Below are 55,937 nucleotides of genomic sequence, written 5' to 3'. Positions count from 1 at the left end.
CGTCTACGCCGAGAACGACGAGATGGGCATCGGCGCCGTCAACGCGCTCAAGACCGCGGGCAAGGCGCCGGGCAAGGACGTCAAGGTCGTCTCGGTCGACGGCACGCGCAACGCCGTGCAGCTGATCGCCGACGGCAGCTACAACGCCGTCATCGAGTCCAACCCGCGCTTCGGCCAGCTCGCCTTCGACACGCTCCAGAAGTTCGCCGACGGCCAGCCGATCGCGCCGAGCATCGTGATCACCGACGACCAGTACGACGAGACCAACGCGGCGCAGAAGGTCGGGAACGCGTACTGATGACCGCAGCCACCGAAGAGGACGTCGCGATGACGACCGCACCGGTGCTCGAGGTGGCCGGGGTGACCAAAAGGTTCCCCGGCACCCTCGCGCTCGACGACGTCAGCTTCCGGCTCGCCCCCGGCGAGGTGCACGCCCTCGTCGGGGAGAACGGCGCCGGCAAGTCGACGCTGATCAAGGTGCTCACCGGCGTCTACCAGCCCGACGAGGGCGAGGTCCGCCACCTCGGCGAGCCGGTGACGTTCAAGCGGCCGATCGAGGCACAGCGGGCCGGGATCTCCACGATCTACCAAGAGGTCAACCTCGTCCCGCTGATGAGCATCGCCAGCAACGTCTTCCTCGGCCGCGAACCGCGCACCAAAGCGGGGCTCGTCGACTGGTCCAAGATGTACGCCGACGCCCGCGAGCTGCTCAAGGGCTACGGCATCGACGACGACGTCAAGCGCCCGCTGCACACCCTGGGCGTCGGCGCGCAGCAGATGGTCGCCCTCGCCCGCGCGGTGTCGACCGAGGCGAAGGTCGTCATCATGGACGAACCGACGTCGTCGCTCGAACCGCGTGAGGTCGAGACGCTCTTCCAGGTGCTGAACCGGTTGCACGCCGAAGGCATCGCGATCGTCTACGTCAGCCACCGGATGGACGAGCTGTACCGGGTCTGCGACAGCGTCACCGTGCTGCGCGACGGCCGCGTCGTCCACAGTGGACCGCTGGCCAAGCTCCCGCGCATCGAGCTCGTGTCCCTGATGCTCGGGCGCGAGATCCGCCAGATCCGCGAAGAAGGCGTCACGGCGTTCGGCGAGGAACACGACGTCGAGCGTGAGCCGCTGCTCAAGGCCGAGCACCTGTCCGGCATGCGCCGGCTGCACGACGTCTCGGTCAGCATCCGGCCCGGCGAGGTCGTCGGCCTGGCCGGGCTGCTCGGCTCCGGCCGCAGCGAGACCGCGCGGGCCATCGTCGGCGCGTTCCCGCTCGACGGCGGATCCGTGCTGCTGGCCGGGAAACCGCTCAAGAAGGGCAAGGTCGCGGCGGCGATGCGCGCGGGCATCGCGCTGCTGGCCGAAGACCGCAAGACCGACGGGATCATCCCGAACCTGTCGGTCCGCGAGAACATCGTGCTCGCCGCGCTCCCGACGCTCTCACCGTTCGGCCTGGTCAGCAAGGCCAAGCAGGACAAGGTCGTGAAGATCTTCATGGAGCGCCTGCGGATCAAGGCTTCGAGCCCGGAGCAGAAGGTGTCCGAGCTGTCCGGTGGCAACCAGCAGAAGGTGCTGCTCGCCCGCTGGCTCGCCACCGGCCCGAAGATCCTGCTGCTCGACGAGCCGACACGCGGCATCGACGTCGGCGCGAAGGCCGAGGTCCAGGCGCTGATCGACGAACTCGCGAAGGAAGGCCTCGGCGTGCTGCTCATCTCGTCCGAGCTGGAGGAGCTGATCGACGGCTCGGACCGCGTCGTCGTCCTCCGCGACGGCTCGGTCGTCGGCGAGCTGACCGGCGACGGCATCACCGAGGAGAACGTCCTGGCCGCGATCGCAGCGGAAGGTGACAACGATGTCTAGCGCCACCCTGACCAGGGCACCGGACCGGGCCAAGGTCACCGCCTGGCTGCAGAACTACGGCGTCTACCTGGCCGTCGTCGTGCTGCTGCTGTTCAACGTCTTCTTCACCGAGAACTTCCTGTCCGCGGCCAACTTCCGGACGCAGCTGGTGCAGGCCGCGCCCGTCTGCATCGTCGCGCTCGGCATGGCGCTGGTGATCGGCACCGAGGGCATCGACCTGTCGGTCGGCTCGGTGATGTCGATCGCCGCCGCGCTCATCCCGCTCTACCTCGGCGCCGGGCCGCTGACGGCGGTCGTCGTCGCGGTGATCGCGGGCATCCTGTCCGGCCTGTTCAGCGGCTACCTGGTGGCCTACCTGGGGATCCAGCCGATCATCGCGACACTGGCGCTGCTCGTCGGCGGCCGCGGGCTCGCGCTCGTGATCGCACACGGCCAGCTCGTCCAGCTGCGCAACGAGGACTTCCTGGCGCTGGGCACGGGTGACGTCCTCGGCGTGCCGGTCATGGTCATCGTCGCGGGCGTGCTCGCGGTGCTGGCCGGGCTGCTGGTGCAGCGCACGACGTTCGGCCGCCAGCTGGTCGCCGTCGGCGGCAACCGGACGGCCAGCTCCCTGGCCGGGCTCCCGGTGAAGCGCGTGCTCGTCGGCGTCTACGTCATCTCCGGGGCGCTGGCCGCGGTGGCCGGCGTGCTCGCGACGTCGCGGCTGGGCGCCAGCGACCCCAACGACCTCGGGCTGCTGATGGAGCTGTCCGCGATCACCGCGGTCGTCGTCGGCGGCACGCCGCTGACCGGCGGCCGGGTCCGCGTGCTCGGCACCGTGTTCGGCGCGCTGCTCATGCAGCTGGTGCACGCCACCCTGATCAAGCACAACCTGCCGGACTCGACGGCGCAGATGGTCCAGGCGGCCATCATCGTCGTCGCCGTCTACGTCGCCCGTGAGCGGAGCCGCAAATGACCGCCACCCAGACGACAGCGCGCAACGCGGCGTTCGCCGGGGTCCTGCAGCGCCAGGGCGCGGCCGTCGTGCTCGTGCTCGGCCTCGCCGCCGCGTGGTTCGCGTTCCCGCGCTTCGGGTCCGCGGACAACCTGCGCGACCTCGCGCTGCAGGGCTCGTTCCTCGCGGTGATCGCGCTCGGCATGACGTTCGTGATCATCTCCGGCGGCATCGACCTGTCGGTCGGCTCGAACTACGCGCTCGGCGGCGTGCTCGCCGCGTACGGCGCGCAGTACGGCCTGCTCGTGGCGCTCCTGCTGCCGCTGGTGGTGTGCTCGGCGATCGGCTTCCTCAACGGCGTGCTCATCGCCCGCACCGGGATGGCGCCGTTCATCGTGACGCTGGCGACGCTGCTGTTCGCCCGCGGCCTGCTGCTCGCCATCACCTCCGAAGGCGCGACGACGTTCAAGATCGAGCCCGGCTCGGCGATCCTCTGGCTCGGGCAGGGCACGATCTTCGGCGTCGGCGTCCCGGTGTACCTGACGCTCGTCCTCTTCGCGCTCGGTGGCGTGCTGTTGCGGCGCACCGGGTTCGGCCAGTCGGTGTTCGCCATCGGCGGGGCCGAGCAGTCGGCACTGCTGATGGGCCTGCCGGTCGTCCGCACGAAGATCGCGCTCTACACGCTGAGCGGCGCCCTCGCCGGCTTCGCGGGCATCCTCACCGCCGCGTACCTGCAGTCCGGCGTCACGGTGATCGGCGTCGGCACCGAGCTGGACGCGATCTCGGTCGTCGTCATCGGCGGCACGCTGCTCACCGGCGGCGCCGGGACGATCGTCGGCACGCTCGTCGGCGTGCTGCTGCGGGTGCTGATCCAGAACGTCATCAACCAGGTCGGCACGCTCGACTCCAACTACCAGACGGTGGTGAGCGGGGCCTTCCTGCTCATCGTCGTGGTGATCCAGCGTCTGTTGGCGCGTTCCCGAACCCGCTGAGCCCCGTTCCCCCGATCAGGAGGTCTCAACGATGTTTCGTCCTGCCCTCAGAACCCGCCGATGGCTCACCGCCGCCGCCGCGTTCGCCGTCGCGGTGGCCGGTCTCGGCACCGTGCCGGCGGCGAGTGCCGCTGCGGCTGAACCCCAGTGGCAGCGCCTGACGCCCCCGCTGTCCACGCCGTGGACGAAGGACGTCTCGCCCGCCAACGCCCTGCCCGACTACCCGCGGCCGCAGCTGACCCGCGACAAGTGGCAGAACCTCAACGGCGTCTGGGAGTTCGCCAAGGCGACCCCGGGTGAGGCCGCGCCGATCGGGAAGACGCTCGGCGAGCGGATCCTCGTGCCGTACCCGGTCGAGTCCGCGCTGTCCGGGATCATGCGCCACGAGACGAACATGTGGTACCGCCGCACGTTCGAGGTGCCCAAGAACTGGCAGGTCGGCAAGGGACAGCGGCTGCAGCTGCACTTCCAGGCCGTCGACTACGACGCCACGGTGATCGTCAACGGCAAGACCGTCACCCGTCACACCGGCGGGTACGACGCGTTCTCCGTCGACGTCACCGACGCGCTGACCACGGCCAAGACCCAGGAGATCGTCGTCGGCGTCGCCGACCCGAACGACCAGGGCGGGCAGCCGATCGGCAAGCAGCGCCAGCCCGGCGACGGCATCTTCTACACGCCGTCCTCCGGCATCTGGCAGACCGTCTGGATGGAACCGGTCGCCTCGGCGCACATCGACCGCCTCGACACCACCCCGGACGCCGCGTCCGGGACGGTCACGATCAACGCCGTGGTCGGCGGGCCGGTCAAGCAGCGCGTCGAAGCGATCGCCTACGACCACGGCCGCCAGGTCGGGCGCGTCACCGGTGACGCGAACAAGCCGTTGAAGCTCAAGGTGGACCGGCCGCACCTGTGGACGCCGGACGACCCGTTCCTCTACGACCTGCGCGTGCGACTGTCCACAGGGGACGAGGTCGGCTCGTACTTCGGCATCCGGTCGGTCAGCGTCGGCAAAACCGCCGACGGCAAGCAGCGGATGCTGCTCAACGGCAAGTTCGTCATGCAGGTCGGCCCGCTGGACCAGGGTTTCTGGCCGGACGGCATCTACACCGCGCCGACCGACGCGGCCCTGAAGTTCGACCTGCAGCAGGAGAAGGCGCTCGGCTTCAACATGGTGCGCAAGCACATCAAGGTCGAGCCGGACCGCTGGTACTACTACGCCGACAAGCTCGGGTTGCTGGTGTGGCAGGACATGCCGGCGATGAAGGACGACGTCGAGCCGAGCGCGGCGTCGCGCGTCAACTACGAGTCCGAGATGCGGCGGATGATCGACCAGCACCGCAGTTTCCCGTCGATCGTCACGTGGGTGCCGTTCAACGAGGGCTGGGGCGACTACGAGGTCGGCCGGATCGCCGACGAGGTCAAGTCGTGGGATCCCTCGCGGCTGGTCAACGCCGAGTCGGGCGTCAACTGCTGCCGGTCCGAACCGGACAGTGGTGCCGGTGACATCTACGACGACCACACCTACACCGGGCCGGGAACGCCGGTGCAGACCGGCACGCGTGCCGCGGTCGACGGTGAGTACGGCGGGCTCGGCCTGAAGGTCGCCGGGCACGAGTTCGACCCGGCGGGCAGCTTCGCCTATGAGATGGAGCCCGACAGGGCGACGCTGACCCGGCGCTACGGCGAGCTCCAGCAGCGCCTGCTGCTGGTCGCCCAGCGGTGCGGCGTCTCGGCCGGCGTCTACACGCAGACCACCGACGTCGAGAAGGAGGTCAACGGCTTCTTCACCTACGACAGGCAGGTGAAGAAGATGGACTTCGCGGCGGTCCGCGCGGCCAACCAGGCGGTCATCAAGGGCGCTACCGGCAAGCCGGTGTCCGGGCCTTCGGTGCCGGCGGGCACGCCGGGGATCGACGGCATCGCCGCCTACCCGTTCGACGAGAACACCGGCACCGTGGCCGCGGACGCCGTCGGCGACCACGACGCCACGCTGGTCGGCGGCGCGTCCTGGACCGCGGGCAAGAGCGGTTCGGCGCTGGCCACCAACGGTTCAGGCCAGTACGCCGACACGGGCGCGGCGCTCGTCAACACCGAAGGCAGCTACAGCGCGGCGGCGTGGGTGAAGTTCAACGCCGTGGGTGACGGCTTCCAGACGGTGGTCAGCCAGGACGGCGACAGCACCAGCGCGTTCTTCCTGCAGTACTCGGGCGCGGACCACCGGCTGGCGATGAGCTTCGTCGGCACGCGGGCTTTGGCACCCACCGCCCCGGAGGCGAACCGCTGGTACCACGTGGTCGGCGTCCGCGACGCGGTTTCGGGCACGCTGAAGCTGTACGTGGACGGCCAGCTGGCGGCCACGAAGAGCGTCTGCCTCGGCGACGCTTCGACGGGCCACACGGTGATCGGCCGCGGCAAGTACGGCGGCGGCCCGGTCGACTACCTCGACGGTGCGGTGGACCAGGTGCACGTCTACGACCGAGCGCTGTCCGACGCGGACGTGAGTGCCTTGTACGCCAGCGGCAAGTAACGGCGAGCTGACCCGCTCACTGTCGTGAAGGGCACCCTCATGGACGTAAGAGCCATGAGGGTGCCCTTCACGACGTTTGACGTCGGTCCCGTCAAGACCGCTGGGGGAAGGGTTCGGGGAGGTCTGCTCGCGGCCGGGGCTGGCGCTGCGGGATCGGCAGCTCGTGACGCTCGGCATGCTGACCGCGCTCGGCGGGTGTGAGCCGCAGCTGGACGTGCACGTCAACGCGGCGCTCAACGTCGGGCTGACGCCGGCCGAGATCGTCGAGGCGCTGCTGCACTCCGCCGTCTACTGTGGATTCCCGAAGGCGCTGAACGCGACCTTCGTGGCCAAGAAGGTCTTCGGCGAGCGCGGGCTGCTGCCGGTGGCCGGGGAGTAGGGGCGGGCTCGTGCGGGTGATCCTGTTCGGCGCGACCGGCATGGTCGGGCAAGGCGTGCTGCGCGAATGCCTGCTGGACGAGCGGGTCGAGGCGGTGCTGACCGTGGGCCGGGCCCCGGTCGGCACCACCCACCCGAAGCTCACCGAGAAGGTCGAGAAGGACCTCTTCGCCCTCGAGCCGAGCACCGGCTACGACACGTGCTTCTTCTGCCTCGGCCTGTCCTCGGTCGGGGTGGCGGCCGAGGAGTACGAGCGGATCACCTACCAGCTCACCCTTTCGGTCGCCCGGACGCTGCCGGCGGACACCACGTTCGTGTACGTCTCGGGCGCGAGCACCGACAGCACCGAACGCGGCCGGGTGCGCTGGGCCCGCGTCAAGGGCGCGACCGAGAACGCGCTGGCCAAACTGCCGCTGCGGACGTTCTTCTTCCGCCCCGGCTACATCCAGCCGCGGCACGGGATCACGTCGAAGACCCCGCTGTACCGGACGATCTACCGCGTGGTGGCGCCGCTGTACCCGGTGCTGAGCCGGCTGGCGCCGCGGGTGGTGACGACGACCGAGGACATCGGCCGCGCGATGCTGGAGGTCGCGGCCCACGGCTACGAGCGGCAGATCCTCGAGAACCCCGACATCAATGCAGCCGCCGGACGCGCGAGCTGAGCCGTCACCGGCCCCGCGCGACCAGCCCCGCGAGCAGGTTCGCCAGGCCCTCGGCCAGCGCCGTCGTGAAGAACTCCCCCGCCGGCGGGCCGCCCAGCTCGGCGGTCACCGCCGCGACGGCGTCGGTCGGGTTGGCGTAGGGCCACAGCCCCGACACCACCACGACCACCGCCCCCGCGAAGTGCGCCGCGCCCTCGGCCGTCAGCTCGGGGACCCGCTTCCGGACCAGCTCGCCGAGCCGTTCGGTGTTCGCGGCCGCGCGGCGCTTGAAGCCGCGGGCGAACTCGAGCGAGATGTTGCGTTCCAGGACCGACCCCATCGAGCTGATCAGGTCGCACAGCAGCGGACGCCCGGCCAGCGACGTCGCGAGCGTCCCGGCGAGACGTTCTTCGCGGGCGAAGCCGGGTTCGTCCGGGCCGGGGTCGGCGAGGGTCTCCTCCAGCGAGGAGAGCCAGTCCGTCCAGGTGACGTCCAGGACCTCGAGGAAGATCGCCTCACGGCTGTCGAAGTAGCGCAGGACGTTGGACTTCGCGAGCCCGACCCGGCAGCTGAGCTCCCGCAGGCTGATCTCGGCGACCGGCCGCTCGGCGAGCAGCTCGCGCGCGGCGGCGAGGATCGCGGTGCGGCGCGCCTCGATCTGCTCGGGCCGCCGGGCGCGCTGGAATCCGCCGCTCATGGGGCCGAGGTTACCGTCCGGGCGGGCCGCGCTGAACGTTCGTTCAACTAGAATCGGGTCATGGCCACCCGGGACCCCGCCGCGAAGCGCCGTCAGCTGCTCGAAGCCGCGCTGGCGGAGTTCGCCGCGCACGGCATCGCCGGTGCCCGGATGGACCGGATCGCGACGCGCGCGAAGTGCAGCGCGGGCCTCGTCTACACCTACTTCGGCAGCAAGGACGACCTGTTCGACGCGGTCTTCGACACGATCGTCGAGCGCACCCTCGCCGAGACGCCGATCACCGCCGACGACCTGCCCGGGTACGCCGGCCGGCTGTTCGACAACTACGTGGCCTACCCCGAGGTGACGCGGATCTCCGCCTGGTACCGCCTCGAGCGCGCCGGCACGGGCCGCACGATCCAGGCGATCGCGGACTCGGCCAAGGGCAAGGTCGAGGCCATCCGCGCGGCCCAGGAGGCCGGCACGGTCTCGGACCGCTTCGAGCCGGAGCAGCTGCTGATGATGGTGCTGACGCTGGCGGCGATGTGGTCGGCCCAGACGGTCGAGATGATCGCCACGGCCCCCGACGACGAGGCCTACCGCCGCGCGACGGTCACCGAAGCGGTCCGCAAGCTGATCAGCTGACCGCCTTCTCCTCCCGGCGGGACTTCACCCGGCGATAGCTCCAGATCAGCAGCGCGAACAGGATCACCGACGACAGGATCAGGCTCGATCCGGTGCTCCAGCCGCTGAACGGCAGGGACTTCACCGTGCCCCAGACGATGCCCGCCGCCAGCAGCGCGAGCCCGGCCAGCACCGAACCGGCGATCCGCAGAGGTGACGAGACGCTCTCCTCGGCCGCCTTCATCGCGCGGTCGCGGACCGGGTCGACGTACCGCTCCAGCTTCGGGAACTCCGACGCGAGCAGCAGCAGCCCGGCGAGGACCAGCAGCAGGCCGGGCCCCGGCAGGACCAGCAGCAGCACGCCGACCACCAGCAGGATCCCGCCCGCCACCGTGATCATGATGCGCTTGGCCTGTTTACCGATCCCCACTCGGCCACTCCCCTCGTTCCGTCCGATTCTTCCCGGTTGTGCCGTCGCGTGCCACTCGCGAGTACCCGGATCCGCGCGGCGGACACCACCAATGCGCAGATCGTGGCCGCCGCGAGCCAGCTCACGACGCCCGGCCAGACGTAGAGGAGCTGCCCGAACGTGCCCCGCCGCCCGGCGAACACGACGCTCATCAGCTGCGGCAGCAGCGCCAGGACCAGCGGCGGCAGCAGGCTCGGCAGCAGCCGCAGCCCGGCCCGCCACCACGACGTCCGCCGCGCCGCCCACCGCCGCGCGTGGCGCACGCCGAGCACGGCGAGCACCACCGACAGCAGGATCAGCCCGGCGAGCACCCGGTCCGCGACGACGCCGGCGGGCAGCACGAGCTCCGGCGTCCCGCCCTGCACCAGCGTCGCGAGGCCCTGCGCCAGCGAATCGGCGTCGTTGTCCAGGGCCAGGCCGGTGGTGGCGAGCACCGTGACGCCGTAGCCGCCGGGCAGCAGGATCTGGGCGGCGGTGTGGCCGAACCACTCGCCGTTGTGGGACAGCTGCCCCGGCCGGTAGGCGCCCCAGCCGAACGCGTAGCCGTGCCCGGGCGCCGGGGTGTGCGCGAGCGCGGCCGACGCCGGCGAGAGCACGCCGCCGCCGTCCCGCTGCGCGATCAGCCACCGCGTCAGGTCGGTGGCGGTGCTCAGCACGCCGTGGCTGCCGCCGGTGAACCAGTCCGGCTCGCCGACCGGGACGGCGAAGCCGAACGCCCGCACGTACCCCGGCGAGAGACCGGCCGGTGGACTGTCCACAGTGGAACTGGAGGTCATGCCGAGCGGCGCGAACAGCCGCGTCCGCAGGTACTCTGCGAACGGCTGACCGGCCACGACCTCGACGATCCGGGCGGCCACCTCGTAGTTCGGGTTGTGGTAGTGGAACTTCGCGCCCGGCTCGTCGGCCAGGCCGGCGTCCCGCAGCCGGGAGACGGCTTCGGCGAGGGTGTGCGGCTGCGGCAGCGTCAGGTCGGGGAACGCCGAGTCGGCCATCCCGGACGTCTGGTCGAGCAGCATCCGCACGGTGATCCGGGCGCCGCGCGGGTCGGCGAGCCGGAACTCCGGCAGGTAGCGCGTGACCGGCTGATCGAGCCCGACGCGGCCTGCGTCGACGAGCCGGAGCACGGCGAACGCCGTCATCGACTTGCTCAGCGACGCGATCGGCAGCCGGGTCGACGCGGTGATCGGCGCGCCCGCCGCGTCGTGGCCGTAGCCGGCGACGCGCACGACGTCGGCGCCGTGCGTGACGGCGACCGCGGCGCCGGGCAGGCCGGTGTGGTCGAGGTAGGCGCGGACGTAATCGTCGATGCCTTCCCGGGCGGGAGCGGCCGAAGCCGGGGTCGCCAGCAGGAAGAAGAACGCGCCGAGCAGCGCGAAAAGCCTGGTCATAGCGCAAAAGTAGGCAGCGGCCCCACCCGCCGTCGGCTGCCGGACGACGCGAGCCACCCCCTACTTTCGGCACCTCCTTGACGGCAGCCCCGCGCGTTCTTATAGTCAACACATCGGTTGATAAACAGATTGGTTGATAAAGATGGCGGTTGACGACGAGAGGCTGGATCGGGCGTTCACCGCACTCGGCGACCCCGTGCGCCGCGCGCTGATCGCCCGGCTCTCCCGCGGCGAGGCGACGGTCAACGAGCTGGCCGAGCCCTTCGCGATCACCAAGCAGGCGATCTCCCGGCACCTGCAGGTGCTGGAGCACGCCGGGCTGATCAGCCGCGGCCGCGACGGCCAGCGGCGGCCGTGCCGGCTCGTCCCGGCCGCCCTCGAAGAGCTGACCGGCTGGATCGACACCTACCGGCTGGCCACCGAACGCAGTTACCGGCGGCTCGACGCCGTCCTGGAAACCCTGGAGGAAAACGGATGAGCACCACGATCACCGCCCAGCCCGGCACCCCGTTCATCGACGTCACCCGCGAGGTCGCGGCGGCACCGGAGAAGGTGCTGCGGGCCTACACCGACCCGGACCTGATCGTGCGCTGGCTGGGCCCGCACGGCATGGAGATGGAACTGCTGGAGCTGGACGCGCGGTCCGGCGGCGGTTACCACTACGTCCACCGCGACGACCGCGGCGAGTACCGCTTCCGCGGCGTCTACCACACGGTGAGCGCCGGTAAGATCATCCAGACCTTCGAGTTCGCGGGCGCGCCCGGCGACGTCTGCCTCGAGACGATCACCTTCACCGGCCTCGGCGACGGCCGGACGCGGATCGACGGCCACTCGGTGTTCCCGTCGGTCGAAGCCCGCGACGCGGCCGTGGAAAGCGGCATGGAGGCCGGCATCACCGACTCGTACGAGCGCCTGGACACGCTGCTCGAGAAGGACGCCTGAGATGACCGTCGCGGCGAGCTTCTGCATGTCGCTGGACGGGTTCGTCGCGCGGCCCGACAACTCCGTCGGGCCGCTGTTCGACTGGTACTCCGCCGGCGACGTCGAGGTGCCGATGGTCGGCTACCCGATGACGTTCCGCGTCGCCGAGCCGAGCGCGGGCTACCTCCGCCGGCAGCTGGCGCAGGCCGAGCACAGCGCGTTCGTGTGCGGCCGCACGGTCTTCGACCACACCCACGGCTGGGGCGGCCGCCCGCCCGGCGGCGGCACGGCGTTCGTCGTCACGCACCGCCCACCGCCCGCGGACTGGCCCGCGGAGAACCTCGCGCCGTTCACGTTCTGCCCGGACGTCGAGACGGCGATCGAGCGGGCGAAAGCCGCGGGTGACGGCAACGTCGGCGTCTCCGGCCCGGCCATCGCCCAGCAGTGCCTCGCCCTCGGCCTGCTGGACGAGCTGGCGATCGACCTCGTGCCGGTGTTCCTCGGCGAGGGCGTGCGCTACTTCGAAAACCTCGCCATGCCCGGGGCCGAGCTGGACCGGGTCGAGGTCGTCGAGGGCGAAGGCGTCACCCACCTGCGCTACCGCGTGCGCTACCGGTCCTGAGTGGACGCCAGCAGCTGGTCGAAGGGCACGAAGGACGGCGTCTCGGGCACGACCGGGCGGCCCGCGGCGAGGGTCGCCAGCTCGGCGCCCGCCCGCTCGATCCGCCGTTGCAGCGCGCCTTCACCACTGCCCCAGTCCGACGACGCCGCGTAGACGCCCGTCGCGACCGGGTCCGCCTTCAGGTACCCGAACAGCGGCCGCAGCTGGTAGTCGAGCACCAGCGAGTGCCGCTCGGTGCCGCCGGTCGCGCCGAGCAGGACCGGCTTGCCCACCAGCGACTCCGCGTCCAGGACGTCGAAGAACGACTTGAACAGGCCGCTGTAGCCGGCGGTGAACACCGGCGTGACGGCGATCAGCGCGTCCGCCCCGGTGACCGTCCCGATCGCCTGGCGCAGGTCCGGGCTCGGGAAGCCGGTGAGCAGGTTCTTCGTGACGTCCAGCGCGATGTCGCGCAGCTCCACGACACTCACCTCGACCTGCGACCCGGCCGCGGCGACGGTCGCCGCGGCCAGCCGGTCGGCCAGCAACCGCGTCGACGACGGCACGGACAGGCCCGCCGTCACCACCGCGAGCTTCACGCCTGGCTCCCGACGAGCGCCGCGTCCTTCGAGGCCTTCAGGGATTCGTGCGTCGGCGCGTCCGGCACGTGCGCCGGGCGCATCGCGTCGAGTTCCTTGCGCAGCACCGGGACCACGTGCTCGCCGAGCAGGTCGAGCTGCTCGAGGACGACCTTCAGCGGCAGGCCGGCGTGGTCCATCAGGAACAGCTGGCGCTGGTAGTCGCCGAAGTGCTCGCGGAAGGTCAGCGTCTTGTCGATGACCTCTTGGGGGCTGCCGACGGTCAGCGGCGTCTGGTCGGTGAACTCCTCCAGCGTCGGGCCGTGCCCGTAGACCGGGGCGTTGTCGAAGTACGGCCGGAACTCGGTCCACGCGTCCTGCGACTTCGGCCGGATGAACGCCTGGCCGCCGAGGCCGACGATGGCCTGGTCCGCGCTCCCGTGGCCGTAGTGCTCGAAGCGCTGGCGGTAGAAGGCGATGAGCTGCTGGAAGTGTTCCTTCGGCCAGAAGATGTGGTTCGCGAAGAAGCCGTCACCGTAGTAGGCGGCCTGCTCGGCGATCTCCGGGCTGCGGATGGAGCCGTGCCAGACGAACGGCGGGACGTCGTCGAGCGGGCGCGGCGTGGCGGTGAAGCCCTGCAGCGGCGTGCGGAACTTGCCCTCCCAGTCGACGACGTCCTCGCGCCAGAGCCGGCGCAGCAGCGCGTACTTCTCGATGGCGAGCGGGATGCCCTGGCGGATGTCCTCGCCGAACCACGGGTAGACCGGGCCGGTGTTGCCGCGGCCCATCATCAGGTCGACGCGGCCGTCGGCGAGGTGCTGCAGCATCGCGAAGTCCTCGGCGATCTTCACCGGGTCGTTCGTGGTGATCAGCGTCGTCGACGTCGAAAGGACCAGCTTCGACGTCTGCGCGGCGATGTGGCCGAGCATCGTCGTGGGCGAAGAGGGCACGAAGGGCGGGTTGTGGTGCTCACCCGTCGCGAAGACGTCGAGACCGACTTCTTCGGCCTTGAGCGCGATGCGGACCATCGCCTTGATCCGCTCGTGCTCGGTCGGCGTGGTGCCGGTCGTGGGGTCCGTCGTGACGTCGCCCACCGTGAAGATTCCGAACTGCATGACCTGCTCCCTTTCCGAAGGCGCGTGCCCATCTTACATGCGCGTTCAACTACTTCCAAGCAAGAGATATTCCGCCCCGTCGGCGTCCGAGGGGCACCAGCTAAGGTCAGAGGCATGGACGCGGAGTTCGCTCGGCTGGGTTTGGCAGAACGTTCGGTACGACTTCTCACCGGCCGCGACATCTGGGCCTCGATCACCCCACTGCTCAGCCCGCGCCGGAACCTGGTGGCCGCCTTCGGTCACGTCGGTCCCGGCGCGGCCGCCCTGCTGCCGTTGCAGCCGGGCGACACGCTGATCACGGACGCGGGCCTGGATTCGGTGCTCGCCGGCACGACGAGCCCGCACGCCCTGCTGCACTGGGTGAAGGCCGGCGTGGCCGTGCACTCGCTGCGCGGGCTGAACGCGAAGCTGGTGATCGCCGAGGACGACCCGGCGTTCGTGGTGGTCGGCTCGGCCGACGTCACCGCCGCCGGCCCGCGTCAGCTGTTCGAGGCCGTCACGCTCTCGACGGAGAAGCACACCGTCGAGGAGGCTCAGGAGGCCTGGCTCGAATGGGCCGACCTGGCCGGGCCCTCGCTGACCGCCGGCGACCTGGAGCCGCTCCTGGAGCAGTACGGCGCCGGGAAGCTGGTCACTCCGCCGCGTCCGGCGACGCCGGCCCGCACGCCCGCGGCCCGGCCGGTCGTCACGACCCGGCAGGTGACGCCGGTCCGTCCGGCCGCCGCCACTCCCCCGCCGTCCCCGGTCCGCCCGGCCCCGCCGGTCACGCCGGTCCGCCCGGCACCGCCCGCGCCGTCGCCGGTGCGCCCCGCGGTGGCCGACACGCCGGCCCCGGCCGAGCCGGCGGACACCACGCCCGCCGAAGCCCCGGCGGTCACCACCGGAAGCCCGGAACCGGTTGCGGCTCCGGCCGAAACCGAACCGGCCGAAGCCACCGACGTCCCCCGGCCGGCCTGGCCGCGCCCGGCCGAGCTGTACCTGCTGAGCCTCGTCGAAGGCGGCGAGCCGTCGGCCGAGGCCGAGTACCGCCTGGAGGAGCTGGCCCGTGAGTACAACCACCCCGGCGACGACGGCGAGGCACCGTTCCGCGTCGAACTGTCCTGGGCCGACGACGGCCAGGGCCAGGACCCGCCGCGCACACTGCGCGCCGGCGTGCACGTGATCCGCGTCTACAGCCAGAAGCAGGGCCGGGCGCTGGTCGGGTCGCGGATCGAGGCCCCCGGCCTCGTGCTGCACGCCTACATCGACGAGTACGCCTACCCGCGCCGCACCTACTGCTACATCCTGACGCGCGAGACGGTGTCGCGGCCGGCGTTCGGGGACCTGCGGAAGGGGCTCGCCACGATCGGCGAGAAGCCGAACTTCCGGAACAGCTTCCAGGTCCCGCGGAAGATCGAAGCGGTGCTCAGCCTGTGGCCCGACCTCGGTTTCGACCCCCGCTAGGGGGCGGTTCACGCCACACCGGGGGACGGACGCGCGGAAGTTGTCGGGGCAGGCGGATATCCTGCAGTACGGTGCAGGCCGAGTCCGCACCTCACCGAACCTTCGCGAGCCACGATCCGGGAGATTGACCCTGTGACTGCCGAGACCTTGTACGGGGCCGATGACCTGACGCATCTCGAGGGTCTCGAAGCCGTCCGCAAACGCCCCGGGATGTACATCGGCTCCACCGACAGCCGTGGTATCAACCACCTCTTCTCCGAGGTGGTGGACAACTCCACGGACGAAGGTGTCGCCGGGTACGCGACCAAGATCGTCGTCACCCTGCACGCCGACAGCAGCGTCCAGGTCGACGACGACGGCCGCGGCATCCCCACCGGCACGCACGCCAAGTCCGGTTTGTCCGGCGTCGAACTGGTCCTGACCCGGTTGCACGCCGGCGGCAAGTTCGGCGGCTCGGGCTACAAGACCTCCGGCGGCCTGCACGGCGTCGGCGCGTCGGCGGTCAACGCGCTGTCGCACCGCTTCGACGTCACCGTGAAGCAGGACGGCAAGGTCCACCAGATGTCGTTCAAGCACGGCGTCCCCGGCACCTTCGACGCGCCCGGCCCGAAGGCGAAGTTCACCCGCCGCTCCGGGCTGAACCTCGTCGGCAAGATGAAGCGCGGCGAGCGCGGCGGCACCTCGATCCGCTACTGGTACGACTCGCGGTACTTCGAGTCCGGCGCGGCGCTCGACGTCGAGGGCGTGCGGGCCAAGATGCGCAACACCGCGTTCCTCGTCCCGGGCGTCACGTACGTGCTGCGCACCGCCATCGAGGACACGATCAACGAGGAGACCTTCCACTTCCCGCACGGGCTGGTGGACATGGTCGACTTCCTCACCCCGTCGGGCGAGAAGCCGGTCTGCGGCACGCTGCTGATCACCGGCGAGGGCACCTACAAGGAGAACGCGGCGGACGCGGCGGGCGTCATGCAGTCCAATGTGGAGCGCCGCGCCGAGATCGAGGTGGCGCTGCGCTGGGGCACCGGCTACGAGCGCACGGTGGAGTGCTTCACCAACACGATCCGCAACGTGCACGGCGGCACGCACCGCCGTGGCTTCGACCGCGCGATGGCCAAGGCGCTGCAGGACGCCATCTCCAAGACCCGCGGGCTGCTCAAGCCCAAGGAGGACATGCCGACCATCGAGGACGTCCTCGAGGGCATGACCGCGGTGATCCACGTCCGGCTGCCGGAGCCGCAGTTCACGTCGCAGACCAAGGACGAGCTGTCCACCGCCGGCGCCACCCGCGTCATCCAGGGCATCGTCGACAAGCACGTCAAGGCCTGGACCGAGGACCGCAAGACCAAGTCCGAGGCGAAGGTCGTGCTGCAGAAGGTGGTCGACGCCTCCCGCGTCCGGCTCACCCAGAAGCAGCAGAAGGACGCCGCCCGGCGCAAGACCGCGCTGGAGGGCGCGGCGATGCCGCCGAAGCTGGTCGACTGCCGCACCACCGGCGTCTCGCGCAGCGAGCTGTTCCTGGTCGAGGGCGACAGCGCGCTCGGGTCGGCGCGGATGGCGCGCGTCTCGGAGTACCAGGCGCTGCTGCCGCTGCGGGGCAAGATCCTCAACGTCCAGAAGGCCTCGCTCGGCGACACGCTGAAGAACGCCGAGATCGCGTCGATCGTGCAGGTACTGGGCGCGGGCACCGGCCGCACGTTCGACCTGACGACCATGCGCTACGGCCGCGTCATCCTGATGGCGGACGCGGACGTCGACGGCTCGCACATCCGGACCCTGCTGATCACCCTGTTCGCCAAGTACATGCGCCCGGTGATCGAGGACGGCCGGCTGTACGCCGCGATGCCGCCGTTGCACAAGCTCGTCACCAAGGGCCGCAACCCGGAAACGCACTTCACCTTCACCCAGCAGGAGATGGAGTCGAAGTTCGCCCAGCTGGAGCGGGCGGGCAAGAGCATCGTCACGCCGGTCCCGCGGTTCAAGGGCCTCGGCGAGATGGACGCCGACGAGCTGTGGGACACCACGATGAACCCGTCCACCCGCTCGGTCCGCCGCATCACCATGGACGACGCCGACGCCGCCGAGGGCGCGCTGGAACTGCTGATGGGCGAGAAGGTCGAGCCCCGGCGCAACTGGCTGGTCGCCTCCTCGGACCGGATCGACCGCGACGCCATCGACGCTTGATATTTTCGTAGCTACCAAGGAGTTCTGCCGTGGCACGCCGCAAGGGCCCCACCACCAAGGTCGATCCCAGCGCGTTCGACTCCGCCGGTGCGAACGTCTTCGACAACTCGCTGAAGACGGAGATCGAAGACTCCTACCTGGAGTACGCGTATTCGGTCATCCACTCACGCGCCCTCCCGGACGCACGGGACGGCCTGAAGCCGGTGCACCGCCGGATCCTCTTTTCCATGCACGAGCAGGGTTACCGGCCCACGCACGCGTATGTGAAGTCGTCCCGCGTCGTCGGTGACTGCTTCGTCCGCGGCGCGCTGGTCTCGGCCCCGGACGGATTGCGGCCGATCGAGGAGATCGAGATCGGCGACCGGGTCCTCGACAGCCGGGGCCGAGCGGTTCCCGTCACCGAGGTCTACGAGAACCCGGTGTCCGACCTCGTGCGTATCACGTGGTCGAACGGGCACACGATGCTCGTGACGCCGGGCCAGCGGTTCCGGACCGTTGCCGAAGACTCGACGTTGACCTGGACGGACGCCCGCGATCTCACCGGACGGCTGACCGTCGCCTACGGGAACGCCCGCCGGGACGAGCGGCCGGCGGGCGGCGACCGCTACGCCTACCTCCTCGGCTTGATCACGGCCGAAGGGTTCGCGGTCGACCGCAACCGCGACGCGGACGGCCGGGTCCGGATCCACATGTGCGACGTCGAGCCGCTCGACGCGGTGTACGCATGGGCGACGGCCAACGGTCTGGGTGTGTCCCGGGGACACCGCGCCGCGGCGAAGCCGGAATGGCGCGACCAGCACATCCTCACCTTCTCCCGCCACGATGGTCTGCTCGCGGCCGGGAGCCCGCTCAGTGACGCGAAGGCCGTTCCGGCGGAGGTCCTCGCGGACCGGTCTTCGTGGGCGCCGTTCCTCGCCGGGATCTTCGACGGCGACGGTTACATCCGCAAGAACCACCGGGAGATCGTCTACGTCAGCACGAGCGAAACGCTCGTCCGGCAGGTCTACGCGATGCTCGCGGATCTGGGGATCCACGGTCACCACTGGTCCAACCAGAAGACCGATGGCCACAAGACCCTGCTCGGCCTGTCCGTCAGCGGATCGGACGCCGCCGCGCTGGCGCGCATCCTGCTGCCGTGGACCGAGATCGGCTACAAAAAGAGCGATCTGGAACGGCTCACGGAGATCGTCTACGGCTACGGCGGCAAGCAGGGCCACGACCGCCTGCCCGCCAAGGCGGTCATGGCCGAGTTCTCGGCCGCCCACGTCGGCGGCGGCTGGTTCCGCGACACCACCGGAACCGCGTTCCGGGCGTCGCTGTCCGCGGCGAGCGGAGCCAAGGTCCGTTACGGCAAGGACCGGCACGGCACCGCTCTCGCCGACCGCTCGTTCCCGCTCGGCCGCGCGTGCCAAGACGGCTGGATCGACAAGCTGCGCCGGATCGGCTCCCCGCTCGCCGACAACCTCGACGCGCTGAAGGGGTTCTCGTTCCTCGAAGTCGTTTCGGTCGAACCGGTCGCGGCGGACGTCACCTACGACATCCAGGTCGGCACCGACGATCACGAATTCACGGCCGAGGGTTTCGTCGTCCACAACTGCATGGGCAAGTACCACCCGCACGGTGACACGGCGATCTACGACGCGATGGTCCGCCTCGCACAGGACTTCTCGTTGAACGCGCCGCTCATCGACGGGCACGGAAACTTCGGCTCACCGGACGACGGCCCGGCTGCTTCGCGTTATACCGAAGCACGCATGTCGCCCGAAGCCATGCAGCTCGTCGGTGAGCTCGGTGAGGACACCGTCGACTTCCGGCCCAACTACGACGGCTCGCTCGAAGAGCCGACCGTGCTGCCCGCGGCGTTCCCGAACCTGCTGGTCAACGGCACGTCCGGGATCGCGGTCGGGATGGCGACCAACATGATCCCGCACAACCTCGGTGAGGTCGTCGCGGCGGCGCGGTGGCTGATCACGCACCCGACCGCGACGCTCGACAAGCTGATGGAGTTCGTCCCCGGCCCCGACCTGCCCACCGGCGGCAAGCTGCTGGGCCTCGACGAGGTGCGCCGCGCGTACGAGACCGGCCGCGGCGTCGTCCGGATGCGCGCGAACGTCGAGACCGGGCCGCTCGAAGGCAGCCGGGGGCGGCAGGCGATCACCGTCACCGAGCTGCCCTACGGCGTCGGCCCGGAGAAGGTGATCGAGAAGATCACCGACGAGGTCAACAAGTCCAAGCGGCTCACCGGCATCGCCGACGTCAAGGACCTCACCGACCGCGAGAACGGCACCCGGCTGGTCATCGAGTGCAAGGTCGGCGTCAACCCGCAGGCCCTGCTGGCCGACCTCTACCGGCTCACGCCGCTGGAGCAGTCGTTCGGCATCAACAACCTCGTCCTCGTCGACGGCCAGCCGCAGACCCTGGGCCTCAAGGAGCTGCTGGAGGTCTTCCTCCGGCACCGCTACGAGGTCGTCACGCGGCGCACGAAGTATCGGCGCCGCAAGCGCGAAGAGCGGCTGCACCTGGTCGACGGCCTGCTGATCGCCCTGCTCAACATCGACAAGGTGATCAAGCTCATCCGCGAGAGCGACAACGCGCAGGCCGCGAAAGACGGCCTGATGTCGCGCTTCAAGCTCTCCGAGATCCAGGCGACCTACATCCTCGACACCCCGCTGCGCCGGCTGACCAAGTACGACCGCATCGAGCTGGAGTCCGAGCAGGAGCGGCTGCGCGAGGAGATCGCGGAGCTGACGAAGATCCTCGACGACGAGTCCGTGCTCAAGAAGCTCGTCTCGTCTGAGCTGGCGAAGATCGCGAAGGACTTCCCGACCGAGCGCCGCACCGCCCTGATCGACGGCGACCTGAAGGAGGTCCTGGCCGCGTCGAAGCCGTCCGGGCCGCTGGAGGTCGAGGACGACCCGTGTCAGGTGATCCTGTCGGCGACCGGCCTGGTCGCGCGCACGGCGGCGGAGTCCGAGGAGTCGACGGAGACACGCCGGCGCAACGGCCGTGTGAAGCACGACGCCGTCGCGGCGGTGGTCCACACGACCGCGCGCGGCCAGGTCTTGCTGGTGACGAGCCGCGGCCGGGCGTTCAAGACGGACGTGCTGCCGTTGCCGGTGCTGCCGGAGCAAGCGGGCACGGTCTCCCTGCGCGGCGGCATGGCGGCTCGCGAGCTGGTCCCGCTGGAGAAGGGCGAGACGGTCGTCGGCATCGCGCCGCTGGGCGAGCAGGCGGCAGGATCGCCGGGCCTGGCGCTGGGCACGCGCGCGGGCGTCGTGAAGGTGTGTTCGCCGGAGTGGCCGGTCCGCTCGGACGAGTTCGAAGTGATCAGCCTGAAGGACGGCGACGAGGTCGTCGGCGCGACGTGGCTCCGCGACGGCTCGGAGATGCTGGCGTTCCTGACGTCGGAGGCCTCGCTGCTGAAGTACGCGGCGTCGCTGGTCCGCCCCCAGGGCCTGAAGGGCGGCGGTATGGCGGGCATCAACGTCGGCGCGGGCGCGGCGGTGTTCTTCGGAGCGCTCCGCACGGATGACGACGAGCACGGCGAGCCGATGGTGATCACGGCGACGGGCGTCAGCGTCAAGGTGACGCCGTTCAGCGAGTACCCGGCCAAGGGCCGAGCCACGGGCGGCGTCAGGGCCCAGCGGTTCTTGAAGGGCGAGACAGAGCTGAGGGTGGCCTGGATCGGCCCACGCCCGGCCGGTTCGGCCCGCAACGGCGACCCGGTGGAGCTACCGGAGGTGGACGTCCGCCGCGACGGCTCGGGCCACGCGCACCCGGGCCCGGACGTAGTGGGTCACCTCATCGAGCGCGACTGACGGTCGTGAGTGAGAAACAGTGTCAGAACACTGTTTCTCACTCACGACCCCGTTAGGCCAGCAGGGCCTTCGCGATGTGGGTCACCTGGATCTCGTTGCTCCCCGCGTAGATCATCAGCGACTTCGCGTCCCGGGCCAGTTGCTCCACCCGGTACTCCGCCATGTAGCCGTTGCCGCCGAACAGCTGCACCGCTTCCATCGCCACCTCCGTCGCGGCCTCCGACGAGTACAGCTTCATCGCCGACGCCTCCGCCAGCGATGGGCGCTTGCCGGCCCGCAGCTTGGCCACCGTCTGGAACACCATGTTCTGGACGTTCAGCCGCGCCACCTCCATCTTCGCCAGCTTCAGCTGGATCAGCTGGAAGCGGCCGATCTCCTGACCCCACAGTTTCCGCGACTTCGCGTAGTCGATGCACAGCCGCTGGCACTCGTTGATGATCCCGAGCGACAGCGCCGCCACGCCGACGCGCTCCGCCGCGAAACTCTCCCGTGCGCCTTCGGAACCGGACGACGACAGCAGCCGATCGGGGCCGAGGCGGACGTCGTCGAAGAACAGTTCGCCCGTCGGGGACGACATCATGCCCATCTTCTTGAACGCCTTGCCCTGCACGAAGCCCGGCATGCCGCGATCCAGCACGAAGGCGAGCACCGGCCGGTCCCGCGGCGGTGACCCGTCGTCCAGCTTCGCGTAGACCACCGCGATATCCGCAAAAGGGCCGTTCGTGATGAACGTCTTCTGGCCGTTCAGGACGTACTCGTCGCCGTCGAGCCGCACGGACGTCCGCATGCCGCCGAACGCGTCCGAGCCGGAATCCGGCTCGGTGATCGCCCACGCGCCGATCTTCTCGAACGTCGCCAAGCCCGGCAGCCAACGCTCTTTCTGCGCCTGGGAACCCTTCGACAGGATCGTCGCCGCGGTCAGGCCCAGCGACACGCCCAGCGACGCCACGATGCCCAGGCTCACCCCGGCCAGCTCGCTGATCGCGATCAGCGCCAGCGTCTCCTGACCGCCCATCGAGGAAGACGAACCAGCAGACGAAGGCGACAAGACCCGGGAGACCGCCTCTGCGGCGAGAACATCCAGCCCGAACGCCTTGAACAGCTTCCGGATGATGTCGTACGGCGGCAGCTGACCGCTCTCGAGCGCGTCCAGCTGAGGACGGATCTCCTTCGCGATGAACTCGCGGATCGAGTCGCGGACCAGCAGGTCCGTCTCGGACCACTCGATCACGGCAGCCTCGTCGCGATGTCGTCGATCCCCCACGGGCCTTCCGTCTCGATCACCTTGACGTCGTGCCAGCCCGCCAGTTCCGAGATCGCGCCGCCCTGGACCGCGAACACCTTCCCCGTCAAAGCGCACTTTTCAGACGCCAGATAGGCCACCAGCGGCGAGATGTTCGCCGGCGAGAACGCGTCGAACTCGTCTTCGGCAACCGGTGCCGCGAAGATCGCGCCCATCCCCGGGGTCGCCAGCGTCAGCCGCGTCCGGGCGATCGGGGCGATGGCGTTGACGCGCACGCCGTAGCGCTCCAGCTCGGCCGCCGCCACCAGCGTCATCGCGGCGATGCCCGCCTTCGCCGCGCCGTAGTTGACCTGGCCCGCGTTCGGCAGCGTCACTCCGGACGCCGACGCCGTGTTGACCACCGCCGCCGCGACCGGCGCACCCGCCTTCGACTGCGCTTTCCAGTACGCCGCCGCGTGGTGCAGCACCGCCGCGTGGCCCTTGAGGTGCACCGCGATGACGTCGTCCCACTGCTGCTCGGTGATCCCGGCGACGAACGCGTCGCGCAGGATGCCCGCGTTGTTCACCACGACGTCGAGCCGGCCGAACTCCGCGACCGCCTGCTCGACCAGCTCCGACGCGCCCGCCCACGACGTCACGCTCGACGTGTTGGCCACCGCCTCCCCGCCCAGCGCGCGGATCTCCGCGACGACGTCGGACGCGGGCCCGGCGGAAGCGCCGCTCCCGTCGTTGTCACCGCCGAGGTCGTTGACGACCACTCGCGCGCCTTCGCGGGCGAACAGCAGCGCGTGCTCCCGTCCGATCCCGCGGCCCGCGCCGGTGATCAGCGCGACGCGCCCGTCGAGTGCACCCATCAGTGGTCTCCGATCTCGGCGAAGCCGTCCTTGACGACGACCTTGTCCCCTACGGTGGTCTCGAAGGCGTAAGCACCAGGACCCGCCGGCCAGATCGACGTCGAGAGGTCCTGCCCGGGCAGGACCGGCGACGCGAACCGCACGGCCAGCCGCCGCAGTCTGTCCACATCGGACCCGGCGACCTCGGTCAGCACCGCCCACGACGTGAACGCCATGGTGCAGAGCCCGTGCGCGATGATCCCCGGCAATCCGGCGGCCCGCGCGACGTCCTCGTCGAGGTGGATCGGCATCGGGTCGCCGGCGGCCGGGCCGTAGCGGAACGTCTGGTCGTCGTCGACGTGCTGGCTGACCTTCGCCACCGGCGACTGCGAGCGCAACGAGTCGTCGAACCGGTGCGAAGGTCCGAGCGAACCTTCCTTCGAACCGGTGTCGAAGCCGCGCACGAAGAACGTCACGTACTGCTCGTTCACCAGTTCGCCGGAAACGGAACGGCACTCGAGGTAGACCGTCGCGCGCGTCCCCTTCGGCAGCCCCTCGTAGCCGGTCATCTTGGCCCGCGACACCAGCGCGTCACCGGGCCGGATCGGGCGGTGGAACCGGAAGTCCTGCTCGCCGTGCAGCACCTTGCCGAACAGCGACGTCGGCACCACTTCCAGCGCCGGTTCCAGCAGTGACTGGAACACCGGCACGATCGCGAACACCGGGCTCGCGACGTCGCCGGCGCGGTGGGCGGGGATCGGGTCGTTGGTCGCCAAGGCGTATTCGACGAGCCGTTCGCGCGTGACGTCGAAGGAGACGGGGTCGGTCCACTTGTCCAGCCCGGTGGCGTCGAACTTCATGCGACCAGGGCCTTGAACTTGCCGAGGGACTCGTCGAGGTTCTTCTTGCCGTCCTTCTCGACGGCCTTGCCGAGCGCGCCGACGATCATCTGGCCGGTGAACTCGGCGTCGATCGAAGCCACCGAGCCCGGGCCGGCCGCCGCGACCGACAGCGAGAACCGGATCTTCACCCCGGCCATCCCGGTCCCGGAGATGACCAGCCGGTGCGGCGCCTCGTAAGCGTCGACGGTCCAGGTGATCGTGTTCGCCATGCCGAGCATCGTGACGACCTCGGACACCTGGGCGCCCGGCGCGAACTCGGCGGGCACGTCGCCCTTCCACTTGGTGTGGATGGTCAGCCACTTCTCGAAGTTGTTCGGGTTCGAGAACTCCGCCCACACCTTGTCCGGCGTGGCGGGCAGTTCGACGGACGCGGTGATCTGACCCATGTTTCTCCTAAGCTCGCTGGTAGGCGGTGACGACGGCGGCGCCACCGAGTCCGATGTTGTGCTGCAGTGCGGCTTGCACGCCGTCGACCTGCCGGTTGCCGGCGTCGCCGCGCAGCTGCCAGGTCAGTTCGGCGCACTGGGCGAGGCCGGTCGCGCCGAGCGGGTGGCCCTTGGAGATCAGCCCGCCGGACGGGTTGACCACCCACTTGCCGCCGTACGTCGTGGCCCCCGCGTCGACGAGCGTTCCGCCTTCGCCCTCTTCACAGAGCCCGAGCGCTTCGTACGTCAGGAGTTCGTTGGCGGAGAAGCAGTCGTGCAGCTCGATGACCTGGAAGTCGGCGGGTCCGAGCCCGGCCTGGTCGTACACCTTCAACGCGGCTTGGCGCGTCATGTCGTAGCCGACGATGTTCTTCGCGCTGCCGTCGAAGGTGCTGCGGAAGTCGGTGGTCATGGCCTGCCCGACGATCTCGACGGCCCGCTCGGCCAGGCCGTTCGTCTCGACGAAGGCCTCGCTCGCGAGGATCGCCGCGCCGGAGCCGTCGGACGTCGGCGAGCACTGCAGCTTGGTCAGCGGGTCGTAGATCATCCGGGACGCGAGGATGTCGTCGAGCGAGTAGACGTCCTGGAACTGCGCGTACGGGTTGTTCACCGAGTGCCGGTGGTTCTTCTCGCCGATCTTGGCGAAGTGCTCGGCGGTCGTGCCGTACGCCTTCATGTGCTCGCGGCCGGCGGCGCCGAACATCCACGGCGCGGGCGGGAACAGCACCTCGGAGATCTCGGCGAGCGCCTGCATGTGGTGGCCCATCGGCTGTTCGCGGTCGTCGAAGGTCGACCCGAGCGAACCCGGCTTCATCTTCTCGAAGCCCAGCGCCAGCACGCAGTCCGCGCGGCCGCCGCGAATCGCCTCCGCGGCCAGGTACAGCGCGGTCGAGCCGGTGGAGCAGTTGTTGTTGACGTTGAGCACCGGGATCCCGGTCATCCCCAGCTCGTACACCGCACGCTGCCCGGACGTCGACTCGCCGTAGACGTACCCGACGTAGGCCTGCTCGACGGCGTCGTACCCGAGCCCGGCGTCCGCCAGCGCGTGGGTCCCGGACTCCTTCGCCATCTGCGGGTAGTCCCAGTTCTCACGCCGGCCCGGCTTCTCGAACTTCGTCATCCCGACGCCGACGACGTACACCTTGTTCGCCATGCAACAAACATACAGACCGGCATGTATTTATCAAGCCCGGAAGCCGCATCTTTCCTAGCGAAAGCTCCGGCTTTTGGGGCTGAAGTGACAGGTGAGGTCAGCCCAGCTGGGCCAGCGGGCCCGGGTAGCGGGCCGGGTCGAGGCAGCTGCCCAGGCCGTCGACGACCGAGCAGAAGCCCGGCGGCCGGACCGGCGTGTAGCCCGCCGGGACGCCGTGGTCCGCGATCAGCTGCCGGTACGTCGTGACCGCGTCCGTCGGACGCCGGGTCAGCGACGGATCGGTGGCGGCGTCCACTGTGTACAGACCGAAGCGGGGCTGGTAGCTGCCCCACTCGTAGTTGTCCGTGAGGCTCCAGTAGTTGTAGCCGATCACGTTCATGCCGTCGGCCTTCGCGCGCTGCACCCAGTAGATGTGGTCGCGCAGGTGGTCCGAGCGCGTGTAGCCGTCCGGCCGCGCGTTGCCGTTGTCGGTCGGCATGCCGTTCTCGACGACGTAGAGCGGCAGCCCCGGGAACTTCCGCGCGTAGTACCGCAGCGCGTAGTAGATCCCGTCCGGCTGCGGCATCACCTTCCAGAACTCGCCGCTCGCCGCGTGGATCGCGCTGAGGTTGTCGAGGCTCGCGCCGTAGTAGTAGTCCAGGCCGGCGAAGTCGAGCTTGTCGCGCACCTGGTCCAGGAACGACGCGTCCAGCACACCCTGCACCGCCGGGACGTACGCGGTGTTGCTGGAGACGAGCGCGCCCGGGTCGAGCTGGTGGATCAGGTCGTACGCGGCGCGGTGGACGCGCACCAGCCGGGCCTGCGCCCACGGCAGCTTCCACCCGGCGAGCCCGCCGTTCGCGGTCTCGTTCTGCAGGTAGACGGTCGGCTCGTTGATCGTGATCCACAGCGCGCCGAGGCCCTTGTAGCGGTCGACGACGCGGCGGGCGTTGACGAGCCAGGCGTCGACCGTGCGGTCGCTGTCCCAGCCGCCCTGGTCGGCGACCCAGCCGGGGTAGACCCAGTGGTCGAGGGTGATCATCGGCCGCATCCCGGCGTCGAGGACGTGCCGGACGACGTCGTCGTAGTACGCCAGCTCGCCCTGGTCGACCTGCCCGGGCCGCGGTTCGATCCGGGCCCACTCGACGCTGAAGCGGAACACGTTCACGCCCAGCTGCTTCGCGCGGTCGATGTCCGCGACGTAGTTGTGCCGGAAGTCGACGGACTCGCGGTAGGGCTCCTTGATCGACGACGTCTTCGCCTGCTCGTAGCGACGCCAGTTGCTGTCGGGCGCCGAACCCTCGGCTTGGTAGCCCGAGGTCGCGACGCCCCAGAAGAACGGCTGGGTGACAGCCACCGCGGGGGACACCCCCGCGACGAGACCCGCGAGCACCGCCAGGACCACGAGGACCGCACTGCGCCGCATCGCTCCCCCATTCATGAAGGAGCTTCATGTTAGCGGCGCGGTGACTCGCCGCACATCCACCGAAGGACGGAAGACAACGGAAGTAAAGCAAGGCTAACCTCACTTCGATCTTCACCGAGCAGAAGGACGTCATGACCGCCGAAGCACCCACGCTGACCAGGACCGTTCCGCCGCGACGCGCGGTCCGGCGCTGGTACCGGCGCAAGCCCGTGCGGCGCGCGCTGGTCGTCACGCACCGGTGGACGTCGCTCGTGCTCGGCCTGCTGCTGGTCCTCGAGACCACCTCCGGCGTCATCCTGCTCTACCGCGCCGAGTACTTCCGGGCCACGCACGGCGACTTCTACGCGCACACCGGCAGCGCGCGCCCGCTCGGCCTGCAGCAGGCGCGTGACCTGGTCCGCCAGGCCCACCCGGAGTTCGCCGCGGCCTGGGTCAGCGCCGACGGCGGGATCATCGCCGTCGGCGACACCGGCTACACCACCGCCTACGCCGTCGACCCCGGCAGCGGGCGGATCACCGGGCCGCAGCAGCTCGACGACGGCGTCATGGGCTGGCTGACGAACCTGCACGACTGCGCGTTCACCTGCAAGGACGACCCGGGGTACGTGTCGTGGCTGGCCGCGCCGGTGCCGTCGATCGGCTTCGACTGGCCGGCCGGGACGAACTGGGGACTGCTGCTCCTGGTCGTGCTCGGGCTGCTGATGATCCTGCTGGCGATCACCGGGATCGTCGTCTGGTGGCCGGGTTTCAAGAAGTTCTCGCACGGCTTCCGCGTCCGGCTCGGCAAGGGCCGCTTCGCCCGCGACTACGACCTGCACAACGTGATCGGCCTCGTGTCGGTGCCGTTCGTGCTGATGTGGGGCGTCACCGGCGCCGCGTTCTACCTGCCGCCGGTGGAAAGCGCGTGGCTCGCGATCACCGGCGGCACCACGGCGGACGAGGCGAAGTACAGCTTCACGGCGAACCCGGCCGCGCCCGGCACGCCGGAGATCGGCATCGACCAGGCGTCTTCGGCCGCTTTGGCCGCGTCCCCCGGCACCGTCCGCTACCTCGTGCCGCCGTCCGAAGGCACCGACTACTACTCGGTGTCGATCGCGGATGACGGCTACCAGCCGTACGGCGCCCGCGCGTTCTTCGGCGGCGACCGCACGGTGTACGTCGACAGCCACGACGTCACTCACGTGTCCTCTGTGGACGCCGCGCCGGAGCCGGCCGCGAACCGCTTCTACAGCAAAGTGTTCGAGGCCGCGCACTTCGGCTGGCTGGTCGACGGCTGGTGGCGGCTCGTCTGGGTCGTCCTCGGTCTGGCGCCCTTGGCGTTGATGCTCACGGGCATCTCGACGTGGCTCTTCCGCCTCGGCACGAAACGCCGTCGCCGCAAAGCGCGCCGGGCGTGATCGAGCCCCTGGCCTTCGCCACGACGGCGCTCTGCTTGCTGTCCGGCCTGACGGCCCTGGTCGTGAGCGCGACGGGCCGCTACCGCTGGCCACCCTGGCGCCCGCTGGCCGTCCTGATCGAACTGGCCCTGCTGGCGCAAGCGATCGCAGGCCTGGCGTCCACTCACCACCCAGCGGAACCCGGCACGCACGTGGCCTACCTGCTCACCTCACTGGCGGTCCTCCCCGCCGCCCTGGCGTGGGGCGCCCGCGACGCCACCCGCTCGGCAGGCGCACTCCTCGCTGTCGCACTACTCACCCTGGCCGTCGTAGTGATCCGCCTCCAGACGACCTGGCGCTGAAAGCCGTGAATGCCACATTGAGGGACACTACGTCCCTCAATGTGGCATTCACGGACCTTCCCCTCTAGCCGACCTTGAACGACTGCGCGGCGCTGCCGTTGCAGGTCGCCTGGACCAGCTGGACACTGTCCGCTGTGGACGATCCCGGCACGGTCAGGCACTTGCCGGTGTGACGGACGGCGAAGTGGTAGTAGCCACTGCCTTCCGACACCGGCTGCCACTGCTGGTTGTTGCCGCCGCCGTAGGCCCACAGCTGCAGGCCGGCGTTGTCGGTCGTCGCCACGTTGGCGACGTCGATGACCTGCGCCGGGTTGATCCGGTTGTTGATCCGGTCGTACCCGCCGCTGGTCGGGGCGAACTGGAACTGCTGCGCCGTGGTGGCGTTGCAGGTGTACTGCTGGATCACGGTGCCGTTGGCGCCGGCCGCGGCCCGCGCGTCGACGCACTTGCCGTTCGCCTTGTTCGACACGGCGTACCAGGCCGACGGGTCGATCGTGCCGTCCGGCGGCGGGGTGGTCGTGCCGCCGCCACCGAGCCACTTCAGGCCGTCGAGCAGGAAGCGGTTCTGGTCGGCGCTTTCGAACGTCGAGGACAGCGCGGTGTTCGTGTCGTAGTTCATCGCGTTGTGGCCGAAGTTCGAGTAGATCATCTTGTAGTTCTTGTTGGTCCACGAGATCGGGTAGTACCCGCTGTACCAGGTCTGGCTCGGGTCGGTGCCGATCGGGAACGTGGACTGGTCCATCGACGCCAGGATGGTGATGTTGCTGTTCTGGCGCAGGTCGTTCTGCCAGGCGTACCACTCGGACGTCGACGACTTGATCGTCGCCGGCAGGTTCACCGTCGACGGGTGGGTGCGGTTCTCGATCTTCAGCGTCTCCGGCGTCGGGCCCCACGTGTTCGTGGTGAACCGGCCGGTGCCGAGGAAGTCGTTGTGGAACCAGTTGGCGTACGACGGCGTGCTGCTGTCGTTGTAGGCCGTGACGTGGAAGCCGTAGAACCCGCCGCCCGCCTGCATGTACCGCTGGAAGCCCTGGAACTGCGCCTGCGACTGCGGCTGGTCGTCCAGGAACATGACCACCTGGTACTGGTCGGGCGTGATGGACGTCAGCTGGTTCCAGTTGGTCGTCGAGGTGTAGGTGAAGCCGTTGGCCGCCGCCTGCTGCGGGAACCAGACGTTGGCTTCCTTTTCGAAGCTGATGTGCGCGGCGTCGTAGGTGCCGCTGTAGAAGGCGAGCACCTTGAACGGCGTCGCGGCGTGGGCGACCGGCGCGGCCGGGCCGCCGAGGCTGAGCCCCAGCAAGACGGCGAAGAACGCCAATATCCGGATCAGCGGGCGGCGGGTTCTGGACGGCATACGTGTTCCTTCCGGTGGGGGCGGGGACCGATCACCAATGGCGCGGGTAGTGGAGGCCGTAGCCGAACGGGAACAGCGCGGGCTGGCCGTCGCCGACGTTGATCGGCTGCTGGCCGGCGCTGCGCATCCAGGTCACCGGCAGCTTCCCGGTCGGGTTGTAGCCGCCGAAGAGGACGTCGGCCACGCCCTGGCCCTCGCTGCCCGGCAGCCACGACTCGACGAGCCCGGCCCAGTCCCCCACCTGCGCCGCGATGTCGAGCGGCCGCCCGGACACCAGCACGACGACCGTCGGCACGCCGGAGTCCTTCAGCTTCTGCAGCGTCGCGAGGTCCGTGTCGTCCAGGTCCATCCCTTGTGGACGGTCGCCCTTCGTTTCGGCGTAAGGCGTTTCTCCCACGACGGCGACGGCCACGTCGTAGCTCTGGTCGATCCCGGTGCCGTCCTTGGCGTAGGTCACCTTCGAGGAGCTGCTCTTGATGCCCTGGAGGATCGTGGTGCCGGGGATGACCGGGCCACTGGTGCCCTGCCAGCCGACCGTCCAGCCGCCGGACTGGTTGCCCATGTCGTCGGCACTCTTGCCGGCGACGAAGATCTTGTCCCGCTTGGAAAGCGGCAGCACGTGGTGGTCGTTCTTCAGCAGCACCTGGGATTCGCGGACGGCCTGGCGCGCCAGGTCGCGGTGTTCCTTGCTGCCGATGGTCTTCAGGAACCGCCGGTCGGTCAGCGGGTGCTCGAACAGGCCGAGCTCGAACTTCTTGGTGAGGATGCGGCGGTTCGCGTCGTCGATGCGCGACAGCGGCACGCGGCCCTGCTGCACCAGCGTGCGGAGCGTGTCGATGAACTTCTGCCAGTCGTAGGGCACCATCACCATGTCGATGCCGGCGTTGATCGACGCCTCGACCTCTTCCGGCGTGAAGCCGGTCTTGCCGTCGATCTTGTCGACGCCGTTGTAGTCCGAGACGACGATCCCCTTGAAGCCCAGCTCCTTCTTGAGGACGTCGTTGATCAGGTACGAGCCGGCGTGCATCTTGACGCCGTTCCAGCTGCTGTAGGAGATCATCACCGAACCGACCCCGCGGTCGACGGCGGCCTTGAACGGCGGCAGGTGGATCGCGCGCAGCTCCTGCTCGCTGATCTCGGTGTTGCCCTCGTTGACGCCGCCGGTGGTGCCGCCGTCGCCGACGTAGTGCTTGGCGGTGGCCATGACCGAACCGGGCTGGTCGAGGCCCTTTCCTTGCAGGCCGGTGATGACCGTCGACATCTCGGTGGCCAGCTGCGGGACCTCGCCGAACGACTCGTAGGTGCGGCCCCAGCGGTCGTCGCGGGCGACGCACAGGCAGGGCGCGAAGTCCCAGTCGATGCCGGTGCCGGAGACCTCTTCCGCGGTGGCGCGCCCGATCTTCTGGACCAGCTGCGGATCGCGGGACGCGCCGAGGCCGATGTTGTGCGGGAAGACGGTCGCGCCGTAGACGCCGTTGTGGCCGTGGACGGCGTCGACGCCGTAGATCAGCGGGATGCCGAGCGGGGTGGCGAGCGCGGCTTTCTGGAAGCCGTCGTACATGTCGGCCCAGGTGACGGGCGTGTTCGGTGTCGGCTGCGAGCTGCCACCGGAGAGCAGCGAGCCGAGCCGCCCGGTGGTGACGTCGGCCGGCGACTTCACGCCGAGGCGTTCGGCCTGCATCATCTGCCCGAGCTTGTCGTCGAGCGACATCCGGCCGAGCAGATCGGCCACCCGGACCTTGACCGGCCGCCAAGAGTCCTTGTAAGCCGGGCCGTTCCCGGCGAGGGCCGGGGTTTCCGACGTCACCAGGAGCCCGAGGGCCAGCGCGCCGATACCCAGTCTGCGTCCGAGACCCATCCGGGTCCTCCTCGTCGAGAGACCGAAATTCACGCCTTGAATTAAGACACAGGCTTTCGACGTTGGTCCAGACCTCTGAGCGAACTCGGTTGCCACTGAGCGGGATTGCGCTTCACCGCTCAGCTGGCCCGACCCCAAACGCCCCAATGTGGCGTTGGGTGCATCTGACGCACCCAATGTGGCGTTCGGTGCGTCCAACGCACCCAACGCCACATTGGGGCGCTCTGGCCGAGCCCACCGAAACTGTCAGTGGCCGGCGGTAGCGTGGAAAACGGGGGCTGCTCAGTGCCGGTCAGCGGTCCGAACGCAGCGAAGCCGGGTCGAACGTGTCCCAGTACGCGTCTTCCTCTTCGACGCTCGAAACCGGCGCCGGAGCAGCGGGAGCGGCGGGCGCGGAACCCAGGCGTTCCTCCCGCAGCCGCTGGAACTCCTCGACCGTCATGCCCGGGTCGTCGTCCTCGGCCCGGGCCGGGGCGGGCATGCCCGTCATCTGCTCGATCATGAACGTCATGTCCTCGCCCAGCAGCAGCGCGACCTTGTTGTAGCCGTCCTGGGTCGCCTCGCGCATGGCTGCCCGGGCGATCTCCACCACCAGCGGACCCAGGCGCTCGCCCAGGTTCACCGCGGACGGCGCCAGCCACAGCCGCAGGAGCTTGCCGCGGCCGTCGACCGTCGCCTCGACCTGGCCGTCGTGGTCGTGGGCCGTGCCGGACGCCGATGCGAGCAGCTCGTCCACCTTCGCCAGCGCCTCTTCGCGCGCCCGGGCCTGGGAAATCAGCTGACGCGTCGTGGGCATCGCGCTCACCTTCCGTAGGAGACGGACTCGGCGTCCGGGTCGTCGTCCGGGATCGGCTCGTAGCCGAGCGCCTCGAGCTGTGACGCGTCCACGACCGGCGCCAGCGCGTGGTACATCTTGTCGCCCGCGCGGCGGGTCGCGCGCTGGGCCAGCTCGACGATCTGGTCCGCGAGCACCGCCGACCCGTGCCGCAGCGCGGACCGGTGGATCGTCAGGCCGGTCAGCAGCCCGCCCGGCGCGACCTGGACCTCGATGGAGTCGGTCGACGCCTTGCCCACCACCGGACCCGAGCGCTCGAAGCGCGCGGCAGCGTCCGCGTCTGCCCGGTCCGCCTGTTCGGAGACGCGGGCCGCCGCCAGGTCCATGTCGAAGTCAGCCACGATGCGAAGTTACCCCGTCGGCCGGTAGAACCCGATGAACGACTGTCCCGCGTTCGTGGTGCGGATCTTGCTGATCTGGACCGGGTCGCCGGCCTCGACCATCTGGCCGTCGCCGATCACCATCGCCACGTGCCCGGACCAGACGACCAGGTCACCGGGCAGCAGCTGGTCGATCGAGGGCACCTCGGCGCCCACCGTCTGCTGCGCCGCCGTCCGCGGCAGCTGCAGGCCCGCGTCCTGGTACGACGTCATGGTCAGGCCACTGCAGTCGAGGCCCTGGCCACGCGCGGTGCCGCCCCAGACGTACGGCACGCCCAGCTGCGAAAGCGCGTTGCGCACGGCCTTCGCGGCGGTTTCGTTGGGCGCCATGACGGTCTTGCCGCCGGGCAGGTTGATGCCGACGCCGGTGCCGGGCTGCGGCGGGACCGCGACCGGCAGCCGCGGCTTGTGCACGGCGCCGCCGCCACCGCCGCCTCCCCCACCGCCGCCGCCCCCGCCATCGGAGCCGCCGCCGGAGTAGCCGCTGTTGCTGTTGAAGGACGAAGCCACCTTCGTCGGCGAAGCGCTGCTCGCCGACGTCGTCTGCTCGCCGCCACTCAGCTTGGTGCCGATGTCGGTGAGCTGGTTGATCGTCTGCTCGCTGAACGTCGCGGCCTGGCCGGTCAGCTGGCCGATCTTCGTCTGCAGCTTCATCAGGATGTCGCGCGACGCGGCGCCGCGGCTCTCCGGCGGCTGGATGCCCTTGACCGCCGCCAGCGCCTTCATCGACGCCGAGATCTCCTTGATGATCTGGTCGCGGACCTGGTCGTTCTTGATCTGGCCCAGGTTCAGCGTCTCGGCGGCCTCGGCGACGGCCCGCTCGATCTCGGCGCTCTCGTCGAGCAGGTCCTGGACTTCCTGCTCCAGGCTCTTGGACGTCGCCGTCGCGCGGTCGGTCGTCGAGCCGGAGCTGGCCGACGTCAGGTTGACGCGCTGCGCCGACGCGGTGTCGTGGGTCTTGCCCATCGACGTCTGCAGCGCGACGTGCCCGTCGCGCGCGCCGCTGATGGCGGCCGGGTCGTGGTGCAGCTTGTCCGCGAACTGGTTCGTGGTGTCCAGGCCGTGCCGGACGAGCAGGTCGGCGTGCTCGGTCACGTGAGATCCGTCCCGAGCCGCCGGACGACGTCGCTGTGCTCGGCCTCGACGCCGGCGTAGTTGCGGTCGGTCTGGCGGGCGGCGTCACCCATCGCGCTCCAGCCGCCGCCGACGCGGTGCAGCTTCTCCTGCAGCGCCCGCATCCGGCCGGTGTAGGCGCCGGTCAGGCCGGACTCCGAGCCCATGTCGGAGAAACCGACCCCGACGTGCGGGCCGACGTGCTTGTCCGCCGCGCCCTTGACGTCTTCACCGAGCGGGTCGACCTCACGCGCATACCGCGTGTACGCGCCGTCGTCGACGTGAAACCCCGAATGCGAACCGTCCACTGGCCCTCCCTGTCACCAGGGGTGCGACGTGCGCGCGCCACCCCCGGTTCCCCACCCTGCGGGAATCAGCCTAGACCAGGTTCCGTACCCGAGTGGGCGAATTGCCCGGACTCAGCCGAGCACCCCGGTGAGCCAGCTCTGGTCCTGCCAGTTGACGATCGCGCCGTTCGAGATGACCGTCGGCGTGCCGAAGCCGCTCTGGCCGCCGCCGAAGTCCTGCGCCAGCTTGGGGTCGGTCTCGATCTGCTGGAACGCGACGTTGATCTGGTCGTTGTAGGTGCCGGCGTTGACCGTCTCGGCGAACTTCGGGTCGGTGATGCCGACGTTCTTGCCCAGGTCGATCAGCTGCGCCTTGTCGTAACCGCGCTTGCCCTCTTCGGGCTGGTTCGCGTACAGCGCGTCGTGGAACTGGAGGAACTTGCCGGCGTCGGCCGCGGCGAGCGCCGCGTTCGCCGAGTCGAGCGAGTACCCGGGCGGGCTCGAGCGGTCGTTGAGCAGCGGCACCATGTGGTAGCGCACCGCCAGCTTGCCGTCGTTGACCGCCTGCTCGATCTGCGTCTTGTTGTTCTTCTCGAACGTGCCGCAGATCGGGCAGAGGAAGTCGGCGTAGACGTCGATCGTGGACTTCGCGCCGGTCTTGCCGACCGTGACGGCCACGCCGTCACGCTTCTGGGTGACATCGGCGGCCAGCGACGTGGTGGCCTGGCCGGGGTTGATGACCTGGCCCTCGGTCTTGTTCTTGTCGGAGATCGTCCAGATCACGCCGCCGATCACGAGCGCGGCCACCACGACCACGGCGGCGATCCCGATGATCCACTTCCGCTTGTCACCGGACGCGCCCCGGGCCTGGGCCACCGCCCTCGCTCCCCCGGCCTGCGCGGCCTGACGACGCTTCCGAGCGGTCCGCTCAGCTCCACCCACTGTGTATCAGTTCCCTTCCGCGATACCCGAGTAGTCGGGCCCGGGCTCGACAGAGTTCCCACGACTGTTCCCACGACCTCGCGCCAGCCAGCCGTCGATCGACAGCCAGGTGCGCGGCCGCGCCAGCAGCCAGACGGCCAGCAGCGCGAAACCGGAGTCGCGGAGGATCTCCTGCGGGTACTCGGTCTGTCCCGCCGCCACCTGGCCGCCGCCGCCGAAGCACCCGCAGTCGATGCTCAGCCCGCGCGCCCACGACTGGGCGATGCCGGCGATGAGCACCACGAGCAGCACCAGCGCGGCGCCGGCGACCCACCGGGTCGCCAGGCCCGCGAGCAGGAACAGCCCGAGCACGAGCTCGACGAGCGGCAGCGCGACGGCCACCACGTTCACGAGGGCGCCGGGCAGCACGTCGTACGCCTGGACGGCGATCAGCGTCTGCCCCGGATCGGCCAGCTTCACGGCACCGGAAACGAGCCAGACGGCCGCGAGCCCGAGCCGGGCGAGCGTGCCGACGGCGTCCAGTACGGGTTGGGACGGTCGCACCACGCACTTAGGCTAACGGGAGGACCTGAGAACTTCGTGAGGGCCCGGCGGGGGCGGAGGGAGCGGCGGGATGCGGTGGCGCGTGCTGGTCTCTTCGGCGTTGCTGCTGGTCACGGCGACCGCGTGCGGTCCCACCCACGTTTCGCCGACCGACTCCGTGGTGGCCCGCGCCAGTGCCACGGATCACCTGACCATCGGCATCCGGTTCGACGCGCCGGGCCTGTCGGAGCACACCGTGGACGGCCGGTTCGTCGGGTTCGACGTCGACGTCGCGACTTTTGTGGCGGGTGAGCTCGGCGTCGACGCGAAGGACATCACGTGGCGCGAGACGACGTCGGCGACGCGCGAGGCGGACCTCGCCTCGGGGACGGTCGACCTGGTCGTGGCGACCTATTCGATCACCGACAAGCGCAAGCAGCAGGTGTCGTTCGCCGGGCCGTACTTCACGACCGGCCAGGACCTGCTGGTCCGGCGCACCGCGGCCGACATCACCGGGCCGGAGACGCTCAACTCGCGCAAGCTCTGCTCGGTGACCGGCTCGACGCCCGCCCAGCAGGTCAAGGACAAGTTCGCCCAGGCCGTCCAGCTGGTCGAGTACCCGCGGTACCCGGACTGCGTCACGGCGCTGCTGGCCGGGCAGATCGACGCCGTGACGACCGACGGCGTCATCCTGGCGGGTTACGTCGCGCGGGACCCCGAGCTGCTGAAGGTCGTCGGGAAGCCGTTCTCGAAGGAGAACTACGGCGTCGGCCTGCGCAAGGGCGATGCGCAGGGGGTGAGCAAGATCGACGACGCGATCGGCAAGATGGTCTCTTCGGGTGAATGGCTGCGCTCGCTCAACGCGAACATCGGCCCGTCCGGCTACCAGCTCCCACCACCCCCCGAGGTCACCGAGAAGTGAAGCTGCCCGACCTGCCCGTGCGGGCCGTGCTGCCCGACGTGCTCGCCGCGTTGGACGCGCACGGCACCGCGGTCCTCGTGGCGCCGCCCGGCACCGGCAAGACGACGCTGGTGCCGCTCGCGCTGATGTCCGGCGACGGCCGCGTCGTCGTCGCCGAGCCGCGGCGGCTGGCCGCGCGGGCCGCGGCGGGGCGGATGGCCGCCATCCTGGGCGAGCCGGTCGGCGAGACCGTCGGGTACGCCGTGCGCGGCGACCGGAAGGTGTCCTCGCGCACGCGCGTCGAGGTCGTGACGTCGGGGCTGCTGGTGCGGCGGGTGCAGGGCGATCCCGAGCTGCCCGGGGTGGCGACGGTGCTGCTCGACGAGTGCCACGAGCGGCACCTGGACGCGGACCTGCTGCTCGCGCTGCTCCTGGACGTCCGCGCCGGGCTGCGCGACGACCTGCGGTTGCTGGCGACGTCGGCGACCGTGGCGTCCGGCCGGCTGGCCACGCTGCTCGGCGACGCGCCGGTGATCGAGGCGTCCGCCCGGACCTACCCGGTCACGACGTCCTACCTGCCGCCGTCGCGGGGCGAGCGCGCCGAGCCCGCGGTGGCGCGCGCGGTGCGGACCGCACTGTCCGAAGGGGACGGTGACGTGCTCGCGTTCCTGCCCGGCGCGGGCGAGATCGCGCGCACCTCGGGGTTGCTGCATCTGTCCGATGTGGACGTCCTGCCGCTGCACGGACGGCTCACCGCGGCGCAGCAGGACGACGCGCTGCGGCCGCGTGCGCGACGGCGCGTCGTGCTGGCGACGGCGGTGGCCGAGTCGAGCCTGACCGTGCCGGGGGTGCGCGCGGTCGTCGACTCGGGGCTGGCGCGGGTGCCGCGCGTCGACCACCGGCGTGGGCTGCCCGGCCTGGCCACGGTCCGCGTGTCGGCGGCGGTGGCCGCGCAACGCGCCGGCCGCGCGGGCCGCGAGGCGCCGGGCCGGGTGTACCGCTGCTGGGCGGAGCACGAGCAGGCGACGCTGCCCGCGTACCCCGAGCCGGAGATCCGGACGGCGGAGCTGGCGCGGCTGGCCCTGGAGCTGGCGTGCTGGTCGACGCCGGACGGCAGCGGGCTGGCCTGGTGGGATCCGCCCGGCGAAGGCGCATTGGCGGCGGGTCGCGCACTGCTGGCCACGCTGGGCGCGACAGCGCCGGACGGCACGGTGACCGCGCGCGGCCGCCGGATGGCCGACCTCGGGCTGCACCCGCGGCTGGCGCGAGCGTTGCTGGACGGCGCGGAGGCGGTCGGCGCGCGCAACGCGGCGGAGGTCGTGGCGCTGCTCGACGCGGGCGGCAAGCTGACGGACGTCGATGCGGAGCTGCGGCGGTTGCGCGGCGCGAGCGACGACGCGGCGCGACGGTGGAAGCGCGAGGCCGAGCGGCTTTCGCGGCTGGTGACCGGGGACGGCAAGCCCGATCCCGCGTTGATCGTCGCCCTGGCCCACCCGGAACGGCTCGCGCGGCGACGGGCCGGCGGCGAGCCCGTCTACCTCATGGCCGGCGGCACCGCGGCCGAACTGCCGCCCGGCAGCGGCCTGGACTCCGCGTGGCTGGCCATCGCCGAAGCGACCCGGGATCCCGGCCGCGTGCACGGCACCATCCGGCTCGCCGCGGCCGCCGACGAGCGCCTCGCCGTGCGCGCCGGCTCGGTGTCCGAAGTGGACGAAGTGACCTGGGCCGACGGCGACGTCGTCGCGCGGCACGTCCGGCGGCTCGGCGCCATCACGCTGGCGTCGCGGCCGTTGCAGCACCCGGACGTCCACGACGCGCTGGTGGCGGGGCTGCGAGCCGAAGGCCTCGGCTTGCTGAAGTGGACCGCCGACGGGACCCGGTTGCGCGAGCGGATGGCGTTCCTGCACCGGGTGCTCGGCGCGCCGTGGCCCGCCGTCGACGACGCCGCGCTGCTGTCCGATGTGGACAGCTGGCTGGACCTCTCCGCGGCCCGCCGTCGCGCGGACCTGGCGAACGTCAACGCCGGTACCGCGCTGAAGGCGCTGCTGCCGTGGCCGGAAGCCACCCGGCTGGACGAACTCGCCCCGGACCGGCTGGAAGTGCCGACGGGGTCGCACATCCGCGTCGACTACGGCGGTGACCAGCCGGTGCTGGCCGTCAAGCTGCAGGAGACGTTCGGCTGGACCGGCACGCCCACGCTCGCCGGCGTCCCGGTCGTCCTGCACCTGCTCTCCCCCGCCGGCCGCCCGGCGGCGATCACCGCGGACCTGGCGTCGTTCTGGACGAACGGCTACCCGGCGGTCCGCGCCGACCTGCGCGGCCGCTACCCGAAGCACCCGTGGCCCGAGGACCCGGCGACCGCCACCCCGACGCGGCACGTCACGCGGCGCCGCACCTGACGAAAGTCGGGGGCGGTCCGCGACCGTCGTCCGATGTCGTGGCGCCGGGGAAATCCCAGACTGGGCTGCATGATCACGCTCAGGGGACTCACCAAACGCTACGGGGAGAAGACCGTCGTCGACGCGCTCACCTGCGACGTCGGGGCCGGGCAGGTGACCGGGTTCCTCGGTCCCAACGGCGCCGGGAAGTCGACGACCATGCGGATGACCGTCGGGCTCGACCACCCGCAGGCCGGCGAAGTGCGCGTCGGCGGGCGGCGGTACGCCGAGCTGCGGCACCCGCTGCGCGAGGTCGGCGCGCTGCTCGACGCCAAGGCCCTGCACCCCGGCCGCAGCGCCGGCAAGCACCTCCTCGCGATGGCGCGCAGCAACGGCATCGCGGCATCGCGGGTCGAGGAGGTGCTCGCGACGGTCGGGCTTTCGGACGTCGCGGGCAAGCGGGCCGGGCAGTTCTCGCTCGGCATGGGGCAGCGGCTGGGCATCGCGGGCGCGCTGCTCGGCGACCCGGGCGTGCTGCTGTTCGACGAGCCGGTCAACGGCCTCGACCCGGACGGCGTCCGCTGGGTGCGGCAGCTGATGCGCTCCCTGGCGGGCGAGGGGCGGACGGTGTTCGTCTCGAGCCACCTGATGAGCGAGATGCAGCTGACGGCCGACCACCTCGTGGTGATCGGCAAGGGAAAGCTCCTCGCGGACGCGCCGGTCGCCGAGTTCATCGCGGGCAACTCCCGCACGACGGTCTCGGTGCGCGTCCCGGACCCCACCGAGCGCGACGCGCTGTCCCGCCGCTTGCGAGCCGAAGGCGCCCACACGGACCTGGACGCACCGGCCGAGCTGGTGGTCGACGGCCTCGACGTCACCCGCGTCGGCGACCTGGTGCACGAGCTGGGCATCCGGGTACACGGCCTCGCCGAGCGGACGGCGTCGCTCGAGCAGGCGTACATGGAACTGACCGCTTCTTCGGTGGAGTACGGGGTGTCGGCATGACGGCTGCGGTGTCTACGGTCTCTTCGGAGTGGACGAAGTTCTGGTCGGTCCGCGCGACCTGGTGGACGCTGATCGCCGGAGCCGCGCTGATGGCGTTCTACAGCGCGGTGTCGGCCATCGCCCAGCGCTACGACAGCGAAGACCCGATGGGCGCCAACACCATCGCCCTGGGCGGCGGTTTCTACTTGACGCAGTTCGCGGTGATCGCACTGGCGACGCTGTTCGTGACAAGCGAGTACGCGGGCGGCGGCATCCGGTCGACGCTGCTGTGGACGCCGGTGCGTTCACGGGTGGTCCTCGCGAAGGCGGCGGTACTGCTGCCGGTGCTGTTCGCGTACGGCGTGGCGCTGTCGGTCTCGGGAATGGCGTTGGCGGGTGTGGTGAAGGACGGCCACGGCCTGCCGACGTCCGTCGCCGGCGCCCTCACGACGGCTGTGGGCATGGGCGGGTACTTCGCCTTGCTGGGCTTGCTGTGCACCGGAGTGGGCTGGGCGCTGCGAAGCGCGGCGGGGACGTTGGTGACGGTGATCGTGGCGCTGGTGCCGCTACCGCTGATCGTGGCGTCGCTGGGCCTGCCGGGCTGGGTGCCGTACTTCCCGGGGATCGCCGGGGTGAACGCGATGGTCGAGGCGGGACAGCCGAACCCGATCACCCAGGCCGCGGCACCGTACGCACCTTGGGTGGGCCTGCTGATCTGCGCGATCTGGACCACGGTGGCGCTGGTCGCGGGCCCTGCGGTGCTGCGCCGCCGGGACGCCTGACGCCCCTAGCGAGCTAAAAAAGCGGGGGGACCCACCAGGTGGGTCCCCCCGCATTGGCCAACGAAAGAGGCCAACAAAAGGAGTGCGTGCCGTGCTATCAGCAACGCCACCGACAGAGCCGATGACGTTGGACGACGGTGCACATTTTTAACTCCCTTTGTTGGGACTGAGGCCGACGAACCAGCCGACCTCTGCTATCTATAGTCCTCGCACCCACGTACAGAGTCAAGACAGAGAGCGAGCGTTCTTGTGTCGACTGCAGACCTGGTTCTCGCCGGTTCGACAACACTCATCGGCGCGTTGATCGGGCTCGCGATCTCATATTACTTCTTCCGGGTCGGCGGAGCCGCGAGGCTGAAGATCGTCATCGGGCTCACGGAAGTCGCACGTATCGACCCCGCGACCGTGGGCGTCCAGGTGAAGATGAAGATCGGAACCACAGAGATCTCCAATCTTTTGGTACTCGAAGTTACGATCCAGAACCGTGGAGCGAAGGACCTGGTCGTCGAAGGTGCGGAGGACAGCTCGAAGCACGAGCTGCGGCCACGCATCGAGCTACCGGAGGGGTTCCGAGCCCTGGCCGACCCCTGGAACTTGGACGGCTCAAAGCCCGATGCCGACGTTCGCCTCGCCAGGCAACTGCGCGATTCCCGGCAGGTCTTCTACGTGCACATTCATCGCCTAGCGCGAGGGGCTACGGTTCGAGCCCGAATAGTGTGCACCCAAAAGGGTGAACGGAACACTGGGCGACTCATGGGCGACGAAGTAGTCTTCAGCTCCGGTTTTCTGCCTGACGTCGACGTACGACCTTCAGGCCTCCTGGAAAGAAAGGCGACGAACAGCCAGTAAGGAAGAAAATTTCAAACGCCGATCCAAATCCGGACTCGAAACAACTTAGTCGACAGAGGAGATCCCCAAGCCCGCCAGCACTTCCCGGGCGCCGCGGGTCAGCGCGGCCCGGGAAGGCGGCGCGAGAGAGCCCGTGCCCGCGATTGCGTCGAAGATCGCGCCGTCCAGCCAGGCCACCAAGACCGTCGCGTGGCGTTCTGGTTCTGGGGAGCCTGCGGTGGCCAGGACCGATGCGCAGCGGCGGCGGATCAGCAAGCCGCCCTTGTCGTACGCCTTCCGCAGCTCCGGGCGGCGGGTTGCCTCCAACGCGAACTCGTACCGCGCCAGCATCCGCGTTCGACCCGTCGTGATCGCCGCGTGGACGAAGCCCGCCAGGTACTCCGCCAAGCGGCCCGGTGGTGGCTCCACGTCGACGTCGTCCAGCGTGACCATCCGGTCGATCGCCAGCTCCAGCAGCGCGCCGCGGGTCCGCGCGTAGTACGACGTCGACCCCGCGGGCAGCGAAGCCGCCCGGTCGACCGCTCGGTGGGTCAAGCCGCGCATGCCTTCCGCCGCGATCACCTCGATCGCCGCGTCACCGATTGCCGAGAGACGGTCCACGAGCCCCACTCTACAGGTGTAGAGTCCTCTACACCTGTAGAGGAGGAGCTATGCGCGCGGTGGTGGTCGGCGGCGGTATCGGCGGGCTCGCGGTGGCGGTCGGGTTGTGTCGGGTCGGCTGGGACGTGACCGTTCTGGAGAAAGCACCCGAGATCACCGGCGTCGGCGCCGGGATCTCGCTCTGGCCGAACGCCCAGCGCTGCCTCGACGTCCTCGGCGTCCAGGCTCCCCTGCAAGAACAGCGCGACGGCGGTTTGCGAGACAAGCGCGGCCGACGGATCACCGGCTGGGACGCGGACGCCTTCACCGGGCACCACGGGCTTCCCCTCGCCGCGATCCACCGCCGGGATCTCATCGACGCGCTCGCGCGAGCACTGCCCCGAGAGACGGTGAAGACCGGCGCCGAAGTCACCGAAGTCCGCGAAGACGGCTTCGTGCGCTACACCGGCGGAGAACTCCACGCCGACCTCGTCGTGGCCGCCGACGGGATCAACAGCCGGATCAGAAAGGGAGCACCACCGGTCTACAGCGGCAGCACCGCCTTCCGCGGCGTCGCCCATCGGCCCGGGACGCCGCTGAGCACCAGCTGGGATCGCGGCGCCGAGATCGGCGTCCTCCCGCTGGCCGGCGGCGACGTCTACTGGTGGATCTCCTACGTCGTCCGGGCCGGCGAACGACCCGCCGACGTCAAGGCCTACCTCCAGCAGCACTTCGGCCGCTGGCACGACCCGATCCCGGCGCTCATCGACGCGACGCCCGCCGCGGACATCCTCCACCACGACCTCTTCTACCTCGGCACGCCGCTGACCAGCTACGTCCGCGGCCGGATCGCACTGCTCGGCGACGCCGCCCACGCGATGCCGCCGTTCCTCGGCCAGGGCGGCTGTCAGGCCCTCGAAGACGCCGTCGTGCTCGCCCACGCCGTGTCCACAGAGGACACCACCGAGAATGCACTCAGGAAGTACGACCGAGAGAGACGAAAGCGCAGCCAGAAAGTCGCAAGGAACTCAGTCCGAGCCGGGAAGATCGGCCCGCAGCTCACCAACCCCGTCGCCACCGCACTGCGCAACGCGCTCCTGAGAACGACCCCCGCCAAAGCCGCGGCCCGGATCGGCGCCGGGGTCAGTGGCCGGCAGCCGCCGGGTCTCCCCCGACCAGTCCCGCCTCGTACGCCGTGATCGCGGCCTGCACCCGGTTCTTCACGCCGAGCCGGGTCAGGATGGTGCTGACGTGCGCCTTCACCGTGCCCTCGACGACGAACAGCTTCGCCGCGATGTCCGCATTGGACAGTCCGGATCCGATGAACACCAGCACTTCCCGCTCCCGGTTGGTCAGCAACGCGATCCGCGACCGGGCCGCCGACGCGCGCGCGAGCCGGCCGCCGGACAGCCGGGCGATGACCCGCTGCGCCACCTTCGGCGAGAGGAACGCGGCGCCGTCCGCGACGGCGTGGATGCCCGCCAGCAGCTCACGCGGGTCGCCCGACTTGAGCAGGAACCCGCCCGCGCCCAGGCCGAGCGCGCGTTCGATGTAGTCGTCCTCGCCGAACGTCGTCAGCATGATGACGCCGGTCGCGGGCAGCAGCCGCCGGATCTCGGCGGCCGCGCCCAGGCCGTCCAGCACCGGCATCCGGATGTCGAGCAGCACGACGTCCGGGTGCGTGGCCAGCACCTGGGAGACCGCCGCACGCCCGTCGGCGGCTTCGGCGACGACCTCGATGCCGCCGTCCGCGGCCAGGATCGCCGCCACCCCCGCCCGCATCAACGCTTCGTCGTCGGCCAGCACGACCCTGATCACGAAACCCCCTCGGCGAACTCGTCCTTCGAAACCAGCTTCCCGTCGGCGAAACACAGCCGATAGGCGGCGTAGTCGTTGTTCAGGAACGACCTTCCGGTGCCGTAGTACTCGCACGCGGCCCCGGGCACCGGCGGCAGCGGCGGCTCGCCGCGCGTCGGCCGGGCGCTGCGCTGGTTGCCCGGCAGCAGCGGCGCGACCTCGGCGCGGGGCTGCCCGAGCCGCAGCCGGTCGTAGACCGGACCGGGCAGCTCCGACGAGTTCCACAGGTACAGGAAAGCGATCCCGGCGACCCCGATGACCACCGCGAACAGCCCGAGCGGGATGCCGACGGCCTGGATCAGGCTGCGCCGGACGTCACGCCGCGCCAGCTCCAGCGCCCGCGCGGACGTCGGCTGCCCGACGGCGTCGTCGGCGGCCTCCCGCAGCTCCGCGGTCTCCTCGACCGGCGCGGCGTCGTGCGGCAGCGTCGCGGTGACGGCGAACCCGCCCGCGTGCGGCCCGGCCCGCAGCGTGCCGCCGACCAGCCGGACGCGCTCGCGCAGCCCGATCAACCCGCGGTGCCCGGACGCGGCGCCCGGCAGCGGCCCCGCGGGCGGCGTCGCGTTGACGACGCTCACCTCGGTCTGCGCGTCGGAGCTGGTCACCCGGACCGTCACGGCGGCGCCGGGCGCGTGCTTCGCGACGTTCGTCAGCGCTTCCTGGACGACCCGGTGGGCCGCGAGGGTGACCATCGGCGGTGCCTGCGCGCTGTCCACTGTGGAATCGATGAGCAGCCCGGACGCCCGGGCCCGCGCGATCAGCTCGCCGAGGTCGCCCTGCACCGGCTCGACGGGCGCGGCGTCCTCGCGCAGCACGCCGATGATCTCGCGCAGCCGTTCGGTGGCGGCCGCGGCGCTGGTGCGCAGCTGGGCGGCCGCGCCGCGCTGGCCGTCGTCGAGGCCGCCGGCGACCTCCAGGGCCGCCGCGCGGACGGCGATGAGGCTCAGCTCGTGGCCCAGCGAGTCGTGCATGTCGCTGGCGATCCGCGCGCGCTCGCGCAGCCGGGCCTGGTCGGCGACCAGGCGCTGGCGGCTCTCCATCTCCTCGGCGCGGCGCCAGCCGGTGCGGGCCAGCTCCCCGCGCAGCCGGACGTAGCGGCCCAGCAGCCACGGCGAGAGCCCGGCGAACACCAGCATCGTGACCAGTTCGGCCCAGTCGCCGAGGCCGTCCTCGCCGACGAGCAGCGAGAGCGGCAGGCCGAGCACCGCGACGGCGCCACCGAGCAGCAGGCCCGGCCGCGCCCGCGGCATCCGCAGCCCGGCCTGGTAGCACATCGCGACCAGCACGAAGATCACCCAGACCGGCAGGCGGTTGCCGTACGGGAACGGTACGACCAGCGCCCCCGCCAGCGCGACGCCGAGCGAGACGACCGGGAAGCGCCGGGCGGTGGCGACCGAGCCCAGGACGACGGCGAACCCGCCGGCCATCTCCCAGTACGCCCGGGCGTCCACCGTGTCCGAGACGACGATGAACGCCAGGAACAGCGCGAGGACGGCGTCGAACACCACCCGCCACCGTCGCCTCGTCACCTCCCGCACACCAGCGACGCTACAAGCGGGTCGCGGCGGCGACCACTGCCGAAAGTCAACCTTTCAGGGCGTCCAGGAAGGCCAGGGTCTGCGGCCAGGAGAGCGCGAACGCGTCGGCGTTGACCGCGGTGCCGTGCCGCGAGGAGTCGCTGAAGCCGTGCTCGGCGCCCGGGAAGTGCTGGGTGAACGTCGCGCCCGTCGCGCGGGACTGCAGCGCGGCCTGGAGCCGGTCGAACGTCTCGTGCGAGACGACCGTGTCGGCCTCCGGGTAGGCGACGAGCACCGGCGCCGTGATCTCTGTCGACAAAGCGACCGTGTCGAGGGTGTGGTTCGGCGGCAGTGGGTCGCGGACCGTCGGGTGGTAGGCGACGACACCGGAAAGCCGCTGGTCACGGGCGGCGAGCAGGAGCGCGAACCGGCCGCCCAAGCACCAGCCCATGACGCCGGCCGACGTGCAGCCGAGGTCACCGAGCAGGTGGTCGAGCAACGCCGTCTGCTCGGTCAGCGCGACCTCGTCGGACAGCTCGCCGAGCTTCGCGCCGAGGTCCTCGCGGGAGGTGTTGTCGGTGCTCGCGCCGTGGAAGACGTCCCAGGTCAACGTCGTGATGCCGCGGCCGGCGAGCTCGTCGGCCCAGGCCCGGACCTGCGCGCCGATGCCGGTGATCATCGGCAGCAGCAGCATCCCGGACCCGGAGCCACCGGCCGGGCGGGCCAGGTACGCGGAGAGGTCGCCGACACGGGTGGTGGACGTCTCGATGCTCATATCCGCACGGTAGCGCCCCCGGTGCTGCATCATGATCCACCATGGCCGAGCGCACCCTCGCCGATCAGTTGGGCGGCGACCTCCCCGAAGGCATCGAGGCCCTCGACGAGCACGAGCGGCAGGACCTCGCCGACGCGCTGCGCGACGCGCGCAGACGGCAGGCGAAGGCGTTGGCCGAGGCGGGCGAAGAAGGCCTCCGGTACGTCCCCGCGTTGCTGCGCGGCGCGGTCCGGAAGGCGGTCGGGCTGTGAATGACAAAGCTGTGACTGACAACTACGAAGCCGAAGCCGAGATCCTCAAGCTGGCCCGCGTCCTCGGCGTCGCGCCGGAGCGGCTCGAGTACCTGGCCCGCGTCGACGCCGGCGACCTGCGGGTGTTCCGCGAGCGCGTCACCGACACGCTGTTCGACGCGAACCTCGCCGTGCTGCAGCGGATGGCGCTCGCCGCGCGGATCGTGCCGGGCGCGGTGCTGGCGAAGATCGCCGAGAAGGTGTTCGGCCCGCTGCTGTGCGCCCGGATCGCCGGCGTGGTGGACGTCGCCCGCGGCGTCGACGTCGCGAAGCGCCTGAGCCCCCGGTTCCTGTCGGAGGTCGCGGCCGACCTCGACCCGCGCCGCGCGAGCGCGATCATCTCGCGCATCCCCATCGACACCGTGCTCGCCGTCGCGGCCGAACTGGCCGATCGCGCGGACTGGATCACGCTGGGCCGGTTCGTCGGGCACCTCCCGGACCCGACGGTCCGGCGCTGCCTCGAGGAGATCGACGACCCGGGCCTGCTGCGGATCGCGTTCGTCCTCGACGACAAGAACCGCATCGACCACGTCGTCGGCCTGCTCCCGGCCCACCGCCTCGGCCGCGTCATCACCGCGGCCGGCGCCGACGAAGACCTCTGGACGCCGGCGCTGGACATGCTGAACCACCTGAGCGCCGAGCGCCGGAACACCCTGGCCCCGATGCTCGGCGGGCTCCCGGACGGCCTCCGGGAACGCGCTCAGGCGACGATCAAGTAGATCCCGTAACCGACGATCGCCAGGCAGACGGCGAAGCAGAGGATCGCGCCGGCCAACGGGCCGGTGCCCGAGCCACCCGCTTCGCGAGCCGACTCGCGCTGCGAGAGCCCCACCACTCCGAAGGAGAAGAGGCTCGTCAGCACGACGACCGAAGCGAGCGCGACGACGAAGACGAGACCGAGGGAACCCCAATCGATGTTCACGGCACTCCTCAGACGTTGGCCGGCTGCGGGGCCGGCTCGGGCTCGGTGATGGTGTTGGCGCTGATCGGGTTCCGCCGCGACGCGAGGTAGATGCCCACCGCGATGACGACCCCGGCGAGACCGATCAGGACCGTGCCCCAGGTGCCGAGCGTCGAGACCTCGGCGGCGATCGCGCCGACGATCGCGGCGGCCGGCAGCGTCAACGCCCAGGCGACGACCATCTTGCCGGCGACGCCCCAGCGGACCTCGGCGAGCCGGCGGCCGAGGCCGGAGCCGATGATGCCGCCCGAGCAGACGTGCGTGGTGGACAGCGCGAAGCCGAGGTGCGCGGAGGTGAGGATGACGGCCGCGGCGCTCGTCTCGGCCGCGAAGCCTTGCGGCGTCTGGATTTCGGTGAGCTTCTTGCCCATCGTCTGGATGATGCGCCAGCCGCCGAGGTAGGTGCCGAGCGCGATCGCGGTGCCGGCGGTCAGGATCACCCAGATCGGCGGGTTCGAGCCCGGCGCGAGCGAACCGGAAGCGATCAGCGTCAGCGTGATGACACCCATCGTCTTCTGCGCGTCGTTCGTGCCGTGCGCGAGCGAGACCAGGGACGCCGAGGCGATCTGACCGGCCTTGAACGTCCGGCCCACGGTGTCCTTCTTCGCCCGGGCGGTGATCCGGTAGACGAGGAAGGTGCCCAGCGTCGCGACGAGCCCGGCGACGATCGGCGAGGCGAGCGCCGGGATGAGGACCTTCTCGACGACCTTGCCGAAGTGGACGGCGTCCGAGCCCGACGCGATCCAGGTGGCGCCGATCAGCCCCCCGAACAACGCGTGCGACGAGCTCGACGGCAGCCCGATCAGCCAGGTCACCAGGTTCCAGACGATGGCCCCGACCAGGCCGGCGAAGATGATCACCGGCGTCACCTTGGTGTCGTCGACGATCCCGCCGGAGATCGTCTTCGCGACCTCCACCGACAGGAAGGCGCCGACGAGGTTCAGCACCGCGGAGACCCCGACCGCGACCCGCGGTTTGAGGGCGCCGGTGGCGATGGACGTGGCCATCGCGTTGGCCGTGTCGTGGAAGCCGTTGGTGAAGTCGAAGGCGAGCGCCGCGACGATCACCACCAGCACGATCAGCGAGAAGTCCATGCGGGGCTCATTTCCGTCGCCGGAGGCTGTTCGTTGAGCAACGCTACGGATCGGCCGACCGGAACCCGATCCCTGCGGTGTGACGGCTCCCTGAACACTCCATGAACCCGAAAGCGCTTACCGGGAGGATCCGTACATTTCCGGCAGGTAGGGCCAGCCCGACCACGAAGAGGGTGGTGCGGCCCAGTGCGGCCCGCCGCCGGCCCTGCGACCGTCGGGGTCATGAGCAGACTGGGGCCGGGCCGGCCGATCGCCGCGACAGTGGCGTCGGGTGTGTTGTTCTTCTTCGGCACGGGGCTGGACCCGGTCGCCGCGCTGGCGTGGTTCGCACCACTGCCGATCCTGCTGCTCGCGCCGCGGGTGTCCGGGGTGACGGCGGCGCTCTGCGCGTTCGTCGCCTACGCCGCGGGCAGCACCGGCACCTGGAGCTACTTCTGGCATTCGCTGGCCGTCCCGCGGCCGGCCGCGATCGCGATCCTCGCCGGCAGCGCGGTGCTGTTCGCCCTGGCCGTCGGCCTGTTCCGGCTGCTGGTGCGACGTCGGCACGCCGTGCTGGCGGTGCTCGCCGCGGCCGGCCTGTGGACCGTCGCGCTCTACGCGGTCTCCCTGCTGAACCCGACCGGCCTGATGGGAACGTTCATGACGACCCAGGCCGACCGGCCGGTGGTCCTGCAGCTCGCGTCGGTGACCGGCGGCTGGGGTGTCGAGTTCCTCGTACTGGCCGTCCCGGCCGCGGTGGCCGCGATCTGCGCGCCCGGCGTCGCGGGCCGGTCCCGGGTGGTCTCGGTGGTGGCGGTCGCCGCCGCGCTGACCGGGCTGGTCTTCTGGAGCACCGCGCGGCTGAGCAGCCCCGCCGGGACCACGGTGAAGGTCGCGCTGATCGCCCCGGCCCAGGCGGCCTGGGCCACGGACGTCACGACGCCGCAGGGCGCCGCGCTCCTCCAGTCCTATGTGGACGCCATCGGCGCGTTGCCGGACGGCGTGCGCGTCGCGGTGCTGCCGGAAGCGGCCTTCGCGGTGGACGACGTGTCCCGGGCCGGGTTCGCCGAGCAGCTCCGCCGCACCGGCGTCGAGGTCGTCACCGGCGTCTACGACACCACGCCGCAGGGCCGGTTCAACGCGGCGCTCGACGTCCCGCCGTCCGGGCCGGCGGTCGAGTTCCACAAGTGGCACAACGGGGATTCGAAGAACATCACGTCCGGAACAGACCTCGCGTACCTCGCGGGCCCGGCGAAGATCGGCCTGCTGGTCTGCATGGACGTCAACTTCGGCGACCCCAGCGGAGACTACGGCGCGGCCGGCACCGGCCTGGTCCTGATCCCGGCGTCCGACGAGGACGTCGACGGCTGGGAACACAGCCGCACGGCGTTGATCCGCGGCGTCGAGAACGGGTTCTCGGTGGCGTGGAGCGCATCCCGCGGGACGCCGATGCTGTCCGACGCGCACGGCCGCGTCCTCGCCGACACCCACACCGGAGACCAGCCGTTCTCGGTGGTGACGGCAGACGTCCCGCTCGGCAGCGGCGGCACGCCGTACGCCCGCTTCGGCGACTGGTTCGCGTGGCTGTGCGGACTCCTGGCCCTGGCCGGCATCGCGGCCGCGGCGAGCCGGGAACGCGTCGACGCCTAGTGCCGCGTGACCTCGCACCTCTCACGCCGGGCGTGTTGGCCGCTCCGGTCACCGTGTTGGCCGCTCCGGACGCCACAACAGCTGCCCGGCAGGCCCCCATGACGACCGCAAGCGCCACCACACCGACCGGAATGGCCAACACAGTGACCAGAGTGGCCAACACAGTGACCGGAATGGCCAACACGCGACCTCAACTGTTGATCAAGGCATGCGCTAGTCCGCCGCGCGGGCCACCACGGCCGCGCCGAGCAGCGTGACGTCCGCCGTCGACGTCGGGTCCAGGCCGGTCAGCGCCTGGACCCGACGCAGCCGGTAGTCGACGGTGTTCGGGTGGACGTGCAGCTGTGCCGCGGTCGTCCGGCGGTCGCCGAGGCGCAGGTACGCCCGCAGCGTGTCGAGGAGATCCGCCTTGTCCGCCAACGGTTCCAGCATCTCGGCGAGCCGGTCGCGGGCCTCGCTGGGGCAGGACAGCTGGTACTCCAGCACGACGTCGTCCAGCCGGTAGACACCCGGCGGGCGGCCGAAGGTCCGGGCCACCGCGAGGATCCGGCGGGCGCAGGGGGCGGCCGCGGCGACGCCGTCGGGCTCGGTGACGACCACGCCCGCCGTCACCGGGACGGCCGCCGCGCGGGCCATCTCCCGGACCACGCCGTCCAGCCACGGCCGGTCGCGCTCGGGCAGCAGCGCCAGCCCGCCGTCCGTGGTCAACGACGTCAGCATCGGCTCGCGCACCTGCCGCTCCAGCTCGGCGCGCAGCCGCCGCAGCTTCCGGCGGGCCGCGACCAGCGGGTCGACGTCCGCTGACGTCTCGTCCGGGTGCGCGCCGAAGCCAAACGCCACGACCAGGTAGGACGGCGGCAGCCGCAGCCCGGCCTGGTCGGCCGCGGCCTGCGCGGGCTCCCCGCCGAGCAACGCGGCCAGCAGGCTTTGCCGCGCCGAGTACTCGTCGCCGGAGATGGACTGCTGCTGGGCGAGGTAACCCGCCGCCACGGCCGGGGTGATCAGCTCGAGGTAGCGCAGCAGGAGCGCGTTGACCGCCATGACGTCGGCGAGGTCCCCGGGCCGCGCGTCGGCGGTCGTCGTGTCCCAGGTGACCTGGAAGCCGACGTGGTACGCGGTCAGGACCACCTCGATCGGGATGCCCTCCTCCGCGCGCCGGGCCGCCGACTCGCGCAGGAACGCGACCTCGGCCGCCGTCGGCAGCGTCTTCGACCGGAGCACGCCGACGAACGAGCGCAGGTTCTGCTCGATCACCCGGCTGATGTCGCCGGCCAGTTCTTCGCCGGGCATCAGCCGGTACGCCGTGAGCCGGGCGACCAGCTCCTCGATCACCGCGCGGGTCAGCGCCGGCAGCGCGCCGGTCAGCCGGTCGGCCAGGTTCTGACCGCCGACCCGGAACGCTTTGTCATCCGTCACAACCGGCCCCGCCCAACTCTGAGCGTCGTCCCATGTCGCGGACGACCCGTTGTGCCACATCATGACAGGTATCACTTACTGACGGGTAACTGGAGGCAACGGAAATGCGGGTCACCAACGGCGGTGTCAAGCGAATCCTGACCGCGCTCGTCGCGGCGGTCACACTCGGCGTCGCGGCTCCGGCGGTCGCCGAAGCGGCGCCGAGCAGCGGCTGGAACAACTGGTCGTGCCAGCCCTCCGCGCAGCACCCCCAGCCCGTCGTGCTCGTGCACGGCCTCGGTGCGAACGACACGGTCAACTGGTTCTTCCACGCGCCGAAGATCGCCGCGCAGGGTTACTGCGTCTACTCCCTGACCTACGGCACCGGCGTGCTCGGCCCGCTCGTCGGCGGCCTCGCGTCCATGCGGGACAGCGCCGCCGAGCTGGGCCGGTTCGTCGACCGCGTCCGGAGCACGACCGGCGCGGCGAAGGTCGACATCGTCGGGCACTCCGAGGGCAGCACGATGCCCGCGTACTACCTCAAGTTCGGCGGTGGTGCCGCGAAGGTCGCGCACTTCGTCGGCTTCGGCGCGAACTACCGCGGCACCACGCTCGGCGGCCTGGACGCGCTCGCGAAAGGGCTCCTCGCCACGGTTCCCGGTCTGCGGGGGATCCTGACGACGGCGTGCGGCTCGTGCACCGAGTACCTGGCACCCACGGCGTTCCTGGACGACCTCGCCCGCGGCGGCGTGCACGTTGCCGGGCCTACGTACACGAGCATCGTGAGCCGCTACGACGAGGTCGTCACGCCCTACACCAGCGGAATCCTCAACGAGCCGGGCGCGACGGACATCGTGTTGCAGGACTTCTGCCGCACCGACTTCTCCGGACACCTCGGCCAGGCCGTCGACCCGAACGTCACCGGCCTGATCCTGCACGCGCTGGACTCCCGCTACCAGCCGCGCTGCACGCCGTTCATCCTGCCGCTGTGACCCGACGTCAGACCGGGAGCGGGTTCTGGCCCATGAACCGCCGGCCGTTCGCCGCGGACTCCCGGACGGCCGCGAAACCGTAGTCCACCATCGCGGACTCGTACGCCGCCACGGCGTCGAGCAGCGGAGCCCCGGCCAGCGCGGACGCCAGCGCCGCACCGTCACGCAAGGCGGTGTTGGCGCCCGCGCCGGCCGCGGGGCTCATCGCGTGGATCGCGTCGCCGACGAGGGTCACCCGCGACGGTGACCACGGCTCGATCGGCACGCTCGTGCGGATCGGCTGCGGGAACGTCGCGGTGTCGTCCCAGTGCTCGACCATCGCGCGGGCCCGCGGCGCGAAGTCCTTCACCAGCCCCAAAGCCAGCTCCTGCAGCTCCGCCGGCGTCAACGCGGCCAGCTCGGCGTCGTTCAGCCCGACGACCTCACGACGCGCCCCGACCGCGCACGTCATGTACGGCTCGTGGTCCCGCAGCTCGAGCCCCGGCACGAGCCGCGCGGCCGCCTCGGCGACGGGCTCCGGGTAGTCGACCGGCGCGAACCCGACCATCGTCCGGTCGGGGGCGATGACCATCGAGAACACCGCGAACATCTCGGGGTCGAACAGCTTCCTCGTGTGCGCGGTGAGCGGAATCCGGCCGTACAGCTGGAGAAGCCCGGTGTCGACGACCTCGGCGTGCGGCAAGTACTGGCGCCGCACCGGAGAGTTGACGCCGTCCGCGCCGACCAGCAGGTCTCCGCGCGCGGAGGTGCCGTCGGCGAAGTGCGCGGTCACCCCGCCGGCGTCGGCCGTGTAGTGCGTGAACCGCTTGTCGTAGCGCACATCCAGGCCGTGCAGCAGGATCTGGCGCACGGTGAAGCGGTTGATGTTGAGGTGCGGCCCGGTTTCGTTGAGGACCAGCTCGTCGACGCGCCGCAGCCGCTCGTCGTAGATCTGCGTGGCGGGCAGCGCCCGGCCGGCCGTCGCCCGGAAGAGTTCGTGCAGCTCAGGGGCCAGGACTTCACGCAACGCCGAGTCGCCGACGTGGTCGATGTGCAGCCGGTACCCCTGCACGCGCGCGCCGGGCGCGGCGTCGCGTTCGTAGACCTGGCAGGCGATCCCGGCACGGCGCAGGCCCTGGGCGAGGCTCAGGCCACCCATCCCGGCACCGATGATGATGACAGACACACTTGTCCCTTCGTCGCTGGCGATGAAGGGACGCACGGGTAAGCGGGAAGGCATTGCCCGGACTAACCCATACCGGACCGTGCGTTCGCGCGTCCTCTGCGATCCACGTTAGCGCACGAGATCTCCGGCGCGCCACACCACTTTCGTGAGCGGAACTCCGGGGCGGTAGGCCAAATGTGTGACGGACGGCGCGTCGAGCACGTGGACGTCGGCCCGCGCGCCGGGCCGCAGCACGCCGACGTCGTCGCGGCGCAACGCCCGCGCGCCACCCGCCGTCGCGGCCCAGACGGCCTCTTCGACCGTCATGCGCATCTGCAGCACCGCCGTCGCCACGCAGAAGGCCATCGACGTCGTGTACGAGCTGCCCGGGTTGGCGTTGCTGGCCAGCGCGACGGTCGCGCCCGCGTCGAGCAGCCGTCGCGCCGGAGCGAGCGACTGCCGGGTCGACAGGTCGCAGGCGGGCAGCAGCGTCGCCACGGTTTCGGACGCGGCCAGCGCCTCGACGTCGGCGTCGCTCAAGTACGTGCAGTGGTCGACGCTCGCCGCGCCCAGCTCGACCGCCAGCCGGACGCCGGGGCCCTCCCCGAGCTGGTTGCCGTGCACCCGCAGGCCCAGCCCGCGTTCCGCGGCGGCCTTGAGGACGCGGGCCGACTGGGCTTCGTCGAAGGCGCCCGTCTCGCAGAAGACGTCCGCCCAGCGCACGCTTTCCGCGACGGCGTCGAGCATCTCGCCGCACACGAGGTCCACATAGGACTCAGCGTCGGCGCCCGGCGGGACCAGGTGCGCGCCGAGGAACGTCACCTCGTCGGCGACCTCCCCGGCGATCCGGGCGCTGCGTGCCTCGTCCGCGACGGTCAGTCCGTACCCGGTCTTGGTCTCCAGGCAGGTCGTCCCCTGCCGGGCCGCTTCGTCGACGTGCCGGCGCAGGTTCGCGGCCAGCTGCTCGTCGGACGCCTCCCGCGTCGCGCCGACGGTGATCGCGATTCCGCCCGCGGTGTACGGCTTTCCGGCCATCCGCGCCTCGAACTCGGCCGTGCGGTCGCCGGCGAAGACGAGGTGCGTGTGGCTGTCGACCCAGCCCGGCAGCACCGCGCGGCCCTCGACGTCGACGTGCTCGTCGGCGTCCGGCGCCTGCGCGCTCGGGCCCACCCAGGCCACCTTCGTGCCGTCGAGCACCAGGGCCGCGTCGGTGAGGCGACCCAGCTCGGGGTCGTTGGTCGTCAGCTCGCCGATCCCCGTGATCACGACAGCCACAGTGCCTCGATCTCCTTCGCCAGAACGGTTTCCGGTCGTTCGATCAGCTGGTGCGCCCCGTCGCGGACGACGTCGCGGCCCGCGACGACGACGTGCCGGACGTCGGCGCCGGACGCGGCGAACACCACGCCGGACGGCTCGATCCCGGCCGTCCGCACGGAGTCCAGCGCGACCGTCACGAAGTCCGCACCCGCGCCTTCTTCGAGGCGCCCGACCTCGGGCCAGCCGACGGTCTTGTGGTCAGTTCCCGCCGCCAAGAGTTCCTCGGCGGTGAACCGGCCGCGTTCCTCGGAAGCCAGCCGGTCGTCGAGCTCGAGCGCGCGGGTCTCCTCGAAGGCATCGACGACGGCGTTGCTGTCACTGCCGACGCTCAGCCGCACGCCCGCGTCCCGCAGCGCG

At 70.7% G+C, this 55,937-nt stretch carries 55 protein-coding genes (2 of these 55 cut by a window edge); 26 read left to right on the top strand and 29 right to left on the bottom strand.

Going from position 1 to position 55,937, the window contains the following annotated elements:
* The 7 genes from MUY22_RS19165 to MUY22_RS19135 all read left to right on the top strand — a co-directional run.
* Positions 1 to 298, top strand: partial view of an ABC transporter substrate-binding protein gene (locus MUY22_RS19165; protein ID WP_247061395.1) — the 3' portion only. 779 nt of this gene lie to the left of the window's left edge; 298 of the gene's 1,077 nt are visible here — the last part of the coding sequence; the start codon falls outside the window, past its left edge; it ends in the stop codon at positions 296 to 298.
* Positions 298 to 1,854: a sugar ABC transporter ATP-binding protein gene (locus MUY22_RS19160; protein WP_247061393.1), complete on the top strand. Its 1,557-nt coding sequence runs from the start codon at positions 298 to 300 to the stop codon at positions 1,852 to 1,854. Before MUY22_RS19165 ends, MUY22_RS19160 begins: the two co-directional genes overlap by 1 nt.
* Positions 1,847 to 2,809, top strand: coding sequence for an ABC transporter permease (locus MUY22_RS19155; RefSeq protein WP_247061391.1), 963 nt, complete (start codon positions 1,847 to 1,849; stop codon positions 2,807 to 2,809). The genes MUY22_RS19160 and MUY22_RS19155 overlap by 8 nt, the downstream gene beginning before the upstream one ends.
* Complete coding sequence (locus MUY22_RS19150) at positions 2,806 to 3,780, top strand: ABC transporter permease (RefSeq protein ID WP_247061390.1); 975 nt, start codon at positions 2,806 to 2,808, stop codon at positions 3,778 to 3,780. Before MUY22_RS19155 ends, MUY22_RS19150 begins: the two co-directional genes overlap by 4 nt.
* Before the next feature lie 31 nt (positions 3,781 to 3,811).
* Entirely contained in the window at positions 3,812 to 6,310 is a 2,499-nt protein-coding gene (locus tag MUY22_RS19145; protein ID WP_247061389.1) for a LamG-like jellyroll fold domain-containing protein, read from the top strand.
* Positions 6,311 to 6,386: 76 nt separating this feature from the next.
* On the top strand, positions 6,387 to 6,689 hold the full coding sequence (locus tag MUY22_RS19140; protein ID WP_247061388.1) for a carboxymuconolactone decarboxylase family protein: 303 nt from the start codon (positions 6,387 to 6,389) through the stop codon (positions 6,687 to 6,689).
* Positions 6,690 to 6,699: 10 nt separating this feature from the next.
* A complete protein-coding gene (locus MUY22_RS19135) occupies positions 6,700 to 7,350 on the top strand; it encodes an epimerase (protein ID WP_247061387.1) in 651 nt (216 codons plus the stop codon).
* Positions 7,351 to 7,354: 4 nt separating this feature from the next.
* Here MUY22_RS19135 and MUY22_RS19130 read toward each other — a convergent pair whose 3' ends face one another.
* Positions 7,355 to 8,026 (bottom strand): TetR/AcrR family transcriptional regulator, encoded by a 672-nt coding sequence (locus tag MUY22_RS19130; RefSeq protein WP_247061386.1) that lies wholly within the window; start codon positions 8,024 to 8,026, stop codon positions 7,355 to 7,357.
* Positions 8,027 to 8,086: 60 nt separating this feature from the next.
* Here MUY22_RS19130 and MUY22_RS19125 point away from each other — a divergent pair, with 60 nt between their 5' ends.
* Entirely contained in the window at positions 8,087 to 8,650 is a 564-nt protein-coding gene (locus tag MUY22_RS19125; RefSeq protein WP_247061385.1) for a TetR family transcriptional regulator, read from the top strand.
* On the opposite strand, the gene MUY22_RS19120 is transcribed toward MUY22_RS19125, so the two are convergent.
* Together MUY22_RS19120 and MUY22_RS19115 are read right to left on the bottom strand one after the other, a co-directional pair.
* On the bottom strand, positions 8,643 to 9,059 hold the full coding sequence (locus MUY22_RS19120; protein WP_247061384.1) for a PGPGW domain-containing protein: 417 nt from the start codon (positions 9,057 to 9,059) through the stop codon (positions 8,643 to 8,645). The genes MUY22_RS19125 and MUY22_RS19120 overlap by 8 nt on opposite strands.
* The gene (locus MUY22_RS19115) at positions 9,026 to 10,486 is read right to left on the bottom strand and encodes a serine hydrolase (protein ID WP_247061382.1); all 1,461 of its coding nucleotides are present in this window, start codon (positions 10,484 to 10,486) and stop codon (positions 9,026 to 9,028) included. Before MUY22_RS19115 ends, MUY22_RS19120 begins: the two co-directional genes overlap by 34 nt.
* A gap of 142 nt (positions 10,487 to 10,628) precedes the next feature.
* On the opposite strand from MUY22_RS19115, the gene MUY22_RS19110 reads away from it, so the two are divergent.
* Genes MUY22_RS19110 through MUY22_RS19100 form a run of 3 tightly spaced genes read left to right on the top strand, consistent with a single transcriptional unit; the run spans position 10,629 to position 12,029 of the window.
* The gene (locus tag MUY22_RS19110) at positions 10,629 to 10,964 is read left to right on the top strand and encodes a helix-turn-helix transcriptional regulator (RefSeq protein ID WP_247061380.1); all 336 of its coding nucleotides are present in this window, start codon (positions 10,629 to 10,631) and stop codon (positions 10,962 to 10,964) included.
* Positions 10,961 to 11,428: an SRPBCC family protein gene (locus MUY22_RS19105; RefSeq protein ID WP_247061378.1), complete on the top strand. Its 468-nt coding sequence runs from the start codon at positions 10,961 to 10,963 to the stop codon at positions 11,426 to 11,428. The genes MUY22_RS19110 and MUY22_RS19105 overlap by 4 nt, the downstream gene beginning before the upstream one ends.
* A gap of 1 nt (position 11,429) precedes the next feature.
* Positions 11,430 to 12,029, top strand: coding sequence for a dihydrofolate reductase family protein (locus MUY22_RS19100; RefSeq protein ID WP_247061376.1), 600 nt, complete (start codon positions 11,430 to 11,432; stop codon positions 12,027 to 12,029).
* Here MUY22_RS19100 and MUY22_RS19095 read toward each other — a convergent pair.
* Positions 12,017 to 12,607: an FMN reductase gene (locus MUY22_RS19095; protein ID WP_247061374.1), complete on the bottom strand. Its 591-nt coding sequence runs from the start codon at positions 12,605 to 12,607 to the stop codon at positions 12,017 to 12,019. The two genes, MUY22_RS19100 and MUY22_RS19095, sit on opposite strands and share 13 nt — an antisense overlap.
* Complete coding sequence (locus MUY22_RS19090) at positions 12,604 to 13,701, bottom strand: LLM class flavin-dependent oxidoreductase (protein WP_247061372.1); 1,098 nt, start codon at positions 13,699 to 13,701, stop codon at positions 12,604 to 12,606. Before MUY22_RS19090 ends, MUY22_RS19095 begins: the two co-directional genes overlap by 4 nt.
* A 114-nt stretch (positions 13,702 to 13,815) precedes the next feature.
* Between MUY22_RS19090 and MUY22_RS19085 the strand changes: the two genes are divergently transcribed.
* The 3 genes from MUY22_RS19085 (at position 13,816) to MUY22_RS19075 (ending at position 21,146) form a co-directional block, all read left to right on the top strand.
* Complete coding sequence (locus MUY22_RS19085; RefSeq protein WP_247061370.1) at positions 13,816 to 15,144, top strand: hypothetical protein; 1,329 nt, start codon at positions 13,816 to 13,818, stop codon at positions 15,142 to 15,144.
* Between the two features lie 132 nt (positions 15,145 to 15,276).
* Positions 15,277 to 17,328 carry a type IIA DNA topoisomerase subunit B gene (locus tag MUY22_RS19080; RefSeq protein WP_247061368.1) on the top strand — a complete coding sequence of 684 codons (2,052 nt, stop codon included), beginning with the start codon at positions 15,277 to 15,279 and terminating at the stop codon, positions 17,326 to 17,328.
* Between the two features lie 29 nt (positions 17,329 to 17,357).
* The gene (locus tag MUY22_RS19075; RefSeq protein WP_247061366.1) at positions 17,358 to 21,146 is read left to right on the top strand and encodes a DNA topoisomerase (ATP-hydrolyzing); all 3,789 of its coding nucleotides are present in this window, start codon (positions 17,358 to 17,360) and stop codon (positions 21,144 to 21,146) included.
* Positions 21,147 to 21,198: 52 nt separating this feature from the next.
* Here MUY22_RS19075 and MUY22_RS19070 read toward each other — a convergent pair whose 3' ends face one another.
* The 6 genes from MUY22_RS19070 to MUY22_RS19045 all read right to left on the bottom strand — a co-directional run bounded on the left by MUY22_RS19070 (position 21,199) and on the right by MUY22_RS19045 (position 27,107).
* On the bottom strand, positions 21,199 to 22,377 hold the full coding sequence (locus MUY22_RS19070) for an acyl-CoA dehydrogenase family protein (protein ID WP_247061364.1): 1,179 nt from the start codon (positions 22,375 to 22,377) through the stop codon (positions 21,199 to 21,201).
* Positions 22,374 to 23,243 carry an SDR family oxidoreductase gene (locus MUY22_RS19065; protein ID WP_247061362.1) on the bottom strand — a complete coding sequence of 290 codons (870 nt, stop codon included), beginning with the start codon at positions 23,241 to 23,243 and terminating at the stop codon, positions 22,374 to 22,376. The genes MUY22_RS19070 and MUY22_RS19065 overlap by 4 nt, the downstream gene beginning before the upstream one ends.
* A complete protein-coding gene (locus MUY22_RS19060; protein WP_247061361.1) occupies positions 23,243 to 24,082 on the bottom strand; it encodes a MaoC/PaaZ C-terminal domain-containing protein in 840 nt (279 codons plus the stop codon). The genes MUY22_RS19065 and MUY22_RS19060 overlap by 1 nt, the downstream gene beginning before the upstream one ends.
* Positions 24,079 to 24,510: an SRPBCC family protein gene (locus MUY22_RS19055; RefSeq protein ID WP_247061360.1), complete on the bottom strand. Its 432-nt coding sequence runs from the start codon at positions 24,508 to 24,510 to the stop codon at positions 24,079 to 24,081. The genes MUY22_RS19060 and MUY22_RS19055 overlap by 4 nt, the downstream gene beginning before the upstream one ends.
* A 7-nt stretch (positions 24,511 to 24,517) precedes the next feature.
* Complete coding sequence (locus tag MUY22_RS19050; protein ID WP_247061359.1) at positions 24,518 to 25,702, bottom strand: lipid-transfer protein; 1,185 nt, start codon at positions 25,700 to 25,702, stop codon at positions 24,518 to 24,520.
* Between the two features lie 97 nt (positions 25,703 to 25,799).
* Positions 25,800 to 27,107, bottom strand: a complete 1,308-nt coding sequence (locus MUY22_RS19045) for a family 1 glycosylhydrolase (RefSeq protein ID WP_247061358.1) — start codon at positions 27,105 to 27,107, stop codon at positions 25,800 to 25,802.
* 131 nt (positions 27,108 to 27,238) lie between these two features.
* Here MUY22_RS19045 and MUY22_RS19040 point away from each other — a divergent pair, with 131 nt between their 5' ends.
* Together MUY22_RS19040 and MUY22_RS19035 are read left to right on the top strand one after the other, a co-directional pair.
* Positions 27,239 to 28,504: a PepSY domain-containing protein gene (locus MUY22_RS19040; RefSeq protein WP_247061357.1), complete on the top strand. Its 1,266-nt coding sequence runs from the start codon at positions 27,239 to 27,241 to the stop codon at positions 28,502 to 28,504.
* Positions 28,501 to 28,845 (top strand): hypothetical protein, encoded by a 345-nt coding sequence (locus MUY22_RS19035; protein WP_247061356.1) that lies wholly within the window; start codon positions 28,501 to 28,503, stop codon positions 28,843 to 28,845. The genes MUY22_RS19040 and MUY22_RS19035 overlap by 4 nt, the downstream gene beginning before the upstream one ends.
* Positions 28,846 to 28,909: 64 nt before the next feature.
* On the opposite strand, the gene MUY22_RS19030 is transcribed toward MUY22_RS19035, so the two are convergent.
* The 8 genes from MUY22_RS19030 to MUY22_RS18995 form a co-directional block, all read right to left on the bottom strand.
* Positions 28,910 to 30,199 (bottom strand): ThuA domain-containing protein, encoded by a 1,290-nt coding sequence (locus MUY22_RS19030; protein ID WP_247061355.1) that lies wholly within the window; start codon positions 30,197 to 30,199, stop codon positions 28,910 to 28,912.
* Positions 30,200 to 30,230: 31 nt separating this feature from the next.
* Positions 30,231 to 32,057 (bottom strand): glycoside hydrolase family 3 N-terminal domain-containing protein, encoded by a 1,827-nt coding sequence (locus MUY22_RS19025; protein WP_247061353.1) that lies wholly within the window; start codon positions 32,055 to 32,057, stop codon positions 30,231 to 30,233.
* Between the two features lie 292 nt (positions 32,058 to 32,349).
* Complete coding sequence (locus MUY22_RS19020; protein WP_247061352.1) at positions 32,350 to 32,853, bottom strand: YbaB/EbfC family nucleoid-associated protein; 504 nt, start codon at positions 32,851 to 32,853, stop codon at positions 32,350 to 32,352.
* Positions 32,854 to 32,858: 5 nt separating this feature from the next.
* A complete protein-coding gene (locus tag MUY22_RS19015) occupies positions 32,859 to 33,233 on the bottom strand; it encodes a YbaB/EbfC family DNA-binding protein (RefSeq protein WP_247061350.1) in 375 nt (124 codons plus the stop codon).
* Positions 33,234 to 33,242: 9 nt separating this feature from the next.
* Positions 33,243 to 34,367 (bottom strand): C40 family peptidase, encoded by a 1,125-nt coding sequence (locus MUY22_RS19010; protein ID WP_247061348.1) that lies wholly within the window; start codon positions 34,365 to 34,367, stop codon positions 33,243 to 33,245.
* Positions 34,364 to 34,693, bottom strand: coding sequence for a hypothetical protein (locus tag MUY22_RS19005; RefSeq protein WP_247061346.1), 330 nt, complete (start codon positions 34,691 to 34,693; stop codon positions 34,364 to 34,366). Before MUY22_RS19005 ends, MUY22_RS19010 begins: the two co-directional genes overlap by 4 nt.
* Positions 34,694 to 34,804: 111 nt before the next feature.
* Positions 34,805 to 35,548 carry a thioredoxin domain-containing protein gene (locus MUY22_RS19000; protein WP_247061345.1) on the bottom strand — a complete coding sequence of 248 codons (744 nt, stop codon included), beginning with the start codon at positions 35,546 to 35,548 and terminating at the stop codon, positions 34,805 to 34,807.
* A 72-nt stretch (positions 35,549 to 35,620) separates the two neighbouring features.
* Positions 35,621 to 36,160: a MauE/DoxX family redox-associated membrane protein gene (locus tag MUY22_RS18995; RefSeq protein WP_247061344.1), complete on the bottom strand. Its 540-nt coding sequence runs from the start codon at positions 36,158 to 36,160 to the stop codon at positions 35,621 to 35,623.
* Between the two features lie 67 nt (positions 36,161 to 36,227).
* On the opposite strand from MUY22_RS18995, the gene MUY22_RS18990 reads away from it, so the two are divergent.
* From MUY22_RS18990 to MUY22_RS18970, 5 genes are all read left to right on the top strand, one after another.
* A complete protein-coding gene (locus tag MUY22_RS18990; protein ID WP_247061343.1) occupies positions 36,228 to 37,058 on the top strand; it encodes a glutamate ABC transporter substrate-binding protein in 831 nt (276 codons plus the stop codon).
* Positions 37,055 to 39,436: an ATP-dependent helicase HrpB gene (hrpB, locus tag MUY22_RS18985; protein ID WP_247061342.1), complete on the top strand. Its 2,382-nt coding sequence runs from the start codon at positions 37,055 to 37,057 to the stop codon at positions 39,434 to 39,436. Before MUY22_RS18990 ends, hrpB begins: the two co-directional genes overlap by 4 nt.
* A gap of 69 nt (positions 39,437 to 39,505) precedes the next feature.
* The gene (locus MUY22_RS18980; RefSeq protein WP_247061341.1) at positions 39,506 to 40,420 is read left to right on the top strand and encodes an ATP-binding cassette domain-containing protein; all 915 of its coding nucleotides are present in this window, start codon (positions 39,506 to 39,508) and stop codon (positions 40,418 to 40,420) included.
* The gene (locus MUY22_RS18975) at positions 40,417 to 41,181 is read left to right on the top strand and encodes an ABC transporter permease (protein ID WP_247061340.1); all 765 of its coding nucleotides are present in this window, start codon (positions 40,417 to 40,419) and stop codon (positions 41,179 to 41,181) included. The genes MUY22_RS18980 and MUY22_RS18975 overlap by 4 nt, the downstream gene beginning before the upstream one ends.
* Positions 41,182 to 41,430: 249 nt before the next feature.
* Positions 41,431 to 42,030 carry a hypothetical protein gene (locus MUY22_RS18970; protein ID WP_247061339.1) on the top strand — a complete coding sequence of 200 codons (600 nt, stop codon included), beginning with the start codon at positions 41,431 to 41,433 and terminating at the stop codon, positions 42,028 to 42,030.
* Positions 42,031 to 42,075: 45 nt separating this feature from the next.
* Here the strand turns inward: MUY22_RS18970 and MUY22_RS18965 are convergent, their stop codons facing one another.
* Complete coding sequence (locus tag MUY22_RS18965; protein ID WP_247061338.1) at positions 42,076 to 42,630, bottom strand: TetR/AcrR family transcriptional regulator; 555 nt, start codon at positions 42,628 to 42,630, stop codon at positions 42,076 to 42,078.
* A 50-nt stretch (positions 42,631 to 42,680) separates the two neighbouring features.
* Between MUY22_RS18965 and MUY22_RS18960 the strand changes: the two genes are divergently transcribed.
* The gene (locus tag MUY22_RS18960) at positions 42,681 to 43,808 is read left to right on the top strand and encodes an FAD-dependent monooxygenase (RefSeq protein ID WP_247061337.1); all 1,128 of its coding nucleotides are present in this window, start codon (positions 42,681 to 42,683) and stop codon (positions 43,806 to 43,808) included.
* On the opposite strand, the gene MUY22_RS18955 is transcribed toward MUY22_RS18960, so the two are convergent.
* Genes MUY22_RS18955 through MUY22_RS18945 form a run of 3 tightly spaced genes read right to left on the bottom strand, consistent with a single transcriptional unit; the run spans position 43,753 to position 46,758 of the window.
* Positions 43,753 to 44,427 carry a response regulator transcription factor gene (locus tag MUY22_RS18955; RefSeq protein ID WP_247061336.1) on the bottom strand — a complete coding sequence of 225 codons (675 nt, stop codon included), beginning with the start codon at positions 44,425 to 44,427 and terminating at the stop codon, positions 43,753 to 43,755. The genes MUY22_RS18960 and MUY22_RS18955 overlap by 56 nt on opposite strands.
* Positions 44,424 to 46,004: a sensor histidine kinase gene (locus MUY22_RS18950; protein ID WP_247061335.1), complete on the bottom strand. Its 1,581-nt coding sequence runs from the start codon at positions 46,002 to 46,004 to the stop codon at positions 44,424 to 44,426. The genes MUY22_RS18955 and MUY22_RS18950 overlap by 4 nt, the downstream gene beginning before the upstream one ends.
* 46 nt (positions 46,005 to 46,050) lie before the next feature.
* Positions 46,051 to 46,758, bottom strand: a complete 708-nt coding sequence (locus MUY22_RS18945) for a dienelactone hydrolase family protein (RefSeq protein WP_247061334.1) — start codon at positions 46,756 to 46,758, stop codon at positions 46,051 to 46,053.
* Between the two features lie 41 nt (positions 46,759 to 46,799).
* On the opposite strand from MUY22_RS18945, the gene MUY22_RS18940 reads away from it, so the two are divergent.
* Together MUY22_RS18940 and MUY22_RS18935 are read left to right on the top strand one after the other, a co-directional pair.
* The gene (locus MUY22_RS18940) at positions 46,800 to 47,009 is read left to right on the top strand and encodes a hypothetical protein (protein WP_247061333.1); all 210 of its coding nucleotides are present in this window, start codon (positions 46,800 to 46,802) and stop codon (positions 47,007 to 47,009) included.
* An 11-nt stretch (positions 47,010 to 47,020) separates the two neighbouring features.
* Positions 47,021 to 47,767 (top strand): hypothetical protein, encoded by a 747-nt coding sequence (locus MUY22_RS18935; RefSeq protein ID WP_247061332.1) that lies wholly within the window; start codon positions 47,021 to 47,023, stop codon positions 47,765 to 47,767.
* On the opposite strand, the gene MUY22_RS18930 is transcribed toward MUY22_RS18935, so the two are convergent.
* Both MUY22_RS18930 and MUY22_RS18925 read right to left on the bottom strand, forming a co-directional pair.
* Positions 47,749 to 47,970: a hypothetical protein gene (locus tag MUY22_RS18930; protein WP_247061331.1), complete on the bottom strand. Its 222-nt coding sequence runs from the start codon at positions 47,968 to 47,970 to the stop codon at positions 47,749 to 47,751. The two genes, MUY22_RS18935 and MUY22_RS18930, sit on opposite strands and share 19 nt — an antisense overlap.
* Before the next feature lie 8 nt (positions 47,971 to 47,978).
* Entirely contained in the window at positions 47,979 to 49,103 is a 1,125-nt protein-coding gene (locus tag MUY22_RS18925; RefSeq protein WP_247061330.1) for an inorganic phosphate transporter, read from the bottom strand.
* Between the two features lie 222 nt (positions 49,104 to 49,325).
* Between MUY22_RS18925 and MUY22_RS18920 the strand changes: the two genes are divergently transcribed.
* On the top strand, positions 49,326 to 50,732 hold the full coding sequence (locus tag MUY22_RS18920) for a nitrilase-related carbon-nitrogen hydrolase (protein WP_247061328.1): 1,407 nt from the start codon (positions 49,326 to 49,328) through the stop codon (positions 50,730 to 50,732).
* Positions 50,733 to 50,945: 213 nt separating this feature from the next.
* On the opposite strand, the gene MUY22_RS18915 is transcribed toward MUY22_RS18920, so the two are convergent.
* Entirely contained in the window at positions 50,946 to 52,148 is a 1,203-nt protein-coding gene (locus tag MUY22_RS18915) for a CdaR family transcriptional regulator (protein WP_247061327.1), read from the bottom strand.
* A gap of 104 nt (positions 52,149 to 52,252) precedes the next feature.
* Here MUY22_RS18915 and MUY22_RS18910 point away from each other — a divergent pair, with 104 nt between their 5' ends.
* Complete coding sequence (locus MUY22_RS18910) at positions 52,253 to 53,119, top strand: lipase family protein (protein ID WP_247061325.1); 867 nt, start codon at positions 52,253 to 52,255, stop codon at positions 53,117 to 53,119.
* 7 nt (positions 53,120 to 53,126) lie between these two features.
* Here MUY22_RS18910 and MUY22_RS18905 read toward each other — a convergent pair whose 3' ends face one another.
* The 3 genes from MUY22_RS18905 to MUY22_RS18895 form a co-directional block, all read right to left on the bottom strand.
* Complete coding sequence (locus MUY22_RS18905) at positions 53,127 to 54,284, bottom strand: NAD(P)/FAD-dependent oxidoreductase (protein ID WP_247061324.1); 1,158 nt, start codon at positions 54,282 to 54,284, stop codon at positions 53,127 to 53,129.
* A 108-nt stretch (positions 54,285 to 54,392) separates the two neighbouring features.
* Positions 54,393 to 55,538 carry an imidazolonepropionase gene (gene hutI / locus MUY22_RS18900; protein WP_247061323.1) on the bottom strand — a complete coding sequence of 382 codons (1,146 nt, stop codon included), beginning with the start codon at positions 55,536 to 55,538 and terminating at the stop codon, positions 54,393 to 54,395.
* Positions 55,526 to 55,937, bottom strand: the end of a protein-coding gene (locus MUY22_RS18895; protein WP_247061322.1) for a formimidoylglutamate deiminase. Its footprint extends 878 nt past the window's final position; only the last 412 of its 1,290 coding nucleotides appear in the window; its start codon lies beyond the right edge, outside the window; it ends in the stop codon at positions 55,526 to 55,528. Before MUY22_RS18895 ends, hutI begins: the two co-directional genes overlap by 13 nt.

The organism is Amycolatopsis sp. WQ 127309 (assembly GCF_023023025.1).
Taxonomy (GTDB): domain Bacteria; phylum Actinomycetota; class Actinomycetes; order Mycobacteriales; family Pseudonocardiaceae; genus Amycolatopsis.
Note: the sequence above shows the minus strand (reverse complement) of the source record. Positions and strands in the feature narration are given on the sequence as shown.

What these genes read in the sequence shown, in the direction of transcription:
- MUY22_RS19160 (WP_247061393.1), top strand. Translation starts at nt 298, where the DNA reads ATGACCGCAGCCACCGAAGAGGACGTCGCGATGACGACCGCACCGGTG.
- MUY22_RS19155 (WP_247061391.1), top strand. Translation starts at nt 1,847, where the DNA reads ATGTCTAGCGCCACCCTGACCAGGGCACCGGACCGGGCCAAGGTCACC.
- MUY22_RS19150 (WP_247061390.1), top strand. Translation starts at nt 2,806, where the DNA reads ATGACCGCCACCCAGACGACAGCGCGCAACGCGGCGTTCGCCGGGGTC.
- MUY22_RS19145 (WP_247061389.1), top strand. Translation starts at nt 3,812, where the DNA reads ATGTTTCGTCCTGCCCTCAGAACCCGCCGATGGCTCACCGCCGCCGCC.
- MUY22_RS19130 (WP_247061386.1), bottom strand. Translation starts at nt 8,026, where the DNA reads ATGAGCGGCGGATTCCAGCGCGCCCGGCGGCCCGAGCAGATCGAGGCG.
- MUY22_RS19125 (WP_247061385.1), top strand. Translation starts at nt 8,087, where the DNA reads ATGGCCACCCGGGACCCCGCCGCGAAGCGCCGTCAGCTGCTCGAAGCC.
- MUY22_RS19115 (WP_247061382.1), bottom strand. Translation starts at nt 10,486, where the DNA reads ATGACCAGGCTTTTCGCGCTGCTCGGCGCGTTCTTCTTCCTGCTGGCG.
- MUY22_RS19110 (WP_247061380.1), top strand. Translation starts at nt 10,629, where the DNA reads ATGGCGGTTGACGACGAGAGGCTGGATCGGGCGTTCACCGCACTCGGC.
- MUY22_RS19105 (WP_247061378.1), top strand. Translation starts at nt 10,961, where the DNA reads ATGAGCACCACGATCACCGCCCAGCCCGGCACCCCGTTCATCGACGTC.
- MUY22_RS19100 (WP_247061376.1), top strand. Translation starts at nt 11,430, where the DNA reads ATGACCGTCGCGGCGAGCTTCTGCATGTCGCTGGACGGGTTCGTCGCG.
- MUY22_RS19090 (WP_247061372.1), bottom strand. Translation starts at nt 13,701, where the DNA reads ATGCAGTTCGGAATCTTCACGGTGGGCGACGTCACGACGGACCCCACG.
- MUY22_RS19085 (WP_247061370.1), top strand. Translation starts at nt 13,816, where the DNA reads ATGGACGCGGAGTTCGCTCGGCTGGGTTTGGCAGAACGTTCGGTACGA.
- MUY22_RS19065 (WP_247061362.1), bottom strand. Translation starts at nt 23,243, where the DNA reads ATGGGTGCACTCGACGGGCGCGTCGCGCTGATCACCGGCGCGGGCCGC.
- MUY22_RS19060 (WP_247061361.1), bottom strand. Translation starts at nt 24,082, where the DNA reads ATGAAGTTCGACGCCACCGGGCTGGACAAGTGGACCGACCCCGTCTCC.
- MUY22_RS19055 (WP_247061360.1), bottom strand. Translation starts at nt 24,510, where the DNA reads ATGGGTCAGATCACCGCGTCCGTCGAACTGCCCGCCACGCCGGACAAG.
- MUY22_RS19050 (WP_247061359.1), bottom strand. Translation starts at nt 25,702, where the DNA reads ATGGCGAACAAGGTGTACGTCGTCGGCGTCGGGATGACGAAGTTCGAG.
- MUY22_RS19045 (WP_247061358.1), bottom strand. Translation starts at nt 27,107, where the DNA reads ATGCGGCGCAGTGCGGTCCTCGTGGTCCTGGCGGTGCTCGCGGGTCTC.
- MUY22_RS19040 (WP_247061357.1), top strand. Translation starts at nt 27,239, where the DNA reads ATGACCGCCGAAGCACCCACGCTGACCAGGACCGTTCCGCCGCGACGC.
- MUY22_RS19030 (WP_247061355.1), bottom strand. Translation starts at nt 30,199, where the DNA reads ATGCCGTCCAGAACCCGCCGCCCGCTGATCCGGATATTGGCGTTCTTC.
- MUY22_RS19025 (WP_247061353.1), bottom strand. Translation starts at nt 32,057, where the DNA reads ATGGGTCTCGGACGCAGACTGGGTATCGGCGCGCTGGCCCTCGGGCTC.
- MUY22_RS19020 (WP_247061352.1), bottom strand. Translation starts at nt 32,853, where the DNA reads ATGCCCACGACGCGTCAGCTGATTTCCCAGGCCCGGGCGCGCGAAGAG.
- MUY22_RS18990 (WP_247061343.1), top strand. Translation starts at nt 36,228, where the DNA reads ATGCGGTGGCGCGTGCTGGTCTCTTCGGCGTTGCTGCTGGTCACGGCG.
- MUY22_RS18980 (WP_247061341.1), top strand. Translation starts at nt 39,506, where the DNA reads ATGATCACGCTCAGGGGACTCACCAAACGCTACGGGGAGAAGACCGTC.
- MUY22_RS18975 (WP_247061340.1), top strand. Translation starts at nt 40,417, where the DNA reads ATGACGGCTGCGGTGTCTACGGTCTCTTCGGAGTGGACGAAGTTCTGG.
- MUY22_RS18960 (WP_247061337.1), top strand. Translation starts at nt 42,681, where the DNA reads ATGCGCGCGGTGGTGGTCGGCGGCGGTATCGGCGGGCTCGCGGTGGCG.
- MUY22_RS18945 (WP_247061334.1), bottom strand. Translation starts at nt 46,758, where the DNA reads ATGAGCATCGAGACGTCCACCACCCGTGTCGGCGACCTCTCCGCGTAC.
- MUY22_RS18940 (WP_247061333.1), top strand. Translation starts at nt 46,800, where the DNA reads ATGGCCGAGCGCACCCTCGCCGATCAGTTGGGCGGCGACCTCCCCGAA.
- MUY22_RS18925 (WP_247061330.1), bottom strand. Translation starts at nt 49,103, where the DNA reads ATGGACTTCTCGCTGATCGTGCTGGTGGTGATCGTCGCGGCGCTCGCC.
- MUY22_RS18920 (WP_247061328.1), top strand. Translation starts at nt 49,326, where the DNA reads ATGAGCAGACTGGGGCCGGGCCGGCCGATCGCCGCGACAGTGGCGTCG.
- MUY22_RS18910 (WP_247061325.1), top strand. Translation starts at nt 52,253, where the DNA reads ATGCGGGTCACCAACGGCGGTGTCAAGCGAATCCTGACCGCGCTCGTC.